Source organism: Cryobacterium sp. Y62, assembly GCF_002929785.1.
GTDB lineage: Bacteria > Actinomycetota > Actinomycetes > Actinomycetales > Microbacteriaceae > Cryobacterium.
In genome coordinates, this window is sequence record NZ_PJJK01000117.1 from 57,672 (window position 1) to 114,693 (window position 57,022).

Here is a 57,022-nt window from a genome sequence, read left to right on the forward strand (position 1 = left end):
GAGCGGAGAGAGTGCGCATCGCCTCTATTGCCGCGACGGCATGCTCGCGCGGCACGTGGTATTCGCTCTGCAACTCCTCGCCGTTGCTAGGGGTGAAGGCTAGGCGAAAGTGCGCGAGTCGCTCAGACCACGGCCCGGCGACGCCGAGCTGCTCCGTACAGTTGATTGCGGAAATACCGGGTAGCGGCTGCCGCCCCACGGTCGCCGCCGTCCCCCCGAAGAACTCGCCCGCGTCAGTAAATTCCCCGCCCCGGCTTTTCACCCAGGCCTGATCCACGTTTTCCCAAGCCAGTTGGTGAACAGGCTCACGCTGTAGGCGCTGCCCATCACGGCGTCGAAATGCTGCAGCACTGCGCTCCACGGCAGGTTCTCGTAGACGAACTGCTGCACCTCAAACGTCGGCTGAATATCGAGCGTGACCCGGGTGACGATGCCGAGCGCGCCGAGCGCCACTACCATGCCGGCGAAATCGGGAGTCGACCGATCAACCTGCTGCAGCTCCCCGGAGCCCGTGACGATCTCGAGGGCGGACACCGCGGTCGCGAGGCTTCCGTTGCAGTCGCCAGAGCCGTGCGTGCCGGTAGCGATAGCACCGGCTACGCTGATGTGTGGCAGCGACGCGAGGTTGTGCAGGGCGTAGGTCGTGCCGCCGGAAACCCCGACGCTCAGTGCGGTCGGGTCGATGACAATGGCATCGTCGACGCGGTCGAGCGCGACCAGCATGCCGGGGGAATCCGCGATCGCATTGAAGGAGTGGCGGGAGCCGAGGGCCCGCACCTGAGTGGCGGCGGCAACGAGCTGATGCACCTCCTCGATGGTTCTCGGGTGCGCGACGGGTGCCGCATAGCGGTAGTTGCCAGCCCAATTGCGTTCGCTCGTCTGATTCATTCGGACCGCCTCACAGCATTTGGCGATTAGGACAACATATCAAGGCCGGGTCGGCCCCGCACACACCCGGCCGGGTCGTCGACAATGCCCAAAATGACCCGGTGTGGGCAGTTATTCGTTATTAAATCGAACGGTCAGCCCCTGAGCGAGGGGTGGCACGCTGCACAATAGTTGTGGCCGCAGGTAGATTGCGACAATCCCTGCAGACCGTGCTCTTTCATCCGCTCCTGATATATGTTTGAGTAATCAACAAATCACCAACGAAGCTGAATCGGAAGTAGTGACATGACCGTGAGCCTGACTCCCACCCGCGACGACAAGTTCTCCTTCGGCCTCTGGACCGTCGGTTATAACGGCAGCGACCCATTTGGCGGCCCGACCAGGCCGAAGCTCGACGTCGTCGACGCCGTCACCAACCTGGCCGAGCTCGGCGCCTACGGCCTCACCTTTCACGACGATGATCTGTTTGACTTCGGTTCAACGGATTCCGCCCGCCAGTCGCAGATCGACCGCCTCAAGCAAGCGCTCGCCGACACCGGCCTCATCGTGCCGATGGTCACCACTAACCTGTTCAGTGCTCCGGTGTTCAAGGACGGTGGATTCACCTCAAACGACCGCGCCGTTCGCCGGTTCGCGCTGCGTAAGGTGCTGCGCAATATCGACCTTGCTGCCGAGCTCGGCGCCAAGACCTTCGTCATGTGGGGCGGCCGCGAGGGCGCCGAGTATGACGCGGCCAAGGACATCCGTTCGGCGCTCGAGCGCTACCGCGAGGCCGTGAACTTGCTCGGTGACTATGTCACCGACAAGGGCTACGACATTCGCTTCGCCATTGAGCCCAAGCCTAACGAACCGCGCGGCGATATTCTGCTGCCGACCGTCGGCCACGCGATGGCCTTCATCGAAACCCTCGAGCGCCCCGAAATGGTCGGTGTGAACCCCGAAGTCGGGCACGAGCAGATGGCCGGCCTCAACTTCGCCGCCGGCATCGCGCAGGCGTTGTACCAGGGCAAGCTATTCCACATCGACCTCAACGGCCAGCGCGGCATCAAGTACGACCAGGACCTGGTCTTCGGCCACGGTGACCTGCAGAACGCCTTCGCGCTGGTTGACCTGCTCGAAAACGGCGGCCCGAACGGTGGCCAGACCTACACCGGACCGCGGCACTTCGACTACAAGCCGAGCCGCACCGAAGACGTCGCCGGAGTGTGGACCTCGGCCGCGGCGAACATGCGCACCTACCTGCTGCTCAAGCAGCGGGCTGCGGCGTTCCGCGCCGACCCCGAGGTGCAGGCGGCCCTCGCCGCGTCGAAGGTGCCGGACCTGGAGAACAACACCCTGGCAGCGGGTGAAAGCTACGACGACCTGCTCGCCGACCGTGGCTCCTACGAGGACTTCGACACCGACGCGTACTTCGGCGGCAAGGGCTTTGGCTTCGTGCACCTGCAGCAGCTCGCACTCGAGCACCTGCTCGGCGCCCGCTAGCCTGCTCCCGCCCCACCCCACCCCACCCCACCCCACCCGCACACCACGGTGGCTAATTCAGGACACTTGCCCGCGAACACCCTGCCCGCCCCGTCAATTCAGGGTCGAGGTTGAGCTGCACGCGCAATCTCCTGAATTAGCCACCGCACACCCCCGCGCATAACTCATGCAAGTTGTCGACCGGCCGCACCGGCACCCGCGACTTCTCGTCAAAGCCACACGCCGGCCGCGCAAACTGCAGGAGTTATGCCGCTCCCATTTACGAACGGACATGTCATGACGCTGGTTGCCGGGGTCGATTCGTCGACACAGAGTTGCAAGGTGGTCATTCGTAACGCTGACACGGGAGTGCTCGTGCGTTCCGGCCGGGCCAGCCACCCCGAAGGAACCGAAGTCGACCCCGCCGCCTGGTGGGACGCCCTGCAGGAGGCGGTCGCTGACGCTGGAGGACTCGGCGACGTCGCCGCCATTTCCATTGCCGCCCAGCAGCACGGCATGGTCGTGCTCGATATCGACGGCGAGGTTATTCGCCGGGCGCTGCTCTGGAATGACACCCGCAGCGCCCCGGCCGCCCTCGATTTGCTCACCGAAGTGGGCGCCGACGAGTACGCCGCCCGCACCGGAATCGTTCCAGTCGCGTCCTTCACCGCCACCAAGCTCCGTTGGCTGCGGGATGCCGAGCCGGCCAACGCGGCACGCGTCGCGGCCGTCGCCCTACCGCACGACTGGCTCAGTTGGCGGCTGCGCGGTTTCGGCCCGGCCGCCACGACCCCCCTCGGCCCCGTGCTGACCGAGCTCACCACCGACCGCTCAGACGCGAGCGGTACTGCGTACTGGTCGCCGAGCACCGGCGATTACGACCTGGACCTGTTCGAACTCGCCCTCGGCCACGCTGCCGTCCTCCCCCGCGTGCTCGGTGCCGCCGAACAGGCCGGCGTCACATCGCAACTCGGTGGCACCCATGACTCCTGGCTGCCAGCTGGCATCGTTGTCGCCGCGGGTGCCGGCGACAACGCGGGCGCCGCCCTTGGCCTCGGCGCGAGCGCTGGCGACGTCATCGTGTCGATCGGCACGAGCGGCACCGTGTTCGCTGTCACCGATCAGCCCACAACGGATGCCTCCGGCTCCGTCGCCGGGTTCGCCTCGGCTTCCGCAGACTTTCTGCCCTTGGTCGCGACCCTCAATGCCGCACGGGTGCTCGACTCCATCGCGGCCCTGCTCGGCGTCGACTATGACGAGTTGGGCCGGCTCGCCCTCGAAGCCGAGCCCGGAGCCCGCGGCCTCGTGCTGCAGCCATACTTCGCCGGGGAACGCACGCCGAACCTGCCGGAGGCGACGGCATCCGTTTTCGGAATGACTCTTGCGTCGACGACCCGGCCGAACCTGGCACGCGCCGCGATCGAGGGCATGCTGTGTGGGCTGGCCGACGGCCTTGACGCCGTAGAGGCGCTGGGCGTGAGCGTCACGCGCATTCTGCTGATCGGCGGGGCCGCGCAGAACCCGGCCGTGCGGGCCATTGCCGCTCAGGTGTTCGGGGCACCCGTCGTGGTGCCGGCGCCGGGCGAGTATGTCGCCGACGGCGGGGCGGTGCAGGCGGCGTGGGCGCTCACCGGTACCCGCCCGACCTGGGGCGCGGCCATTGTGGCCGAGCCGGCGCCCGACTTTCACCCGGTCATCCGCGCCCAGTACGCGGCACACGCGACCGCCTATGCCGCTGCGCCACGGTCGCGGTAATCAACATTGCCTCGGGCGCCAGCGCGGCCTAACTCCCCCGAGCGCCGAGAACCGCTGACCCAGGGCGCAAACCCAATGCTAGACAAGCATCCGTTTGACCCGACCCACGGGGCACCGCGGTTTGGCACGTTCCAGAGGGTTCTCACAGCCGCCTTACAGCCTCTCGGAACCGGACCGTGAGGCAGGGCCGCTAACGTCGTAGGCAACAGCAGCGACGAACGAATGGTGAACTCCCGTATGAGCACTTCCGGCCAGGCCCGCCCGCCCAAGAAAGACCGACGCGAGGAGGCCCGTGAAACCGCCCGGCTCATGCGCGCCGAACAAGTCAAGCGGGACAAGCGCCGTCGACTCTTCCTGCGCGGCGGCATCGGCATTGGCCTGCTCGCCGTGGTCGCCATTGTCGCCGTGGTCATCGTGAACAACGTCACCGCCCCGGCCGCGGCGAGCCCGGCCAACATGGCCAGCGACGGAATTCTGCTCGGCAGCGACGGTACCACGGTCTCCGCTGCCACGGCCGCCGCCCTCGACGCCGATGCCACCCCGATCGCCACCGACCAGAACGCCCTTGCAGATACGGCCAACATCGTGATGTACGTCGACTACCTCTGCCCGATCTGCGGTGATTTTGAGGCCACCAACGGTGAGCAGATCACCGAATGGGTCACCGCCGGAAATGCCACGGTCGAGGTGCACCCGATCTCGATTCTCGACCGGTTGTCGTCGGGCACCGAGTACGCCACCCGCGCCGCAAATGCGGCTGCCTGCGTGGCCAACGACGATCCCAACAACTTTCTCGACTTCAACGCGGCGATGTTCGCCGGTCAGCCCGCTGAGAACACGACCGGCTTGACCGATGCCGAGCTGACCAGCCTAGTTGAAGGAGCCGGGGTGACCTCCAGCGAGGTCGCCAGCTGCATCGCCGACCAGACCTACTCCGACTGGGTCGACGCCTCGACGCAGCGCGCGCTCGATGGCCCGATTCCCAACTCCGACATTGACGCAGTCAAGGGAACCCCGACGGTCCTGGTAAATGGCGTGAAGTACTCGGGCTCCAATAGCGATGCCGCCGCCTTCGAAGCTTTCGTCACTGAGCAGATGACCGCTGCAGGAACAGCAGAATAGCGACACTGGGGATGCCTGCAGACAGCTCAGCGCCTGGACCGTTCGGGCGTGCGATGAGTGCGGCCGCCGGTAGGGCGACCCCGACGAATGGCGGCGCGGCGCCCACGGGAACGGATGCTGCGCCGCCGACGGCGCATAACGGCCTTGCGCCCTCGGGACGAAATGGCGCGCTCACGGCGATTGCCTCGCCGCCGACGAATGGCGACGTGATACAGACGGGAACGGATACGCCGCCCTCGCAAACGAATGGTGCGCCGCCCGTGTTCGGGGCGGTTCTCGATTCGGCGACCCGGTGCATCCACTTTCATTCGGAGCTGGACATCGTGGCGATCAAGTTCGCCTGCTGCCGGCGCTACTACCCGTGCTTTCAGTGCCACGATGAAGCCGTGCAGCTTGAGTCTGTTCCGCATACGGCCCGGCGGTGGCCGCAATCCGAGTGGTCAGAGCTCGCCATTCTGTGCGGAGCCTGCCACCGCGAGCTCAGCATCACGGAGTATCGCCAGGTCGAACGCTGCCCGCACTGCGCCGCCGAATTCAACCCCGGCTGCCGCCTACACGCCCACCTCTATTTCAAGGAGTCCGCCGGGTGACCGGCCCGAGCGCTGCGCGATCACGGCAGACGTCGACGGTACGCGGGAGTTGCGCCGCTGCACAGTAGTCCCGCGCAACTGGGGGCGTAGCGGCGCAGGTCCCGCGCGACGCGTGGCGCGGTCGATCGGGACCGGAAAGCGGGCGCATGATCGGTCATGGGCCCACCTCTATAACATGGGCCCGTGGTCGCAGCCTGGCCGCCGCGCCCTCAGCCCAGCGCGAGTCCCGCCCACAGACCGAGCGCAGCGCCGCTAACGGATGCCACGAGCATGCCGATCCCGTTGGCCAGCGCGGCCAGATACCGCCGTTGTTGGGCCAGCCGAACGGTCTCGAAGCTCGCCGTGCTGAAAGTCGTGTACCCGCCCAGCAGGCCGACACCGAGCAAGAGGCTCCACTCCGGCGCGAGCAGATAGTTCAGGGCGAGGCCGGTGACGAGGCCGAGCAGCAGCGAGCCGCTCACATTGATGATGATCGTGCCGAACGGAAACGCACCGCCGAGGCGGGAACGCACCAGGCCGTCGAGGTAGAAGCGGGCGGCCGCGCCCACGCCGCCAGCGCAGGCGATCCCCAGAAACAGGAGCGGGGTCATCCGTTCGCCCCTGGATGCCGGTGCAGAGCGGCACCGAGCACGATGCCGAGCCATGTCACCGCACCACCGAGCAGAACCGTGCCGAGGGCGTAACCGACCGCGACGCCGATCTCGCCGCCGTGTAGTAGCAGTGCGCTGTCGGTCGCGAGCGCGCTGTAGGTCGTGAAGCCGCCGAGCAGGCCGGTGCCGAGCAGGAGTCGCAGGGTACGGCGACCGCCGGCATCGTGTCCGCTGCGCACGAGGGCCTCGAGCAGCAGGCCGAGCGACAGGGCGCCGAGCAGGTTGATTCCAAGCGTGGTCATCGGTAGGCGACCGTCAGGAAGTGTCAACGAGAGCGCTTCGCGCAGGGCGGTACCCGCCGTTCCGCCGAGAAAGACCAGGCCGAGGTAGCGCCAGCGCAGATGCACGGCGCGCGGCGTGATTCTCTCGATGATGCACCTACCTCTTTGTCGCGGTGGTTCTGTCGCAACCAGAGCAGGAACCATCAGCGAAGGCGGTTTGAGCGACTGCTCCGGCGGGATCCATCGCCGAAGCCAGAATACACTTTTTCGGCAGGACACGGCTGAAGCGCGAGGCGGCAGTACGACCGGGCGGCAGCGGAGCGACATACCCGCGCGGATGGGCGGCTACCGCTCCGACTCCCCGGCAGCTCGTCGCGGACGATTACGGGGGCGAGCGGAATGAAGATGACCGGCCGGTGCTGCCGGTGGGCGAGATGTACGACCACGGAGCCGTCGAAGACCTGCTGCACGCCGGTTTCGCGGGTGCCGACCACGATCATCGCGGCGTCGAGCGCGTCGGCGAGGCGGGGGTCGACCGGCAGGGCGATAACGCTTCTATCGGCGAACTCATCCACCAAATATCGGCTGGCCGGGTCAGACGGCAGCCAGCACGCCCGCGACGGAATCGAGCGAGCCGGGAACCAGACTGTAGTACGACCAGGTCCCCCGCTTGGCCCGGGTCAGAAACCCCGCATCGACGAGCACCTTCAGGTGGTGCGAGATCGTCGGCTGGCTCAGCGTGAGCTGGTCGGTCAGGTCGCAGACGCAGGCCTCGGCGTCGGCGTGGGCCGCCACGATCGAGATGATGCGCAGCCGAGCCGGGTCGGCGAGGGCTTTGAGCGAGCGGGCCAGGGAGTCCGCGTGGTCGGGCGCGATGGCCGAGCGAGCGAGCGAGGAGGAACAGGCATCCGCTTGAGAAATATCGGTCAGGGGCAGGGTCCGGGTGAACGTCATCTGAACAGATCCTCCTTAGATTGACATTGGTCAATGTATTGATCTAGCGTGGATATCGACAACGATCAATGTTACCGCGAATCGCTGTCGTCAAGACTTGGAGATTTGTGAGCATTACGGCACCTGCCCCCACCCGACTCGGCGCGATGGACCGGCTACTGCCAGTCTGGATCCTCGCCGCCATGAGCCTCGGCCTGCTGCTCGCAGTGTTCGTTCCGGTCGTCGGCGATCTGCTACACGCGTTCACGATCGGCTCGATCAGTGTGCCGATCGCCATTGGGCTACTGATCATGATGTACCCGGTGCTCGCCAAGGTGCGTTACACGGATGCCCGTGCTGTCGCCGGCGACAAGCGCCTGCTGATCTCCTCTTTGCTGCTGAACTGGCTGGTCGGCCCCGCGCTCATGTTCGCCCTGGCTTGGATCTTTCTGCCTGACCTGCCCGAGTACCGCACCGGACTGATCATCGTCGGCCTTGCCCGCTGCATCGCCATGGTGCTGATCTGGAACGACCTCGCCTGCGGTGACCGCGAAGCCGCCGCGTTTCTCGTCGCCGTGAACTCGGTCTTTCAGGTCGTCGCGTTTGGCGCGCTCGGCTGGTTCTACCTGCAGGTTCTTCCGGGCTGGCTCGGCCTGTCGACCACGAGCGCTGAATTCTCAATCTGGGCGATCACCGCGAGCGTGCTCGTCTTCCTCGGCATTCCGCTGCTGGCCGGGTATTTGTCTCGTCGCATCGGTGAGGCCCGCCGTGGCCGAGACTGGTACGAGGCTCGCTTTCTGCCCCGGGTCGGCCCATTCGCGCTCTGGGGTCTGCTGTTCACGATCGTCATGCTGTTCGCTCTGCAGGGCCAGCAGGTCATCGATCACCCCGGCGATGTCGCCCGTATCGCGCTGCCGATGCTGGTCTATTTCGCGGTGATGTTTCTGATCGGTTTCCTCACGGGACGGCTCTTGCGTATGAGCTACGAGCGCACCACGACGCTCGCCTTCACCGCCGCCGGCAACAACTTCGAGCTCGCTATCGCCGTCGCGATCGGAACATTCGGTGCCCTCAGTGGCCAGGCCCTCGCCGGCATCGTCGGCCCACTGATCGAAGTACCCGCGCTCGTCGCGCTCGTTTACGTCGCGCTCTGGCTGAAACCGCGACTCTTTCCCGAATGGAAGCCGGCGGCCGACTCTGCGCCGGCCGCAGCATCCACTCGTACCCTCGTCTAACTGAAGGAACTAAGAAATGAAACCCTCCGTACTGTTTGTCTGCGTACACAACGCCGGACGCTCGCAGATGGCCGCTGGCTTTCTGACCGCACTGTCGCAGGGCCGCGTCGAGGTGCTCTCGGCCGGCTCGGAGCCGAAGGATCAGATCAACCCGGTCGCGATCGCCGCGATGGCCGAAGAGGGCATCGACATCGCCGGCAACGTGCCGAAGATCCTCACGACCGAGGCCGTCAAGCAGTCCGACGTCGTCATCACAATGGGCTGCGGCGACGCCTGCCCAATCTTTCCAGGCAAGCGCTACGAGGACTGGAAGCTGGACGACCCGGCCGGCCAGGGCATCGAAAGCGTGCGCCCCATTCGCGATGAGATCAAGGCGTGCATCCAGGCGCTGCTCGCCGAGATTCTGCCGGTCGAGGCTTAGGCATGCTTCCCGGCCTGACCTACCCGGAAGAGTCGCTCAAGCGCCTCGCCGGTGAGCTCGCCGAGCAGTTTCACGGCATCTTCGCCGCCGAGACCGTCGAACGTTACGTGCTCGAGTCCTATACCGGGCTGCTGCGCACGTCGAGTGTGAAGGCTCATTTGACGACCCGCACGGCACGCTTTGCTCGCGAACGCCTGAATGCACTGGGCCAGGCCAAGGGTGCGATCGAGCGCCCGGTGCCCGAAGTTTTGTTCGTCTGCGAGCAGAATGCCGGCCGATCGCAGATGGCCGCGGTGTTCACCAATGCCCTGTCGGGCGGTGCCGTGCACGTGCGTTCGGCCGGATCGATGCCCCTGCCCGAGCTGAACCCGACCATGGTCGCGGTCATGGTCGAACTCGGCCTGTCGCTCGACGAGTCATTTCCGAAGCCGCTCACCGACGACGTGGTGCAGGCGGCGGACGTCGTGATCACCATGGGCTGCGGCGATGCCTGCCCGATCTACCCTGGCAAACGCTACGTCGATTGGGAGCTCGTCGATCCGGCCGGCCGGCCGATCGAGGAGGTGCGGCGCATCCGCGACCAGATCCGGGCGAACGTCACGGAGATGCTGGCCGGTCTCGGAGTGACTCCGGCCGCCTGAGTTTTTCTTGTTTCCGAACCCGGGCCCGAAAACGGGTCAATGATAGATCATGGGCCCCGTCGCCTAAGGTGCGCCCGGCGAGCAGAACCCCGCCCGCAAGTGTTAAGCGAGCGTCAAGAACAACTTCTCGAGCTCGGTGACCGTCAGCGAATTCTCATTGTCGGGGTTCGCGATGCAATCGCGCATCGCGGTCGACACGATGACGAAGCCGGCCTTGTCCAGGGCACTCGACACGGCAGCCAGTTGAGTCACGACATCGCGGCAATTGCCGCCGCCCTCGACCGCGGCGATGACGGCGGTTAGCTGCCCCTGCGCCCGGCGCAACCGGTTCAGGATCTTTTTCTGCTCGGCAGCCCGGGTATCTTCGGTCGTCATCTCAGACCCCCTGCTCGGTCGCCAGACCGGCCTGCTGCCAGGCGGTGGTGCCGCCGGCAATGTTCACAGCGTCGTGGCCGTGCGCGGCCAGATACTCCGCCACCTGCGCGCTGCGTCCACCGAGGGCACAGATGACGTGCACCGGAACATCCGCTGGAATCTCGCCGATTCGCCCGACGACCTCGCCCATCGGAATGTGGATCACGCCGGGAACGTGGGCGGCTTCGTACTCCCACGGTTCGCGCACGTCGATGACAACGGGTTCGGTGAGCGCGGACAGCTCGGTGACGGTGATTTCTTTCATATCAGGGCTCTTTCCAAAATGGGTGAAGTGACGGTTCCGGCCAGCCAGGTGCGGTAGCCGCCGTCGAGGTTGCGCACGTCGAATCCGTGCTGGGTGAGAATGCGCGCAGCGGTGTGGCCGCGCTGACCGACCTGGCAATGCACGATCAGCGGCACCGGCGGAAGGTCAGCGAGTCGGGCTCGCAACTCGTCGAGTGACACGTTGAGCGCGCCCGGAATGCTGCCGGCGGCAAATTCGCCCGCAGACCGCACGTCCACGAGCACAGCGCCGGCCGCGCGCGCCGCCTCCAGCTCGTGCCACTGCAGGTTCACACTCGTACCCTTGGCCAGGTTGTCGGCGACATACCCGAGCTGGTTGATCGGGTCCTTCGCCGAGGCATACTGCGGCGCATAGGCGAGTTCCAGACGCGTCAAAGCGGATGCGCTCAGCCCGGCCGCCATCGCGACCGCGAGCACATCGATGCGCTTGTCCACCCCCGCACCGCCCACGATCTGCGCGCCGAGAATGGCGTCGGATTCGGTATCGATGAGCAGTTTGATCGACATCCCCTCCGCGCCCGGAAAGTATCCGGCGTGGTTAGCAGGGTGCGTGTGCGCGATGCGGTGGGCGCGCCCGGCGGCGATCAGACGCTTTTCGCCCCAACCAACCGTGGCCACTGTGAGGCCGAAGATGCCGACGATTCCGGTGCCGACGGCCGGTTCAGCCTGCTCGGGAGTGCCAACGATACTGTCGGCGACGGAGCGTCCGTGGCGGTTCGCGAGTCCGGCCATGGTGACCAGCGTGCCGGAGCCGTCGACGGCATCCGTTTTCTCGACGCCGTCGCCGACGGCGAAGATGTGTGGATCGCTGGTGGCCTGGGTGCCGTCGACCCAGACTCCGCCGCTCTCGCCGATGCGCAGGCCGGCCTGCTCGGCGAGGGTCACGTCGGGGCGCACGCCGCTCGCGTCGATGACGAGGTCGGCGGGCACGGTGGTACCGTCGCTCAGCATGACGCTTTGCCCGGAAGCTCCAATGACGACGGTGCCCAGGCGCACGTCGACGCCGCGTTCGCGCAGCCGGTCGAGCACGGGCGCGGCCATTTCGGGGTCGAGGGGGGTGAAGATCTGATTGCCGCGCTGCACGAGGGTCACCTGCACGCCGCGGTGCACGAGGTTTTCGACGGCTTCGAGGCCGATGAATCCGCCGCCGATCACCACAGCGGATGCCGTTTCGACGCCCCCGAGCACCGCGGTAATGTGGTCGACGTCATCGACCGTACGCAGCGTGTGGGTGGGAATGGTGCTGTCGGTCGCGCCGGAACGCGCCGAGGCGCCGGCGGCGAGCACGAGGCGGTCGTAGCTCTCGAGGCTTTCTTCGCCGGTGAGCAGATTGCGCACCGAGACGGTCTGGGCCTGGCGGTCGATCTGCACGACCTCGGTGTCGATGCGCACGTCGAGCGCGAAGCGGGCTCCGAGCGATCCGGGGGTCTGCAGCAGCAGGTCACTGCGCGTACGGATGACTCCTCCGACGAAATACGGCAGCCCGCAGTTCGCGAATGACACGTAGTGTCCACGCTCGAACACGATGATCTCGGCCGTCTCGTCGAGCCGACGCAACCTGGTTGCCGCCGACATTCCGCCGGCGACCCCGCCCACAATGATGATTCTCACGTTTACCTCCGCGCCGAGTATACCCCGAGGGGTATTCTTCACGCAAGCCTGGGGACACAGCGGGGGCATCCGCTCGCCCCGGGCCCATCTTACGGAACCGAGCCCACGATAGATCATGGGCACTGCGACCGGGCCCGGGCCCGGGCACAAGAAGCCCGAACCCGGAACCAGGAATGCCCGACCCTGGAAGGAAATACCTAGTCGACCGGGAGCGCCCGGAAGCCGCGCAACCGCAGACTGTTGGTCACCACGAACACAGAGGACAGCGCCATCGCAGCGCCGGCGATCAGCGGATTCAGCAGCCCGGCCATCGCGAGCGGAATCGCCGCGACGTTGTAGGCAAAGGCCCAGAACAGGTTCGCCTTGATCGTCGTGAGGGTACGACGAGACAAACGGATGGCATCCGCTGCGGCGAGCAGATCGCTGCGCATGAGCGTGAGGTCACTTGCCTCGATCGCGACATCGGTGCCCGAACCCATCGCAATGCCAAGGTCAGCGGTCGCGAGGGCGACGGCGTCGTTCACGCCGTCACCGACCATCGCCACCACGTGCCCCTCCGCCTGCAACCGCGCAATGACCCGGGCTTTGTCGGCGGGCAGCACCCCGGCGGTGACGTCGGTAATGCCGACCGAGTCGGCGACGCTCTGCGCCGCCGCGAGATTGTCGCCGGTGACCAGCAGGGGCGTGAGGCCGAGCGCCCGAAAGCGTTCGACCGCGAAACCGCTGGTCGGCTTCACCGTGTCGTCGACAGTCAGCACCCCGCGCACCTGCCCTTCCCAGGCCACCATGACGGCGGTCTTGCCGAGCCTCTCCGCGGTGCCCAGCACGGCCTGCAGCTCGATCGGTACGCTGAGCCCCCACCGCTCAACCAACCAGGCGGGCCGGCCGACCAGCACAAGGCGTCCGTCCACCTCGGCCTGCACCCCGAGCCCCTGCTCCGACAGAAACGCCGACGAAGGCGGAACCGAGCCCAGCCGCGACACAGCACCCGCCGTGATGGCGCGGGCGATCGGATGCTCCGACCCACTTTCCGCTGCCCCCGCCAGCCCCAGCAGCTCATCGACAGGACCGCACTCGTGGGGCACAACGCTCGACAGCGTCATGCGCCCGGTCGTGATCGTGCCGGTCTTATCGAGAACAATAGTGTCGACCCGGCGCGTGGACTCCAGAACCTGCGGTCCCTTGATCAAAATGCCCAGTTGCGCCCCGCGCCCGGTTCCCACGAGCAGCGCGGTCGGCGTGGCCAGCCCGAGCGCGCACGGGCAGGCGATGATGAGCGTCGCGACGGCGGCGGTGAACGCCATCGTCGCACCGGCGCCGACCAGAAGCCAGCCGACCAGGGTCGCCAGGGCGAGCCCGATCACGATCGGCACGAATACGGCGGAGACCCGGTCGGCCAGGCGCTGCACCTCGGCCTTGCCAGTCTGTGCCTGTTCCACGAGTCGGCCAATATGCGACAGCTCGGTGTCAGCGCCGACCCGGACAGCCCGCACCACGAGGCGCCCGCCGGAGTTCAGGGTTGCCCCCACAACGTTGTCGCCCGGCCCGACTTCGATGGGCACCGATTCACCGGTGAGCAGGCTCGCATCAATCGCACTCGAACCGTCGACGATCAGGCCGTCGGTCGCGATTTTCTCCCCCGGCCGCACCACAAATTCATCACCAACCACGAGCAGCGCGGTGCTGATCCGGCTCTCCACGCCATCCTTCAGCAGCGTGGTTTCCTTCGCGCCGAGTTCGAGCAGCGCCTGCAGCGCCGCTCCGGAATTGCGCTTGGCTCGCGCCTCCGCGTAGCGCCCAGCCAGAATAAACACCGTGACAGCGGATGCCACCTCGAGATAGATCTCGTCGGCGCCGCCCCCAGGTGTGGCCGAGAAGGTAAAGCTCATGGTCATGCCGGCCATTCCGGCCATACCGAAGAAGAGGGCATAGAGCGACCAGCCGAGGGCGGCGAGCACGCCGACGCTGACCAGCGTATCCATGGTCGCGGCACCGTGGCGAGCATTCACCCAGGCGGCGCGGTGGAACGGCCACGCACCCCAGATCGCCACCGGGGCAGCGAGGACCAGGGCCAGCCACTGCCAGTTGGTGAACTGCAGCACCGGGATCATCGACAGGGCGGCGACCGGCAGGGTCAGCGCGGCCGAGACGAGCAGGCGCTGGCGCAGGGTGGCAAGCTCGGGGTTGCCGGTATCCGCCACGGGTGCGGCTGCGGGCCGCACAGCCGAGTAGCCGGTGGCTTCAATCGTCTTGATGGCGTCGTCGATGCTCGTGCCGTCCGGCACGAAAACACTCGCCTTTTCGGTGGCGTAGTTGACCGTGGCGGCGACCCCGGGCATCCGATTGAGCTTCTTCTCGATACGGGCGGCACACGAGGTGCAGGTCATCCCACCGACGAGAAGGTCAATCTGCTGACCATCCGACATCAGGCCGCGGACACCAGCTGGTAGCCCGCCTCCTCAACGGCGGCGGCGACCACGGTACGGTCGAGCTCGGCGGTGCTCTTGACGGTCACCTGCGAGGTGCCACCCTTGACAAGCTCCACGGTGACGTTCTCGACCCCTTCGAGGAGCCCGATCTCTTCGGTTACGCTCGCGACGCAGTGGCCGCAGGTCATTCCGTCGACGCCGTAGGCGGTGGTCGTGCTGTTCATGTTCAGAACCTTTCTATTTCCCCGTGAAGGGGGGTCTCCTGCGAGCATACCCCTTGGGGGTACCATTCTGCTAATATACCCCAAGGGGGTACAGTAATGTGACGAGGGTTCATGAACGACGCAGAGGACATTTTTATGCACGAGTCACACCCGGCGGAGACCCACAACGGACCGCACGGCTACATTTCAAACAAAGATGCCTACCTCAAGCGCCTGCGTCGCATCGAGGGTCAGGCCCGCGGCCTGCAGGGCATGGTCACCGACGACAAGTACTGCATCGACATCCTCACGCAGATCTCCGCCATGACGAGCGCGCTCGAATCGGTCGCGCTCGCGCTGCTCGACGATCACCTGAACCACTGCGTGCTGCACGCGGCGGTCGCCGGCGGCGACGAAGCCGAGGCCAAGCTGCGCGAGGCATCCGCTGCCATCGCGCGGTTGGTGCGTTCCTGAAGGACCGGACCTTTGGCCCTAGTCCCCGGGTATAGCCCGGCGCGACACTGGTTAGACAGCGAAACGGAAGGACTCCCATGAACAGCAATGCCGCCACGGCCGCTCCCGTACGAGTCTTCATTCTCGACGATCACGAGCTGGTTCGGCGCGGACTGCGGGAGCTGCTCGAGGGCGAAGGATTCAATGTTGTGGCCGATTGCGGTCTGGCCGCCGAGGCAACCCCGCTCATTCTCGAGCTGCGCCCCGACGTGGCCATTCTCGATGCCCGTCTGCCCGACGGCACCGGCATTGAGGTCTGCCGGGACGTGCGTTCGGTTGACGACGCCCAGCAGTGCCTCATTCTCACCAGTTACGACGACGAGCAGGCGCTGCGCGGTGCGGTTCTGGCCGGCGCGGCCGGTTATCTGCTCAAGGAGATTCGCAGCACCGACCTGCTCGGTAAGATTCGGCGGGCGGCGGCGGGCGAATCCCTCTTCGACCCGGCGGTCAAGGCCGGCATCATCGCGGGCCTGGCCGACCCGCAGGATGCCCGGCTGGCAACGCTCACCGCGCAGGAGCGCAAGGTGCTCGACCTTATCGGTGCGGGCCTGACCAATCGCGAAATCGGCCAGACCATGTTTTTGGCCGAAAAGACTGTCAAGAACTACGTGTCGACGATGCTCGCAAAGCTGGATTTTCAGCGTCGAACCCAGGCTGCTGTTTTCGTTGCGAAACGTGGAGACGAACGCCGACCGTAATTTCCGGCACCGGCACAGACCAGCGCAGCCGAGTTCCCTCTCCGAGGGTGCTGCGCACCGAGAACTTACCATCGAGCAGCGCCGCGCGTTCCTTGAGGTTGTCCAGACCGCTGCGCCGCGCCGGCTTGCTGAAACCGATGCCGTTGTCGGCGATGACGAGCTTGATCCGCTCGCCCTGGGCGTCAACCGAAATGTCAATACTAGTCGCCTGCGCGTGGCGGGCAGCATTGCTCAGCCCCTCCGAGATCACAGCGAGCAGGTTGCTGCGCAGGTCGTCGGCGAGCGGTCCGTCGATCGGCCCGGACAAGCGGATGCGCGGAGCGAATGGCAGACCCTGCGCGCCCTCTTTGATCACGGCGAGAATGCGACTGCTCAGTGTCCCGGTGTCCTGAGCCATTCCGCGTAGGGAATAGATCGTGTCGCGCAGTTCACGAATAGTCTCATCGAGCTCGGTCGTCACCGCGTTGATGCGGTCAAGCGCGACCGGATCGTTGGTGAACCGGCGCAGGCTCTGCATGCTGAGCCCGGCGGCGAACAGTCGTTGAATGACGAGGTCGTGCAGGTCGCGCGCGATCCGGTCGCGGTCGCCGAGCACCGCCTGCTCCTCGCGCATCCGATGCACCGTGGCCAGCTCGAGAGCGAGCGATACCTGGGTACCGAAGACCGCGCTCATCTCCACATCGGTGAGACTGAATCCAGCGGATGACGGTGCTCGCGACAGCAAAATCACGCCCTGCCCGTCGCCGGCTGGCCCCAGTGCGGCCACCAGCGTGGGTCCCAGGAGTGACCACTGCGCGGCCGGGCCGGCTGCGGCATCCGCTGCCAGAATGGGCGATGAAGTGAGGGCTGAGGACGCACCGGTGTCGTGCAGCTCGTCCAGCGTGCCGGCGCGCAGCAGTACCGTGCTACCGACCAGGTGGGCGGCGACCGAAGCGGAAAGCTCCACTCCGGCGGCGGCCGCACAGTACAGGCTGTCGTCGGTGGGAAAGCCGATCACGGCCAGTTCGGCACCGGAGGCGACAAGCACGCGCTGCACCACCAGATCAAGGCCGTTGTCTTCGTCATTATCGTGCGGGCGCAGCAGGTCGCGGCCCATGGCGGCGACCGCCTCCAGCCAGCTTCCGCGGCGGCGGGCCTCGTCGTAGAGGCGGGCGTTCTCAATCGTGACGCCGGCGGCCGCGGCGAGCGCGACGGCCAGTTCCTGGTCTTGGTCGGTGAAGTCTCCGCCGCCCTCTTTTTCGGTGAGGTAGAGGTTGCCGAACACCGTGTCGCGCACCCGAACCGGAACGCCGAGGAACGACTTCATCGGCGGGTGATGGGCCGGAAACCCGAAGGAGTCGGCGTGATCGTGCAGATCGTGCAGGCGAATCGGATGCGGTTCGCGAATCAGCAGGCCGAGCACGCCGTGGCCGGTCGGCAGTGCCCCGATTCGGCGCACGGTTTCCTCATCGAGCCCGACGGTAACGAAGTGGCTCAATACCGGGCCGGTTCCGATCACGCCGAGGGCACCGTACCGGGCCTGCACCAGCCGACAGGCGGCGGTCACGACACGTTCGAGCACCGATTCGAGACTGAGGTCTTCAGCCACCGACACGACGGCATCGAGCAGGCCGCGCATTCGTTCCTGGGTAAGGGCAAGCTCAGCGGCAGTCTGATCCGTCATACTTCTCGTCCCCACCCATCAAGCCACTTTTTATCTAACCTAAGCACGCTTTGGCGGGTGGTAACCCTACTTGTGGGCGGTTCTGGTGACGATCGTCGGGCAGGAGATGTGCAACAGCACCTCGTGACTGACCGACCCCATCAGCAGGCGCTGCAGCGATCCGCGACCACGGCTGCCGACCACGAGCATTTGCGCCTGTCGGGCGGCGGCCACGAGCGCCCGTGCCGGCGACTCGTCGGTCTCGAGAACCTGGTGCACCACGAGGTCGGGGTAGCGTGCGCTGAGTCCCGCCACCGACTCGGCGAGCACGACGCGTTCCTCTTCCATGCGCTCGGTCACGGCCTCGGCCGGGATGCTGCGCAGCACCCGACGATTCGGCAGGTGCACCGCGTACAGGGCGAACAGCTCCTGGCTGGTGCGGTCGGCTTCGGCCGCGGCGAAGGCCACGGCGGTCACCGAGTCGACCGAGCCGTCGACGCCGACGTAGACGCCTGATCGCTCGGTCTCGGGCAACGACGGAATGACGGCGACCGGGCAGGTCGCCAGCGCGGCGATCTGCAGGCTGACGCTGCCGAACAGTTCACCCTCGACCCGGCCCTTGCGATCGGTACCGACGACAACGAGGTCGGCGTCCTTCGACAGCTCACTGAGCACGCGCGGTGCGCTGCCGGTGCGCAGCTCGGTGTGGGTGACGACAGTGGGGGCGAGGGCCGCCGCGCGGGCGCCAGCGTCGGTGAGAAGCTTCTTCTCGGCGTCGAGAATGGAATCGTAATAGCCGTAACCGTCGGCCAGCCAGGTTTCGTACACGGTGTGCACGAGCGTCACCGGGCTCTTGACGTGCTCGGCCCGGGCCATGGCCCACGCGAGGGCGGTCTCGCCGGCAGCCGAATCGTCGACACCGACCACAATCATCCGGTTCATTGCTCTACCTCGTTCTGCACTAGAAAGGGCGGGCCCAGAGCTGGTGCCCCATCGCCTTATTTCTATCCTGTCAGTCCGCGGGCCTCGCGAATAGGGCCGGAAGTCCCGATTAGCCGCCCATTCCCCGCGCCGACGCTACGGGACTTTCGGCCCTAGCCGCACCCGGGCCCCGGTCGTACCGTAGCTCTGACGGGTCGTTTGCCCGTCCCATTCGTCACAACTTATTCACCACAACTTATTCAGGACAACCCATTCACCACAACCCATTCACCACAACCCATTCACCACAGAGGAGATACCCGTGAAGGCACTTGTCTATGGCGGCCCTGGCCTGAAGAGCTGGACCGACGTCCCGGACCCGACGCTACACAACCCGACCGATGCGATCGTGCGCGTGGAGACCACCACGATCTGCGGCACCGACCTGCACCTTCTCAAGGGAGACGTTCCCGCCGTCACTGTCGGCCGCATCCTCGGCCATGAGGGCGTCGGCACGATCACCGAGGTCGGTTCAGCCGTCAGCAACCTGAAGGTCGGCGACCGGGTCATCATCTCCTGCATCAAGAGCTGCGGCCACTGCAGCAACTGCAGCAACGGGCTCTACTCGCACTGCCTCGGCGACGAGGGTGCCTCCGGCATCGGCTGGGTCTTCGGCCACCTGATCGACGGCACCCAGGCCGAGTTCGTGCGCGTTCCCTACGCCGACAACTCCCTGCACAAGCTGCCGGAGGGCGTCAGCGACGACCAAGGCGCCATGCTCAGCGACATCCTGCCGACCGGTTTTGAAATCGGCGTGCAGTACGGCCGGGTCAAGCCCGGCGATGTCGTCGCCGTGATCGGCGCCGGCCCGGTCGGCCTGGCCGCCATCGCCACCGCAGGCCTCTACGGCGCTGCGAGCATCATCGCGATCGACCTCGACGAGAACCGCCTCGAACGGGCCTGCTCCTGTGGCGCGACCGACACCGTCGTTTCCGGTGCCGCCGACTGGAAAGAGCAGGTTCTGGCCCTGACCGACGGCGCCGGTGTTGACGTGGCCATCGAGGCTGTCGGCATCCCGCAGACCTTCACCATGGCAACTGAGATCGTGCGGCCTGGCGGCAACGTCGCCAACGTAGGCGTGCACGGCAAGCCGGTCGACCTGCACCTCGAGAACCTCTGGATTCAAAACATCAACATCAGCATGGGGCTGGTCAACGCCAACACCACGAAGATGCTGCTGAGGCTCGTCGCGAGCAAGAAACTGCCAGCCGAGAAACTGGCCACGCATCACTTCAACTTCGACCAGTTTCTGGAGGCCTACGACACCTTCAGTCGCGCCGCCGAAACGAAGGCACTCAAGGTCGTCATCACCCGCTAACAACGTTTCTCTTGGAGGTACCATGCGTGCCCTGATCGTCTACGAGTCGCTGTACGGCATCCGTCACTGACACGCTTCTGGTTCGTGAGACCGGCGGAAGACCGACCGGCCGAGCTGGCTGCGCCTCAATCACGGCGTGTCCCGAAATCTACCGGCGTTGCGCACCGTGCTGCGTGGATGCCGTCGCTGATCTCGTGACTTTCGGCCCTACTCGGGGGTAAGCGGTGTGGCTAACCTGAAAATCAGAAGTCGGCGACGGTCACCCGAGCATTCACTCGCGGCCCAGCACCGCAGAAAGGGTTGGGCTCATGACTGACACGCTCACTACCGCCAAAATGGTCGTTGCCTGGGATGGAACGGAGCCGGCTCGAGCCGCTCTGGATTGGTCTTTGGCCCGCGCGGTCGGCGGCGAGCTCACCCTGGTGCGGGTACTCGATCGCACCGTGTCATCGGCGGACTACTTCACCCTAGACTCTACGACGGCCCATGCCCGCGAGGTACTCATCGATGATGCGGATCGGGTCAGCGCGAAGTATCCGGCGCTGACGGTGTACTCCGAGCTCCTCTCCGGTGACCCGATCTCCGAACTGCGTGCACTGAGCGGAACGCACACCCTCGTCGTCGTCGGAACCCACAGTCGCCGCGGGTCGACCCTGCGCTACGAGTGGTCATTGGGAGCGCGGCTGGCCGGCTCGGCCAACGGGCCCGTTGCGATCATTCCGAAGAGCGACAGTACGTTCCACTCGGGCATCGTGGTCGGCATCGACGGGTCGGCCGCCTCCAACGCCGCGGTCGAATTCGCGGCGGCCGAAGCCGAACGCTCCGGCGAAGACCTGCTTGCGATCCACGCCTGGCAGGAACCACTGGTCTGGCGCGACACGACCGAGCCCGACGCCCGCTCTCTGGACACGCTGGAGACCTTGCACCGGCGCATCCTCGACGAGTCGTTGCGTACCGTCGCCGCGCGCTACCCGATGGTGCGCATCCGTCCGTCGCTCGTGCGCGGACCGGCCCAGTCGGTACTGCTTGACGCATCCCGCGGGGCGGCCCTCCTCGTCGTCGGCGACCACGGGTTCAAGGGCCTGTCCAAGTTGCTGCTCGGTTCGGTGAGCCACTCGATCGTGCTGAACATCCAGTCGCCCATGGTGGTCATCCCGGCCCCGACCGTCTGACCCGCGCACGCGCTGGGCCTCTTTCTGGTCGACCGCGGGTCGCGGCACTCGTTCGAGACGCTGGCACCCCTCGGATCGAGTGCCCGCTTCCCGAAAGGGTGCCGCGAGCCGGCCTCTCGCGGTTAGGGTTTTGGTATGAGCACATTCGCGCTGCCCCGTCGCAGACTGCGCATTTTGGCGACCGGCGTCGCTTTGCTGGGGCTGCTGGCGACCCTGATCGCTTCGCCGATGCCACCGGTTGCCGCAGCGCCGCTACCGACCGCGGCGACGCGACCCGCCCCGTTCAACCCCGGCCTCATCATCAGCGACTACAACTTCTTCAACCCCGATGCCCTTACCGAGAGCGAGATTCAGAATTTTCTCGAGGAGCGCTCCTGCCGGCCGAGCGACGGCGTGCCGTGCCTGTGGGAATACCGCGAGACCACGACGAGTCAGCCGGCCCAGGGTGCCGGGCATTGCCGGCCCTATTTTGGCGGCGAGAACGAAACCGCCGCCCGCATCATTGCGAAGATCGCGGCGGCCTGCACCATTAGCCCCGAAGTTCTGCTGGTGTTGCTGCAAAAGGAACAGTCGCTGCTGACCCGACCGAGCGAATCGGGCTATCTGCGCGCGACCGGGTATGGCTGCCCCGACACCGCGGATTGCGATGCCCAGTACTTCGGCTTCTTCAACCAGGTCTACAACGCTGCCTGGCAATTTCGGCAGTACACCCAGGAACCCGACCGGGCCTTCAAGGTCGGCACGATCGACGTGGGTTTCAACCCCAACGCCGAGTGCGGTTCGACCCCGGTCGCCCTCGAAAACCAGGCCACGGCCAACCTATACAACTACACGCCCTACCAGCCCAATCCGGTGGCCGTGCAGAACGCTGGTGATCAGGGCGACGAATGCTCGACCTACGGTAACCTCAACTTTTGGCTGTTCTTCAATGACTGGTTCGGTGAGTCCACGTTCGAACCGTTCTCACTCGTGTTCGACGAGTGCTTAAACTTCGTCAGCGGCCAGAACTGCCGCGTGCCGTCGTTGATCCCCGTCGGCCCAGCCGCCTGACCCGGCCGCCCAAGCGGCCCACCGAGCGAACGGCCCACTGAGCAAGCGCCAAATCGGGCGGCCAGATGAGCGACTGAGGCGTTACGCTCGATCGCTCGCCGTGTACACCCACGGCACCTGGCCGATCTCCAGCCGGTGCCGGCCCCCTTTCTGCTCGATATCGGCCTGGTCGTCGTAAGCTACATCGCCCGCCCAGAACAGCACTTGCCCACGCTCGCTCGCTCCGAGTCGGGTCTCGTAGTGCGCCAACCCGCGCTCGATGAAGTGCGCCACGATCTCGGCCACCGACTCGAACCCTTGCAGCCCGTGCAGCGTCACCCAGGTTGGTGCCACGAGCGTCATCACATCGGATGCGTGCCGCTCCAGCGCGATCGCCGGCCGAAGCCAGGCGTAGTCGATGACCTCATCTGCGGCGAGCACAATGGTGCCGGCTGGCGCCGTCGTGAGGTAGAACCAGGTGCGCATGCGTTTCGGCGCGCTCAGGGGCGGTATCCACAGCGCGGTCGAGGTGAGTGCATCCGGCGACACCTCGAGTCCGGTCTCTTCTCGCACCTCGCGCACGGCGGCCCGGCGGGCGGCGAGTTGTTCGGCGGCCTCGCCTGCGGCCGCTGCACGACCACGCGAGGCCGCGGCATCCGCTGATGAGTGGTCCTCTGGATCAACGCCACCACCGGGAAACACCCAGGCACCGGCGAACGAGCCGCGATGGTGCGGACGTTCGAGCAGCAATACCTCGGGCCCGTCTGCGCCGTCACGCAGCAACACCACAGTCGCGGCCACGCCGAGAGGCGTGGCCTGGCTCACACCATCCCCGATCGGAACCGGGCCGGTCTGTGCATCTCGCGTCATCGCGTCGTCCTCATCGATCGGGTTTCCCCCACCCTAACGCCGACCCCCGACACCGACGCCGACACCGACACCGACACTAAGCTGCGAGCTATGCCCGACCACGATGCACAACCGCAGCACACGAGCCCATTCACCCGTAGTCTGCTCGCTCCCAATGCGGGGCCGATGACCCTCGACGGCACCAATTCGTACATCATTGCCGCACCGGGCTCGACCGAAATCATCGTGGTCGATCCTGGTCCCCTCAACGATGGCCACCTCGCCGCCCTCACCGCGGCGGGACGGGTCACACTCGTGCTAGTGACCCATCGGCACGCCGACCACACGGCCGCGAGCGCACGATTCGCCGAACTGACCGGAGCCCCGGTGCGGGCATTCGATCCGGCGTATTGCCTGGGCGGCGATCCCCTCGTAGACGGTGAACTGATCGAGGCCGCCGGCTCCAGCATCCACGTCATACATACCCCCGGCCACACCGACGACTCCGTCTGCCTGCACCAGCCGGGCGACGGTCCGACCGGCTCGGTGCTCACCGGCGACACCATTCTCGGCCGCGGAACCTCCATAATCGACGGCACCCTCGCCGACTACCTCGCCTCTCTCAAATCCCTGCGCGCACTCGGCCCGGCCATCGTACTACCGGCCCACGGTGCGGTGCTGCCCGACCTCGCCGCCCGCTGCGACGCCTACCTCGCCCACCGACACGAGCGTCTCGAGCAGGTTCGTGCCGCCCTGAGAGAGCTCGGCGAAGACGCCAGCGCGGCCCGGGTTACCGACGTGGTTTACGCACAAACGGATGCCGCGGTGCGGTTCGCCGCCGAGGCATCCGTTCGCGCACAGCTGGCTTATCTTCGCGGAGGCAGCGGATTGAGCTGACGTGCTCGCGAATCTAGTTGCCGGGCTTCTTCTTCTCCAGGTGGCGGCCCACCAACCCTCCTCTGACTTTGCGTGTAAAACAGACCAAGCGGTATGGTTCTTGTACTGCTCCAAAGCAGCGTTCACCCCTAATCGGCCATAGCAATGCGCTATCTTATTGGGAAACGGGCATCGTCGCCATCATCGTAAAAGGGGAAATTCATGCGCCAACGCTCGCTGCTCACTTCTATCGCCGCTGCCGCACTGCTCGCACTGACGCTCGCGGGATGCGGCGGCGGGGATGCGAAAGCCAAGCTCGACCCGGCAGAGAGCCCGCTGACCAAATATATGTCGGCGATGAACGAGGGCTACGACGAAGATTCCATGCTGGCGCAGCAGAAGGAGCAAGAAGAACTGACGGCGACCTGCATGGCTGACGAGGGCTTCGACTACGTTCCGGTCGACAACTCGCAGTACAGCGGCATGATGAGCGCCGACGACGGTGAAGAATATGGCACCGAGAAGTGGGTCGCCGAGAACGGTTACGGCATGAGCCAATCGCCGGAGCAGATCGCCGAGCAGCAGGAGCAGAGCCAGGAGTTCGTCGACCCGAACCAGGACTACGTGATGAGCCTCTCCGAGGGCGAGCAAGCCGCCTACTACGAGGTGCTCTATGGCGTTACGCCCACCGAGGAGGAGATGGGTGAAGACGGTTCTTACGAGTACAGCTGGGAGACGTCGGGCTGCCAGGGTTTCGCCAGTCACGAGATCAACGGCGACCAGCCCTCACCGGACGAACATGCAGCCCTCTATGAAGCGATGAGTGCAATGTACGAAACGGCGCAGTCCTCCGCTACTCTCGTGAAGCTCGATTCCGAGTGGGCAGTCTGCATGGCCGACGCCGGTTATGCGACCTTCACGAAGAAGGCCGACGCGCAGGAGTCGATTTCGACCGCGCAGAGCGAGCTCTACGAAAACCAGACCGGCGCCGGCCCCGATGAGGCGGTGCTCGCCGAGATGCGCGAAAAGGAACTCGCCGTTGCCATGGCCGACTTCACCTGCGCCGAAGAGATTGACTATACCGAAGCATCGACAAAGGTGCAGTTCGACCTCGAAGAGCAGTTCATCATTGATCACAAGTCCGAGCTGGACGCGCTCATCGCAGACACCGAGCAAGGCAAGTAGGTGTCGCGCCGGTTCGGTCAGAGAAAGAGCGCGCCCGACGAGTTAGCGCCCGCCGCCGAATCGGTCGCGTTAAAACCCCACTCACGTAGCCAGGGCTGGCGCCGCCTGTTCGTCGGAAACCGCGTCATCTGGGTCATGGCCACGGTCGCCATCGTCGCCCTCGTGGCCGGCCTCGGACTCGGCCAGCTCATCGTCTCGCCCGGGCAGGCCGCAGCGGATGCCGATGCTCCCGCCGCGGGCCTCATCACCGTTCCGGTCGAGAATCGTCAGCTCGCCAACGACGTCACCATGCGCGGTGACGCGACCTATGCCGACTCCGTCGAAGTGAGCATCGAAACCGGTGAACTCGCCGGGCCACCCATCGTCACCGGGCAGGTCCCAGAGGTCGCTGCAATCTTCGACACCGCGTCGATCGCGCTCGAGGTCACCGGTCGCCCGGTGATCGTGTTGCCAGGCGACCTACCGGTCTACCGCACCCTGCGGGTCGGTGTCTCCGGTCCCGACGTGCTGCAGCTCAAGCAGGGTTTGAGCGTGGCCGGAATCGATGCCGGTGCGCTCGACTCCGACGTGTTCGACGCCCAGACCGCGAGCGCGGTTACCGCGCTCTACGCCAAGGTTGGCTACCCGGCACCTACCGGCGGTTCCGAGGTCGAGAGCGCAGTGAGCGGCGCCGAAGCCGGAGTCTCGAGCGCGCAGGCATCCGTTGACAGTGCCAATAATGCACTCGCCACCGTTCAGGGTGCGGCGTCCAACGTCGACGTGGTCGAGCAGGGCAACCTCGTGCGCAGCGCCGAGCGGGCGCTCGCTTCGGCCCGGGCCGACGGTACACCCAATGAGATAGCGGATGCCGCCGAGGCCGTCACTCTGGCCGTCGCGCGCCGAGTCCAGGCCCTCGCCCCGCAGGACTCGAGCGCGGAGACGGCCGCCGTTACCGCGGCCAAGGCCGAACTGACGCGCGCCGGGGAGAATCTGAACGACGCCCGCGACGGTGCGCTGGCCTACCTGCCCGCCGGCGAGGTACTCTACCTGCCGGGACTGCCCCGCCGAGTCGACGAGATCAGCGTGAAACGCGGATCGAGCATCACCGGCCCGGTCATGCGGGTTTCGGGCGCGACCCTGGTCATCTCCGGATCGGCGACGGCGAACGACGCCGCTCTGCTTGAGGTCGGGGCCCCGGCCATTCTCGCCATGCCTGATGGCGACCAGGGCGCCACGATCACCTCGATCCTCCCCGTCGAAGCGGCCAGTGGTGAAGCAGCGAGCGGCCGCTTCACCGTTCTGTTCGCCCCGGACGCGCTCACCGACGAACAGATCCAGGCCGTGCAGGGCACCAACGTGCGCGTACGCATCCCGGTCAGTTCGACCGAGGGAGAAGTTCTGGCCGTTCCGCTCGCCGCCCTCACCGCCGGTCCGGGGGGCGAATCCCGCGTCGAATTCGACCCCGGCGACGGCGGGGAAACCGTGCTGGTCGAGGTCACGATCGGCCTCGCCGCCGAAGGATTCGTCGAGATCACCGCCGTCGACGGCTCGCTGGCGGTCGGGGACCTCGTCGTGGTGGGCCGGTGATCGCGGCCCCCGTCGTCGAACTGGTCAACGTCACGAGATCGTTTCCCGGCCCGCCCGAGGTGCAGGCTCTCAAATCGGTCAACCTGCGGGTCGAACGCGGCGACTACCTGTCAATCGTCGGCCCGAGTGGATCCGGCAAGTCCACCATGCTCAACCTGCTCGGCCTGCTCGACCGGCCGAGCGTCGGCGAGTACCACCTCGACGGCCGCAACACGAGCCTGCTCGACGAAAGACAGCGCGCCATCGTGCGCGGCGGCACCATCGGCTTCGTCTTTCAGGCCTTCCACCTGCTGCCGCACCGCACCGTACTCGATAACGTGCTGCTCGCCACCTTGTACAGCGGAGTTCCGCGCGGCGAGCGCGAGGACCGGGCCCGCGCAGCCCTCGACCGGGTGGGCCTCAATCATCGTCTCGACTTTCTGCCCGGTACCCTCTCCGGCGGCGAGCGCCAGCGGGTCGCCGTCGCGCGGGCCGTCGTCGCCTCGCCCGAACTGCTGCTCGCCGACGAGCCCACCGGAAACCTCGACGAGACCACTGGCAGCGAGGTCATGGACCTGTTCGAAGAACTGCACGCCGATGGTCTCACCCTCATCGTCATCACCCACGACCAGGCTGTCAGCGACCGGGCCGACCGCCGCGTGCGCATCACCGACGGTCGCTTGAGCGTGCTGTCATGACCTTCTCTTCTAAACGGATGCTCCGCCGCCGTTCCGCACACACCGACGCGGATGCACCCGCGGGCTTGGCGTCCATTGCAGTGGACCCCTCCGGCGCAGAATCGCACGTCTCAGCGCCCTCCGCGGCAACATCCGCTCGCTCAGGGCCCACCGCCGACGAACAGTCCGCCGCACAGTCCGACGCATTCTCCGGCACCCCGATCATCGTTCCGGTCATTCGCCGGGCCGACCGGTTCTCGGTGCAGGACCTGCTGGTCGAGGCGAGCTACGGCGTCGGCGCCCGGCCGAGCCGGCTCGTCATGACGACCCTCGGCACCGTGCTCGGCATCGCCTCACTCGTGGTTACCATCGGTTTCGCACAGACCGCCGCCGGGCAGATCTCCAACCAGTTCGATGCCGTCTCCGCGACCCAGATTTTGATCGAACCGGCCGCGACCCGCAACTCGAGCGGCGCCGAACAGGCCACCGGCCGGCTGCCGTGGGATGCCCCGGAGCGGGTCGATCGCCTCGCTGGGGTGGAACGCGCGGGTCTCGTGGCGGACGTCGATGTTGCAGGCCAGCCCGTGACCTCCGTTCCGGTCAATGATCCATCGGCCGCGCAGACGCTGAGCCCCGCTGTCATCGCCGCCTCATCGGGGCTTCTCGCCGCGGTGCGCGGGCAGGTCGTCACTGGGCGCTTTTTCGATGCCGGTCACGACGAGCGCGGCGACCGGGTGGCCGTGCTCGGGGAGCGGGCCGCCGAAACGCTCGGCATTAATCGGGTCGACAGCCAGCCGTCGATCTTCATCGGCGAGGTGTCGTACACCGTCATCGGCATCATCGACGGCGTCGAACGACGTGCCAATCTGCTCGATGCCGTCATCGTGCCGCTGAACACCGCCCGCGTGCAGTTCGGCCTGACAGCCCCGGCCGAACTGCACGTGCAAATTGAGGTCGGTGCCGGCACGCTGGTGTCGCGGCAGGCGCCGATCGCACTCGACCCGAGCGCACCGGAGAATTTCACGGTGCAGGCACCCGCTGCGGCATCGTCGTTGCAAGACAACATTCAAGCCGACATCAACATCGTCTTTCTCACCCTCGGCATTCTTGCGCTACTTGCCGGCGGCCTCGGTATCGCCAACGTCACCCTGCTCTCGGTAATGGAACGGGTCGGCGAGATCGGCCTGCGCCGGGCGCTCGGAGCAACAAAGCACGACATCGCCCGGCAGTTCATCGTGGAGTCGGCCGTGATCGGCCTGCTCGGCGGCCTGATCGGCTCGGCGCTCGGGGTCTTCGCGGTCGTCGCCGTCTCGCTGCTGCAGGGCTGGACGCCCATTCTCGACCCCTTCGTCGCCATCGGCGCCGCCCTGCTCGGAACCATCGTCGGCCTCGCCGCGGGCGCCTATCCCGCCGTGCGCGCCTCCAATATCGAGCCGATCACCGCTCTCCGCGGTGGCACCTGATGAGCTCGGCGCGCCGGGCACCCGCGGTAAACATGCCCCTAAAGCCTCGTCAAACCTTCCCCGACGGTTCGACTCAGCCAGACCGACGACGTGCGATGCGAACCTGCATGCAGAGCCGGGGGTATCCGTTAATGGCACACAGTTTCGCCGCTTCGACCGTCGCAGTCCGCGCGGATTCACCCACCCACAGGTTTTTCCGGCTCCAACGGCTAAACTCGCCGTCTACGGGGTGAGGATCAGTTCCATGAAACAACCGGGCATTTTTCTCTGCCTCGCGACCGCCGCCGCCATCGCGGCCGGAAGCCTCGCCGCGAGTTCGGCCGCCGCAGTCGACGACTATCCAACCTGGGAGCAGGTGGAAGCCGCCAAGAGCAGCGTCGCCGCCACACTCGCCGAGGTGTCCTCGATCGAACTCGCCCTCGACGAGTTGCAGACCCGCACCGCCACCCTCGGCGACGACGCCGTAGCGCTCGGCGCCGCCCACGAGCAAACCCAGGCGGATTACAGCGCAGCCGCAGCCCAGCAGGCAGTGCTCTCCGTTCAGGCGGATACCGCATCCGCTCGCTCCGTCGACAGCAGCGCCCGCCTGGGCGCGTTGGGTGCCCAGCTTTACCGCGCCGCAGGCACCGATTTGAGTGTGGGTGCCTTCTTCGACAGCACGCATTCCGACGACCTGTTGTTTCGGCTCGGCACGATGGAGCGGCTCACTGAGCAGGCGGGGCGACTCACCGCCGAAGCTGAAACCGAACGCAACTTGGCTGAAGCGCTCAGCGCGCAAGCCGAAGCGATGACCACGGAGCGCGACCGACTACAAGCCGCGGCACTGGCCGGCCTCACGGCTGCGCGCGCGGCCCAGCAGGCGGCCGACGCGGAGGTCGTCGTGAAGCAGTCCGCGAGCGAGGTGCTCTACGCCCAGCTCGCGTCATTGAAGAACTCATCCGCCGATGTGGAGAGACAGTATCGAAGCGGCGTGGTCGCCCAACAGCAGTATCTCGAGCAGCAGCGCCAGGCTGCGGCCACCGCATCGGCTGTGGCATCCGAGTCACCCGAGTCACCCGCGTCACCCGCGTCGTCGCCCGTACCGCCCGTCGGAGCCGTGATTGATCGCGGCGGCGCGCAGGCGATCGCCGCAACCCAGGTCGCCGCCCGGAGCTGGGGCACCGCCGAATTCAACTGTCTGGTTCAGCTCTGGCAACGGGAATCGGGCTGGCGGGTGAGCGCCTACAACACATCCAGCGGTGCCTACGGAATTCCCCAGTCGCTGCCGGGCAGCAAGATGCAGACCGCGGGCGACGACTGGCAGACCAACCCCGCCACCCAGATCAGCTGGGGCCTCGGCTACATCGCCTCCCGCTACGGCACCCCCTGTGACGCCTGGGCGCACTCCGAGGAGCACAACTGGTACTGAGCTGCGGCGCGTGACATCGAGCACAAATCACCTCGGCCCAGAACTGCCGTGAGCATATGCGTGCTTTGCGCCAGGAAAGAATATTCTTACAATGCCTTTCATGGGCGGCGTTGTGAACCCCCGCGAGCTATCTCGGGGGTCTTTTACAACGATGAGTCGGGATACCTAGAAATCCCAGTCGTCGTCTTCGGTGTTCACGGCCTTGCCGATCACGTACGACGAACCAGAGCCCGAGAAGAAGTCATGGTTCTCGTCACCGTTGGGTGAGAGGGCGGAGAGAATCGCCGGGTTCACGTCGCAGACGTCCTTCGGGAAGATCGCCTCGTAGCCGAGGTTCATCAGCGCCTTATTGGCGTTGTAGTGCAGAAACTTCTTGACGTCTTCGGTCAGACCGACCTCGTCGTAGAGGTCCTGCGTGTACTGCACCTCGTTCTCGTAAAGCTCAAACACCAGATTGAAGGTGTAGTCCTTGATCTCGTCGCGACGCGCCTGCGTCGCCTTCTCGAGCCCCTTCTGAAACTTGTACCCGATGTAGTACCCGTGCACGGCTTCATCCCGAATGATCAAACGGATGAGGTCGGCAGTGTTTGTCAGGCGGGCATGGCTGGAGAAATACATCGGCAGGTAGAAGCCCGAGTAGAACAGGAACGACTCGAGCAGCACCGAGGCGACCTTGCGCTTGAGCGGGTCGTCGCCCTGGTAGTAATCCATCACGATCGATGCCTTGCGCTGCAGGTTCTCGTTCTCGGTCGACCAGCGGAACGCCTCGTCGATCTCCTTAGTGGAGGCCAGCGTCGAGAAGATCGAGGAGTAGCTCTTGGCGTGCACTGACTCCATGAACGCGATGTTCGTGTAGACGGCCTCTTCGTGCGGGGTGATCGCATCGGGGATGAGCGAGACGGCGCCCACTGTGCCCTGGATCGTGTCGAGCAGGGTCAGTCCGGCAAAGACGCGCATCGTGAGCTGCTGCTCCACCGGCGTCAGCTGGTTCCACGACTGGATGTCGTTGCTGAGCGGAACCTTCTCCGGCAGCCAGAAGTTATTGGTCAGGCGGTTCCAGACGTCGACGTCTTTATCGTCTTCGATCTTGTTCCAGTTGATCGCGTCAACGTGCGACACCAGCTTGAGCTTGTCAATCATAGGAGGTCCTCTTCGGCTACTGCTTTGGTCGTTTATCTCGGTCGCCAGTATACGAAACCCAGCCGCCGCTGGTCGAGCTTCCCGAGACGGCCACAGCATTCATATGACGGTTTCGACAAGCTCGACCAACGGTGTTTCAACTCAGCGTGCGTTCAGCGAACTCACTCATAGCGCGCACGAGACACAATTCTCAATCTCCGTGCCTTCGAGGGCCATCTGGCGCAGACGAATGTAGTAGATCGTCTTGATGCCCTTTTTCCAGGCGTAGATCTGGGCGCGGTTGATATCGCGGGTGGTCGCGGTGTCTTTGAAGAACAGGGTCAGCGAGAGACCCTGGTCAACGTGCTGCGTCGCCGCGGCGTAGACGTCGATGACCTTCTCATAGCCGATTTCGTAGGCATCCTGATAGAAGTCCAGGTTATCGTTCGTCATGAACGGCGCCGGGTAGTAGACCCGGCCCAGCTTGCCTTCCTTGCGAATCTCGATCTTGGCCGCGATCGGGTGAATCGACGCGGTCGAGTTGTTGATGTACGAGATCGACCCGGTCGGCGGCACGGCCTGCAGATTCTGGTTGTAAATACCGTGCAGAGCAACGGATGCCTTGAGCTCAGCCCAGTCCGCCTGCGTCGGAATCGACACTCCAGCCTGGGTGAACAGCTCGGCACCGCGAGCTGTCGTCGGCTCCCAGACCTGTTCGGTGTACTTGTCGAAGAATGCACCGGAGGCATAGGTACTGTTTTCGAAGCCTTCGAAGGTGCGGCCGCGCTCGATAGCGATGGCGTTGGAGGCGCGCAGCGCATGGAACAACACCGTGTAGAAGTAGATGTTGGTGAAGTCGATGCTCTCTTCACTGCCGTAGTAGATGCGCTCACGGGCGAGGTAGCCATGTAGGTTCATCTGGCCGAGGCCGATGGCGTGCGAGCGGTCGTTACCATCTTCGATGGAGCGGACCGAGCTGATATGGCTCTGCTCGGACACGGCGTTCAAGCCACGAATGGCGGCGTTGACGGTGCGCCCGAGATCGCCGGAGTCCATCGCCAGGGCGATGTTCATCGACCCGAGGTTGCAGGAGATGTCCTTGCCAATCTCGTTGTACGAGAGGTCTTCGTTGTAGGTCGTCGGGGTGTTCACCTGCAGAATCTCGGAACACAGGTTCGACATGTTGATGCGACCCTCGATCGGGTTCGCCTTGTTCACCGTGTCTTCAAACATGATGTACGGGTAGCCGGACTCGAACTGAATCTCGGCGAGCGTCTGGAAGAACTCGCGCGCCTTCATCTTCGACTTCTTGATGCGGGGGTTGTCAACCATCTCGTGGTACTTCTCGGTCACCGAGATATCGGCGAAGGGCACGCCGTAGACTTTTTCCACGTCATAGGGCGAGAAGAGGTACATCCAGTCGTCGTTCTTGGCCAGCTCAAAGGTGATGTCGGGAATGACGACACCGAGTGAGAGCGTCTTGATACGAATCTTCTCGTCGGCGTTCTCACGCTTGGTATCAAGAAAACGCATGATGTCGGGGTGGTGCGCCTGCAGGTAGACGGCTCCGGCGCCCTGGCGGGCACCGAGCTGGTTGGCGTAGCTGAACGAGTCTTCGAGCAGCTTCATCACGGGAATGATGCCGCTGGACTGGTTCTCGATCTGCTTGATCGGGGCGCCGGCCTCGCGGATGTTGCTGAGCAGCAGCGCCACGCCACCGCCACGCTTGGACAGCTGCAACGAGGAGTTGATGCCGCGGCTGATCGACTCCATATTGTCTTCGATACGCAGCAGGAAGCAGGAGACGAGTTCGCCCCGCTGGGCCTTGCCGGAGTTCAAAAAGGTCGGCGTCGCGGGCTGAAAACGACCGGCGATGATTTCTTCGACCAGTTCGACGGCGAGCTTCTCATCACCGGATGCGAGACCTAGGGCCGTCATGACGACGCGGTCTTCGAAACGCTCGAGATAACGCTTGCCGTCGAAGGTCTTCAGCGTGTACGAGGTGTAGTACTTGAATGCGCCGAGGAAGCTCTGAAAGCGGAACTTTTTGGAGTAGGCGAGGTCGTTCAGGCTCGTGATGAACTCGAACGAGTACTGGTCGAGCACGGCCTGCTCGTAGTATTCCTTCTCGACCAAGTAGTCGAGGCGCTCGCGCAGCGAGTGAAAGAACACCGTGTTCTGGTTGACGTGCTGCAGAAAGAACTCGCGTGTGGCTTCCTGGTCTTTGTCGAACTGGATCTCCCCATTCGGCCCGTACAGGTTGAGCATGGCGTTGAGTGAGTGGTAATCCATGCCCGGCGCATCCACTGGTGTGACCTTCACGGCTGTTGTTTCCAAAATTCTTCCAATCCGTCGTGAACGATGCGCACATCATCCGGTGTTCCAAATACTTCAAAGCGATACAGGTGCGGCACCTTGCACTTGGCTGCGATGATGTCGCCGGCCAGGCAGTAGGCCGTACCGAAATTCATGTTGCCGGCGCCGATGACGCCGCGAATCAACGACCGGTTGGTCTCGTTGTTCAAAAACTTGATGACCTGCTTGGGTACAGCCCCGCCGGTGTTGCCGCCGCCATAGGTGGGCACGCACAGCACGAACGGAGCCTTGGCGACGAGTGGCTCGTCGCGGGCGTGGAGCGGAATGCGCGCGGCCGACCGGCCGAGCTTTTCGACGAACCGCGCGGTGTTGCCCGAGGTGCTGGAAAAGTACACGATGTCAGTCATCCGTGCGTATCGATCCTGTGCTTGTTGGCGTTGATTTTGGGAGTTTAAACTACGCGAGGCGAGCGGCGAGGGCGTTGATCTTGTCCGGGCGAAAGCCGCTCCAGTGCTCTTCGTCAGTGATGACGACGGGCGCCTGCAAGTAACCGAGGGCCTTGACCGCGTCGAGAGCGTTCTCATCGACCGAGAGGTCGCGCACCTCGTACTCGAGGCCCTTGTTGTCGAGGGCACGGTAGGTGGCCGTGCACTGCACGCAGGAGGGCTTCGTGTAAACGGTGATTGCCATGGTTATGGCCTCTTTTCTTGGCAAATTCAGTCTAATTCTGTTCGCGATAGTTCGCAACTATGTTCTATAAAACACTTGGATCAAAGACGGAAACCCGTCATACAGCATGATGCAAAGTGAGTAAGTTTTTCGACCGGCAATCCGGCTTAGCTACAGTCTCAATACTACATCTAGTGATCGACGAAGGATAGAGCCACTACATGCAGTAATTACATTTGTGTAGTTATCCACCGAGATTCCACAAGCCGCACACCGCCGACCGGCCCCAGACCGCCCGAATTCCGCGGAAACCCGGACAGTTATCCACAGGGCGTTGCCCTGACTATATTTTGCCTGTGGAATGTCCGACGGCGTGTCGCGGCCGGTCCCCACACCGAGCGCGCACGGCACACCCGAAGGCCGGAACGCTCACGCGTTCCGGCCTTCGGGTGGGTAGTGCCAACGCGAGAACGGTCAGTGACCGCCCGACCGGCGCTTGTTGTACACGTCAAAAGCCACAGCGAGAAGAAGCACGAGACCTTTGACGGCCTGCTGCCACTCGATACCAATGCCGAGAATCGACATACCGTTGTTGAGCACACCAATGATCAGACCGCCAATAATGGCGCCGCCGACCGTGCCGATGCCACCCTGCACGGCCGCACCACCTATGAACGCTGCCGAAATGGCCTCGAGTTCGAAGCCATCACCAGCCTTCGGGCCAGCGAGATTAAGCCTGGCGGTGAAGATGAGGCCCGCCAGGGCAGCGAGAACACCCATGTTCACGAACAGGTAGAAGTCGACCTTGCGGTTCTTGATGCCGGAGAGTTCGGCTGCGTGGCGGTTGCCGCCGATCGCGTAGATGTGGCGGCCGAACACCGTCCGGTTCATCACAACACCATAGATGAGCACGAGCACGGCGAGCACGATCAGGGTGACCGGGATACCCTTGTAGCTCGCGAGAGCATAGGCGAAGAATCCAAGTGCCGCAGTGATCAGAACTAGCTTGGTCACGAACCACACCAAAGGCTCGACCTCTTGGCCGTACTTGGACCGTCCCAGGCGCGTGCGCACCTGCTGCACAATCAGAGCAATCACGGCGATCAGTCCGACTCCGAGGGTGAGCGGGTCGAGGTCGAACTCGCCGAACACGTCGGTGAGAAAGCCGTTGCCAAGCGCACGGTACTCGGCCGGAAATGAGCCGATATTCGTATTTCCGAGCACAACGAGCGCCAGGCCGCGAAAGATGAGCATGCCCGCCAGGGTCACGATGAACGCCGGGATTCCCACATAGGCAATCCAGAAGCCCTGCCACACGCCAACGAGAGCGCCGATGCCAAGCGACATAATGATGGCCAGCCACCACGGCAGGCCCCACTGCACGGCGAAGACACCGGAACATGCGCCGACGAAAGCGGCCACCGATCCCACCGACAGGTCGATGTGGCCCGCGACGATCACCATCACCATGCCAATGGCGAGAACGAGAATGTAGCCGTTCTGCACGATCAAGTTGGAGATATTTTGCGGGCGTAAGAGGATGCCGTCGGTCAGGACCGTAAACAGCACCACCACCAGAACGAGGGCAATGAAAATACCGTTCTTGCCCAGGTCGGCCAAAACGTGACTCAGCCAGGAAGTGGCTTTGTTCTCACTCGGGTTGACCAGGCCTCCCGTGGCCGGCGTGGTCTCTTGATCACTCATTGGGGTTCTCCTTTTCCGCTAGCGCCGGCGCTAGCGGGCCTTTTCCATGGTCATGTGCTTGATGAGGGTCTCCGGCGTTGCGGTCTCAATCGGGAATTCCCCGGTGATGGCGCCCTCAGCCAGGGTATAAATGCGATCGCAAATGCCGAGCAGTTCCGGCAGCTCCGAAGAGATGACAATAACGCCCTTACCGGCCGCGGCAAGTTTGTTGATGATTGTGTAAATTTCGTACTTGGCCCCCACGTCGATCCCGCGGGTGGGCTCGTCAAGAATCAAAACGTCGGGGTTGGAATAGATCCACTTCGATAGCACCACCTTCTGTTGGTTGCCACCAGAGAGTTTGCCGGTCTTGACGAGCACGTTCGGAGCCTTGATATTCATGCTTGTGCGGTATTCGTTGGCGACCTGATACTCCTCGTTGTCATTCACGAGGCCCTTGCGTACCAGCCGATGCAGCGCCGCCATAGAGACGTTGCGCTTGATGTCTTCGATCAGGTTCAGGCCGTAGGTCTTGCGGTCCTCAGTGGCGTAGGCGATGCCGTTGTCGATGGCTTCGGTCACGGTGCGAGTCTTGATCTCAGTGCCATGCTTGAATACCTTGCCGGTGATGCGGCTCCCGTAGGAACGCCCAAACAGGCTCATTGCGAATTCCGTGCGGCCAGCCCCCATGAGGCCGGCTATTCCCACAATCTCACCGGCACGTACGCTGAGGTTGACGTGGTCAACGATCATGCGCGTCACGTCTTGCGGGTGAAAGGCGGTCCAGTCCTCAACCCGAAGGATCTCTTCCCCAATGTCGGGAGTGTGATCCGGGTAGCGGTGCTCGAGGTCACGACCGACCATGTCTTTGATGATGCGTTCTTCGGTGACGTCGACCTTGGCGATGGTTTCGATGGCCCGACCGTCACGGATGATCGTGACCGCGTCGGAGACTTTCTTGATCTCGTTGAGCTTGTGGCTGATGATGATCGACGTGATGCCCTGGCCCTTGAGGTGCAGGATGAGATCGAGCAAGTGGTCGGAGTCGTCATCGTTGAGGGCCGCCGTTGGCTCATCCAGGATCAGCAATTTCACCCGTTTCGAGAGCGCCTTAGCAATCTCGACGAGCTGCTGCTTGCCGACGCCGATGTCCATGATGCGCGTCGTTGGATTTTCGCGCAGTCCCACCCGGGCAAGAAGCTTGGCAGCCTCAGAGTTGGTCTTGTTCCAGTCAATGAGGCCGAAGGCGCCGCGCTGTTCGTTGTTCAGAAAGATGTTCTCGGCAATAGAGAGGTACGGACTGAGCGCGAGCTCCTGGTGAATGATCACGATTCCTTTGGCCTCGGAATCGCTGATGCTCTTGAACTCAACGATTTCGTCTTCGAAGACGATGTCGCCGGTGTAGGTACCGTGCGGATACACGCCACTGAGCACCTTCATCAGGGTTGACTTGCCTGCACCGTTCTCGCCGCAGATGGCGTGGACCTCCCCGCGACTGACGTCGAGTGTCACGTCAGAGAGCGCCTTTACTCCGGGAAACGTCTTGGTGATGCCGCGCATCTCAAGGATGTTCGTAGTCACGTAAGCACCTTCTTCATTCCTCTACTGCATGGTCAGAACCCGGGCGATTTCGGCGGCCGGTAAAAATATGGGTGGCACAACGGTCGGTGGGGTAAAACTACCCCACCGACCGTTGGGCACGGGCCAAACAGGAGGCAGCGAAACCTAGCCGTTGACTTCTGCTTCTGTCCAGTAGCCCGAATCAATCAGCACGGCCGGGATGTTGTCCTTGACCACGATCGTCGAGTCGAGCAGGAACGACGGAACGTTCTTCACACCGTTGTTGTAGTCCTCCGAGTTGTTGGTCTCGGGGGTCTCGCCATTCAGCAGGGCGACGGCCATGTTCACGGCGACGGATGCGAGTTCGCGTGTGTCCTTGAAGATGGTGCCGTACTGCTCACCCGAGTTGATCGCCTTGACCGAGTCGATCTCGGCGTCCTGGCCGGAGATGACGGGCCAGCCGTCGCCGACGGAGTAGCCAGAGCCCTCGAGGGCAGAGATGATTCCACGGGAGATGCCGTCGTACGGCGAAAGAATGGCGTTGACCACGGTGCCGTCCGAGTACTGGGCGGTGAGGAGGTCCTCCATGCGAGCCTGTGCTTCTTCTCCGGCCCAGCGGAGGGTAGCGACCTGTTCGATGTCGGTCTGGTTGCTCTTGACTACGAGGACGCCGTCGTCGATCAGCGGCTGGAAGACATCCATTGCACCGTCGAAGAAGAAGAATGCGTTGTTGTCATCGAGCGAGCCGGCGAAGAGCTCAAGGTTGAACGGACCGGCAGGCGCGCCCTCGATGGGCGTTCCGTCGAGTTCGGCAAGTCCGAGGCCGTTCAGGACCGACCATGCCTGCTGCTGTCCGACCTTGAAGTTGTCGAAGGACGCGTAGTAGTCGACGTTTTCGGTATCGCGGATGAGACGGTCATATGCGATGACGGGAATGTCCGCGTCAGCGGCGTCCTGCAACACGCTCGTGAGCGTCGTGCCGTCGATCGAGGCCACAATTAGGGCTTCGGCACCCTTGGTGATCATGTTCTCAATCTGCGAGACCTGCATGGGTATATCGTCCTCGGCGTACTGGAGGTCGACGGTGAAGCCCTGTTCCTCGAGCTGGCTCTTGACGGCGTTACCGTCGGCGATCCAACGCTCGGAGCTCTTGGTCGGCATGGCCACGCCGATCAGTCCCTTGTCGCCACTTCCGCCGGGGCTGGTGGATGTGCCGCCGGATGAGCAGGCTGCCATCGATACCGCGAGGGCACCCGCGGCCACGACTGCGAAGAATACGTTCTTTTTCACTGTGTTACCTTTCATTCTGTTTATCGTCATTGATGTGAAATTGCAGGATTGTGGAACAGTTGCAGGCCTGGTGCCAGTCGGTAGTAGGCCTGATTCCAACGCACTTCGCGGGTGAAATCGCGCAGGGTGGTGGTTTTATTAAGCACGAGCAGCTCGGTGCGAGCTATCTCGGCGAAATCGTAGAGCACCTCGGTGCCGCCGGCAGACGACGTTGCGGTGGTGCGGTCGGCTGCCATCACTGCAACGCCCCCTGCGGTGCTTGTCCGTAGACGTTCTGGTAGCGGTCGAACAGGAAATCGATGGATTCCTGTGGGATCAGAACGAGTTCACCGCCCACGCGGGCAAGCTGAACCGTGCGCGCAACGTCCTCCACCATCACCGCGGCCTTCACGGCATCGCGAGCGTCCTTGCCGATTGTGAAGGGCCCATGGTTCGCCATCAAGACGGCACGAGAACGGTGGCCGGTGAGGGTCTCCACGATGCCGCGGCCGATCGAGTCGTCGCCGATAATGGCGAAAGGTCCGACCGGGATCGGGCCGCCAAATTCGTCGGCCATGGCCGTGATAACGCACGGGATCGCTTCATTGCGGGCGGCCCAGGCCGTGGCGTAGGTGGAGTGCGTGTGCACGACTCCGCCGACATCGGGCATGTTCCGGTAGACGTAGGCGTGTGCTGCGGTGTCACTCGACGGCGAGCGGTCGGCGCCCGGCGTACCGGGGATGACGTTTCCGTCGAGGTCACAGAGAATCATGTTCTCCGGCGCCAGGTCGGCGTAGTCGACTCCGCTGGGCTTGATAACGAACAGGTCGGCGCCCGGCACGCGGCCCGAGACGTTGCCGCCGGTCCAGACCACGAGCCCGTTGCGAAACAGCTCCGCGTGCAGGCGGGTGATTTCAGCGCGAACGCGGGCGACCGCGACCTCGATCTGGGGGCCGTAGGTGCTCACGCGACCACCAGCGTAGCGCGGTCGTTAGCCGCGGCGCGGCTGCCGCCAGCGACCCGCCGTAAAACGGCCCGGCTCGCGTTGGCTACGCTCATCGCGCGGGTCCCGCTGTCGACCGAAGCCAGAGACTCGGCGCGGGAGAGCGCATCGGTTGTACTCACGGAAGTGACTCCTATGTCAGGTCTAAGCGCGGACAGTACCGCGAATGGTTCGGCGTTGACGACAGTGCAGCCAGCTGAAGCGTCTGACTGCGATGACCGAATGTGATCGGTCACATTGCTGTGTGCTTATGTTAGCGGCATCGGGACACACTGTGTCAAGAACGACTTGTCTCGTTTGAATAACGCTCGAAATCGCGCATCCCGCCGATCGAGGCCCGACGAAGGAGTGACTGAGACCAACGTGGCCACGTCTGAGGATCGGCGGGCGTGAGTGCGCCCGATATGGGTAGCCGCTACGGCGGTTCGTTAGTTACCGTAGCGGGCGCCCGTTTCGGGGGCGGCGGCGAGGGCAACTGTCGGTCGAGGCGCTAGTCTGTCGAGGCGCTAGAAAGAAGCGATCGACCCGCACGCCGACCCTCAGAATGCCGGGCGCGCGGTCGAGCCGCGAACGATGAGCTCCGGCATGATGGCACCCTGGTTCTCCGCGGTGGTGCCCGCGATGTTGGCCAGCAGCAGCGCGACGCAGCGCCGGCCGAGCTCGGCGAAGTCTTGGTGCACCGTCGTGAGTGGTGGCCAAAAGTGAGCCGCCTCCGGGATGTCGTCGAAGCCCACGATGCTCACGTCGCGGGGCACCTCGAGCCCGGCTTCCCGGATGGCGTGCATGAGACCGAGAGCCATCTGGTCGTTGGATGAGAAGATCGCCGTGAAGTCCCGCACGTGCAGCAGCTCGCGCCCGGCGTGGTAGCCGAATTCCGCAGTCCAGTCGCCGAGGATCGGCGCCGTGGTCGGAATGTCCCTGGCCCCCATCTCCTCCAGGAAGCCGTGCATGCGAGCCTCGGCCTCGATCCAGTCCTGCGGCCCGGCGAGATGATAAATGTCGCGGTGTCCGAGGTCGATGAGGTGCCGAGTGGCCAGTCGTGCACCGGCGATCTGGTCCACGGTGAGGGCGTTCGCGCCTACGTTCGCGGAGGACTGCAGCGTCACGAACGGCACATCGATCGACAGGAGCTTGAGGGCATTAAACACCCGCATCTGCGGTGCGATCACAACGATCCCTTCCACGGACTGGGACATCAGGTGGTCAACGGCCGCCGCGATGGACCCGGGCTCCCCACGATTGAGGTTCGCCGTGTTCACGAAGTATCCGGCGTCCCGCGCCGCGTCCTGGATCGCGGCAATGCTGCTCGCCGGGCCGTATTCGGCGCTCGACGCGGACAGCACACCGATCGTGCGGGATCGCCCGCGCGAGAGTGCGCGGGCGGCCCGATTGGGCCGGTATTGCAGTTCTTCGATGACCGCGAGCACCCGGGCTTTGGTGGAATCGCGGATGCTGGCGTGATTGTTGAGCACGCGCGATACAGTCTGGTAGGAGACCCCGGCGAGGCGCGCGACGTCGCGGATGCTCGGCGCACGCTCTTTCGTTGAGTCGTCCGACACGGTCACCCCCGAAGTCATGTGCACGGTCACAAATTGGCCCGCGTTTACATTATGCAGCCACAGAGCGCGATGTGACAGTCACATTGTGACGGTCACATTGTGACGGTCACATTCGCCCGGCCCGGCTCGTGTCGCAAAGCACGGCACACTGGATTCATGCCCATTCTCAACAAAGACATGACCCTGTGCATCTCACTCGCGGCCCGCCCGAGCAACCTGGGCACCCGATTTCACAACTATCTCTACGAAGAACTCGGCCTGAATTACATTTACAAGGCCTTCGCTCCGGTCGACCTGGCGAATGCGATCGCCGGCGTGCGCGGATTAGGCATTCGCGGTTGCGCCGTATCGATGCCCTACAAGGAAGACGTCATCGCTCTCATCGATGAAATGGATGCCTCGGCGTCGGCCATCGACTCGGTCAATACGATCGTCAACGACGCGGGCCACCTCACGGCGTACAACACCGACTATTCCGCCGTGCAGCGCCTGCTCGTCGAGCACGCCGTGCCGCCGAACTATTCGGTCATGCTGCGCGGCAGCGGCGGCATGGCCAAGGCCGTTGCGGCGGCCCTGCACGGTGCCGGGTTTGCCGACGGCACGATTGTGGCGCGTAATGAGGGCACCGGCCGGGCGATGGCCGCACTCTACGGCTACGGCTGGGTGCCCGAGGTCGGTGCGCTCACCGCAGACCTGATCGTCAACGTCACGCCGGTGGGCATGGCCGGCGGCGCGGCATCCGCTGTCACGTCATTTCTGCCGGAAGCAATAGCGGCGGCACGCCTGGTCTTCGACGTTGTGGCCTCCCCCGCCGAAACTCAGCTCATTCTGGCGGCGCGAGCGCTCGGCAAGCCGGTCATCACGGGAGCCGAGGTCGTCGCACTGCAGGCCGAGGAGCAGTTCTTTCTCTACACCGGCATTCGCCCAACGCCCGATCAGGTGCGCCGCGCCTCCGCCTTCTCCCGCGAGCACTGACCCTCGCGTTTCTCTTGCATTCGCCGTCCCTCTGCACGGGCCCCGGGTCCGGAAAGCGGGCCTTGCGACGAACGCGTGGCCCCTATTCAGGCCCCGGGCAGCGCACCCTTCAGGTCTGCGATGAGGTCCTCGACGTCTTCGATGCCGACCGACAGGCGCACGATGTTGTCGGGTACCTCGAGCTCGGTGCCGCGCACCGAGGCGTGCGTCATTTCCGAGGGGTAGTTCACGAGCGACTCGACGCCGCCGAGTGACTCGGCGAGCTGGAACAGGTGCATCGACTCGGCGAACTGGCGTGCGGCCACAGCACCACCGGCGAACGCGATGGAGATCATGCCGCCAAAGCCGGACATCTGCTTTTTGGCCAGCTCGTGGCCGGGGTGACCGGGCAGCCCCGGGTAGTAGACATGCTCGATGGCTGGGTGGCCGTCGAGAAATTCGGCGATGGCCTGAGCGTTCTTGCAGTGCCGTTCCATGCGCACCGAGAGCGTTTTGATGCCGCGCACGGTCAACCAGGAATCGAGCGGGGCCGACACCGGCCCGGCCGCGAACTGCAGAAACTTGGCCTTCTCGTGCAGCTCGTCATCGTTGATGATGAGTGCGCCGCCAAGCACATCAGAGTGGCCGCCAAGATATTTCGTTGTCGAGTGCACGACGACGTCAGCGCCGAAGGCAAGCGGATGCTGCAGGGCCGGCGACGCAAACGTGTTGTCGACGATCGCGATGACACCGTACCGGTGCGCTATCTCGGACAGTGCCGCGATGTCGCTGATCTTCATCAGCGGGTTGCTCGGCGTCTCCACCCAGAGGATCTTGGTTTCGGGGCGGATAGCCGCCTCAACCGCCGTGAGGTCACTCATCTCAACGGTCGTGTTGAGCACGCCCCAGGCTCCGTGCACCTGGTTGATGAGCCGGTGGGTTCCGCCGTAAACGTCGTTGCCGAGTACCACATGGTCGCCCGGCTTGAGGATGGCACGCAAAATAGTGTCTTCCGCAGCGAGACCACTTGCGAACGACAGGCCGTGCTTGCCCCCCTCCAGCGCGGCGAGTAGAGATTCGAGCACGGTACGGGTGGGGTTGCCGCCGCGGCTGTACTCATAGCCGCCGCGCAGGTTGCCGATGCTCTCCTGTACATAGGTGGAGGTCTGGTAGATCGGTGGAATGACGGCACCGGTGGTCGGGTCGAATGCCTGACCGGCGTGGATGGCGATCGTGTCGAACTTGTTAGCCATGAATATTCCCTCTGTAGAAATGATTAGACACTCAGGTAGCTGAGCAGGTCGTGCCGGGTGATGACGCCGAGTGGTTTGCCGCCGTCGGTCACGAGCAGCGCGTCGTGGGTGGCGAAGGCGGTGCGGGCGGCAGCGACGGGCTCGTTGACGCCGATCAGCGGCAGCGGCACACCCAAGATCTCCCCAACCCGGTCGGTGAGCCTGGCATCGCCGGAGAAAACCCGGTTCATCAGGGCGCGCTCATCGACCGCGCCAAGCACCTCCCCCATGACGACGGGCGGCTTGGCGCTCAGCACGAGCAGCTGCGATACATCCTGGCTAGTCATGGTCTCGATGGCGTCGCGCACGGTGTCGCTCGGGTGCACATAGACCAGGGCCGGCAGAGTCCCCGTCTTCGATTCGAGCAAATTCGCGACCGTGTGACCGGCGGGGGCTGCGCTGAAACCGTAGCTGCACATCCACTTGTCGTTGAAGATCTTGCCGAGATAACCGCGCCCGCCATCGGGCAGCAACACCACGATTGTGTCGTCCGGTCCGAGCTTTTCAGCTGCACGCAGGGCGGCAACGACGGCCATTCCACTCGAGCCACCGACCAAAATTCCCTCTTCAAGCGCGAGCCGGCGGGTCATCGCGAAGGAGTCGGCGTCCGAGACGGCGATGACTTCGTGCACAACGGTGGGGTCGTAGGCGCCCGGCCAAAAGTCCTCACCGACGCCCTCGACCAGATAGGGCCGGCCGGTACCACCGGAGTAGACCGAACCTTCCGGGTCCGCTCCGATGATGCGCACGGCGTCGTTCGACGCCTCCCGCAGGTATCGGCCGGTTCCGGTGATGGTGCCGCCGGTGCCAACTCCGGCGACGAAGTGCGTGACCGTGCCGTCGGTGTCGCGCCAGATCTCGGGGCCCGTGGTCTCGTAGTGGCTGAGCGGGCCGTTCGGGTTGAAGTACTGGTCGGGCTTGAACGCACCCGGAATATCCCGGGCGAGCCGGTCCGAGACGCTGTAATACGATTCAGGGTCCTCCGGTAAAACGGATGTCGGCGTCACCACGATCTCGGCGCCGTATGCCGTGAGGACATTACGTTTGTCCTCGCCAACCTTGTCGGGCAACACGAACACGCACTTGTAGCCGCGCTGCTGCGCCACCAGGGCCAGACCCACCCCGGTGTTGCCGGAGGTGGGTTCGACGATCGTACCGCCGGGTTTCAAGAATCCGTCGCGCTCGGCCGCATCGATGATGCGCACCGCGATGCGGTCCTTCGCCGAGCCGCCCGGATTAAGGTATTCCAGCTTCACCAGCACCGTCGCGGTCAATCCCGCGGTAACCTTATGAAGTTTGACCAGCGGCGTGTCACCGATGAGGTCGAGAATGGTGTCAGAGATTTTCATGGGAATTCCTTCTGTCGAGCCGCGCGCCAGTGGGCAGGCGCAGCCTCGGGTTGCACCGGCGCATCGCGTTTTGGGCGTTGGCCGGGCGCGTTCGTGGAAGGTCGGCTAGCGACAGCAGCAACACGACGAGTGAACGGGCACGTATCCAGTCTATCGGGCGGCGCGATCAGGCGACCAGCCTGAGAAATACCTGCGAGAGCGGGATCAGAGGGAAGGTACAGGAGCGACTGATACGTTCGAATGGAGGTAGTTCCCATAGAGAGGCCGTCGTGACCCCCCAGCCCGGATCCCCCGTCAATAAAGCGTCGATCAAGGAAGAGCGCGTTGCTAAGCGTGCAAAAAAGCTGGAGGAATATCACCGCCAGCAAAAGCGCAGCAAGCGCAACCGACAAATCGGCATCCTCGCTGGTTCTGTCGCCGCGGTCGCCATCATCGCCCTCCTAGTCGCCACTTTTGCGTTCGCCCCGAAAGCGGCGAACTACGCGGGCGGCGGCGCCGGCGATGCGTCCACGATCGACGGCGTTCAGACCTTCAGCAACACAACCAGTCACATCGAGACCGCAGTCACCTTCGAGCAGACCCCGCCCGCCGGCGGCCCGCACAGCGCGGCCTGGCTCAATTGCGGCGTTTACGACCAGGTGGTCCCGAACGAGAATGCGGTGCATTCGCTCGAGCACGGAGCGCTCTGGGTTACCTATGACCCGTCAATCTCCGACGCTGAGCTTGACACGCTCAAGACCAAGCTGCCCTCGACCTACGTCATCCTCTCGCCGTATGACGACCTCCCCGCTCCGATCGTGCTGAGCGGCTGGAATTCGCAGCTGCAGATCGACAGCGCCGACGACACGCGCATCGCCGAGTTCTTCACCGAATTCTGGAAGAGCACGAACGTGCCCGAAAACGGCAGCCCATGCTCGGGCGCGATCGATGCACCCGGCAAGGTCTCCTAGAGCGCGGGACAGCGTGCAGCCCACAATGAATGCGCGACCAGCGAATGTCCGACCGTCGCGACCGCGCCGCACCCTAATTCGTGCGATCACGGCATCCGTTCTGGTGACGGCTCTCTCGGTCGGTGCGGTGGCATTCTCGATCGGGAGACTGAGCACGATCGTCGACGCGACGCCCGAGACAACGAGCGCCGAGGCCGGCTTTGCCCGCGACATGCAGGAGCACCATAACCAGGGGGTCGAACTCGCCCTGATCATCCGCGATCGAACCGACGATGAACCGGTGCGGCTGCTCTCCTACGACATTGCAGTCACGCAAGCCCAGCAGAGCGGGCAAATGTCGGGGTGGCTCGCCGTGTGGGGGCTGCCGCAATTCGCCCCGGAGCCGTCGATGACCTGGATGACCCGGCCCGGCCTCTCCGGCGCGACCCACGACGGCGAGCACACGGCCGGTTCCGACGCCGCACACGTCGCCGGGGAGCCGATGCCCGGGCTCGCGACCGCCGCCGAAATTGCCACGCTCACCGCGGCATCCGGGGTCGAAGCTGAACGCCAGTTTCTCGCCATCATGATCGCTCACCACCACGGTGCGATCGAGATGGCCGAGGCCGTGCGGAGCCGCAGCACCAACGCGACCGTGCAGACCTTCGCGACCTCGGTAGTGCTGAGCCAGGAGTCCGAGATCGATCTGATGACCGGGATGCTCGCCGACCGTTCGTAGCGCTCCCGATGCGCCTCCGCTCGGGCCGGGCGCGATCGCCGGGCCCACCTTACGAAACCGGGCCCGGGCCCGATCATGGGCCCGGAAACGGGGGTCAGGCAGGGGTGGCGCGGTAGGTCAGAATCTCGGTGCCGTTACCTTCAGCGAAATCGTCGGGGGCCACCCACATCGTCACGCAGCCCGAGTCGAACGAGATCGCGAAGGGGTTTCGAGTAATCGTGTGCCCGTTCGTCGAGTACAGACCGATCGGAAATTCCTGAGGAATCGTGTGCTGTGCGGTGTCGATGAGTGCCAACCCGCCCAGCTCAAAGGCTCCGGATGCCCCGCTCAGCACCGCGATTCCGCTCGCGGCGATGAGACCCTCACCGAGAAAGCGGCAGTCCTGATAGTCGATGAACCCGCTCGGATTCGGCCAGTACGCGACCAACGCCCCAGCGAGAGTCCAGGTGTAGAAGAACCGTGAGCCCCAGCTAGCGCCGTGCACCAGGCCATTCGTCCGGTCGCAGACCACCCAGCTCACGTGGTCGGCGACCCGAAAGCGCTCCCGAACCTCGCCGGTCTCCGGGTCGATTGTCATGATTATGCTCTGGCCGCCCGGGCGGTACTGCGCCACCGAAACCCACACTGAACTGCCGTCGAAGTCGATGCCGCCCGGGTGGTACATCTCGCCGTCACCCACGATCAGGTCCCGCTGCAGCGCTCCACGCTCGTCGATTACAAACACGTGACCCACTCCACGGGTTTCCGACTGAATCTCCACCGAAGACAGAAAGGTGAGCCCCGCGGCGAAGGTCAGTCCCTGCGGGTGGAAGGTGGCGAAGTCGAGCGGTAACCGGTCGATCAGGTGCCAGGCTGTGTGCCGGTCGAGGCCGTCGAGTGCGGGCATCAGCTCGCGCGCACGGCGGCGCGCCATAGGCCGTACACTTCCATCGCGGCCTCCGGGGCGGCCACCAGAATACCGCCGCGGCGAGGAAATGCGTTCGGAATCCCGTCTTCGTCGAGCACGACGCCACCGGCCTCCTGCACGATCAGCGTGCCGGCCAGATGGTCGACGGCGCTGAACTGACCGATCACCGAGGCGGCTCCCCTTCCGGCGGCTATTCCCACGACGGTCAGCGTGGCTGAGCCCATCACCCGCATAATGCTGAACCGCTCGCCCAGCGCGGTCAGGAGTTCGATCATGCCCGGCCAGGGCAAGTGTCCGGCGAGCTCCGTGTGCACGACCCGTCCGGCCAACGACAGGGGTCCCTTTTCGGGTCGAGGCAGCGACAGGGCAGCGCCATTAAGTCGGGCGCCCTGCCCGGCCACCGCTTCGAACAGGTCGCCACGCCAGGGTTCGGACACGACGGCGACGTAGGGAACGTGATCCACCGCCAGGGCGAGTGAAAACGACGTCCACGGAATGAGGTTGGCATAGTTCGTCGTGCCGTCGACCGGGTCGAGGTACCAGCACGGCACACCGGCCTGCGCCTCGCCGCCCATTTCTTCGCCGACGAAGTTGTGCGACGGAAATATGGCTGCGATGCGCTCGCGCACGTGGCGCTCGACAGCGATGTCCACCTCGGTCACGAGGTCGCCAGGGTTCGCCTTGGTCGAAATCGTTCCCTTATCGGCGGATCGGCTGTATTCCTGCGCCCAGATCGCGAGTTCCCGCGCAATTGCACTGGCCTCGCGCAACTCCTCCGCCGAGAAAGGTATCGGCGCTTCCTCAGGCCCGACTGCCTCGTGCACGGTCTCGGCGAGCAGAGCCAACCGATTGGAGGTCACGGAATCCACGCCCAGCGCGAGCACCCACCGCATTACCGCGGCGCTATCGACCGTCCAACAGGCCACGCGCAAGCCCAGGGCATGAATGTCGTCCACAAGTTTCCGGCTGAGCACGACATACTCCGCGTTCACAAAATCCGGTCGGAGCTCATCGATCAATTCGAGCGGTGGCGCCTCGCGCCGGTCCCACGGCAGCCAGATGTGAGCCTGCGCATCCAGAGAGCGGATGCGCCGCATCCCGGCCAAACTTCCACACCACGCGACGTCCACTCCGCTAACACGCACTACTTCAAAAGCCGGTGCGGCCGGTGCTTCCTCATCCATGTCGATGAGCAATAAGGCAGCGGAATCTTCGAACAACTGCAGGGCGTCTCGCAACAAGGGAATTCGAAGGTCCCCGGCGCCCAACGCGGTGACCTGCTCATAGGTCAGGTCGGAGATGGCGGCTTCCCGGCCCCATAGCCGAAGGAGACTCGCACCGTGCAGTAACACCACCTGGCCGTCACTGGTGACCCGCACGTCCACCTCGACGTAGTCCGCTCCCGCCGCAATCGCCGATCGAATCGCTGCGAGGGTGTTCTCCCGAAAATTCTGGGAATCCCCGCGGTGAGCGGTGACGGCGGCGACCCGCTGGGCGGTCGCGTCGCGCGCGCTCATGCCGTCACCCTGGTGGTCGTGACGAGCCGGCCCTGCCGAAAGGTGAGCGCGTTCTGGATGGAAGCGTGACCGCGATCGCCGGGCGCCGGTGGCAACCCGGAGGCGAAGGCGCGAAGAGTTGCGTCATCGCGCTTCAGGTAGATTTCGTGAAAGTGCCCGTGAGGCACGACGCGCTCGACGACGGCAGGTCGCGCATCGAATGATGCGTGCAGGGTGAACACCACGTCTTCCGGGCGAATGCCGACGACGTCGTCACCGGGCACGATGACGCCGTTCACCAGCGCACCCTCGATCCGGTTAAGGCTGCCGATGAAGGTCGCTACGAACTCGGTTTCCGGCCGGGAATACAGCTCGGCCGGGCGGCTAAACTGCTCGATCTTTCCGGTGTTCATCACGGCGATTCGGTCGGACATCGATATCGCCTCTTCTTGGTCGTGCGTCACGATCAGAGTCGTGATGCCCAGCCGCTGTTGAATTTCACGGATGTCCTCACGCACCTTCACCCGCAGCTTCGCGTCCAGGTTGCTGAGCGGTTCGTCCAGCAACAGCAGCTCCGGCTCTTGCACGAGCGCGCGCGCCAGGGCGACGCGTTGCTGCTCACCACCCGAGATTCGGGCCGGTCGCGAGTTCTTGTGGTGCAGCAGGTTGACCAGCGCGAGGACAGCGTCCACTCGCTGCTCGATTTCCTTCTTGCCGAGTCGACGCAGTTTGAGGGGGAAGCCGACGTTATTCTGGACCGTCATATGCGGCCACAGTGCATAGTTCTGAAACACCATGGCGCTGGGCCGTTTCTCGGCACCGAGGTCGGATACCTCGCGGTCGTGCACCTGGATCGAGCCAGCGTCGGGCGCGAGGAATCCGGCGATCATGCGCAAGGTCGTGGTTTTTCCACAGCCGGACGGGCCGAGCAGGGAGACCAGCTCCCCGTCACGCACAGTCAGGTCGAGATTGTCGATGATGGTACGACCGCCGAGCACCTTGTGCAGGCCTCACACGCGCAGACCGCGCAAGCCACCGGCATCCGTTTCACGGTGTATGGGTGTCGTGGAATGTATTTCTTCGATCAAAGTCATGGTCTTCTCTACAGTTCTTGCGATTGCCGGAGCGGGGCTATTTGATTTGGAATCCCTCAGCGAGCGTGCCGCCGACGATGTGCTTGTGCGCCGCCAGCAGTAGGGCGACCGAGGGGATGGCCAGCAGGATAGAGAACACGGCCGCCACCTGATTTGGGTAGTTGAGCACGAGGGTATACATCTGCGTTGGCATGGTCATAATGTCGGGTGCGCCGATGAGGTAGGAGCCCTGCGCCTCGTCGAACGACGCCAGGAACGACATCACCGCGGCCACCAAAATTCCGGGCAGTGCCAAGGGAAACGTCACGCTGAAGAACACCCGCAGCTTCGAGGCACCCGCGTCGCGCGCCGCTTCCTCGAGACTGCGAGGCACCGCAGCGAAGGCCGCGGCGGGAATCCAGGTCATGAACACCACGGTTCCCAAAACATGCACGATTAACACGCCCAGCACGGTACTCATCAAGTTCAACGCGTAAAACAGCGAGGCAATGGTGACGTACAGACCCATTTTCGGGAAGGCGTTGAGGGCGAACAGCCCAATCAGAAAGGTTCGTCGACCCCAGAATTCGTAACGCGCGAAGGCATACGCCGCAGGCAGACAGATGCAGGCCGACACCAGCACGGTCAACGCGGCGAGCGCAAGCGAATTCTGCACCGCCCGGCCGAGCGTTTCGTCGCCGAGCACCACGCTCCACCAGCGCAGGGTCCAGCCGTCCGGGCCGAGGTTGGGGAAAGTCCAGGATTCGGCGAATGCTCGAATGCCCAGCCAGGCCAGCGGGCCGAGAATGAAAACGACCATGAGGACGCAAAAGAGGCCGCTGAGCGGACGGCTGAAGTTGAGCCGCGCTGCAGATTTCCGCGCGCGCTTGGTGATCATCGTCATCAGACTTTTCCCTGATCCTTTGCTGATCGAAAGTTGGCCCAGACATACGCTGCGGCGATACCGGATGCGATCACAAAGACGATGAAGGCCATCACGACGGATTGCTGCGGCTGGTTAAAAGCCGAGAAATAGTTGGACATGCTCACGCCGAGCATGTTGGGCGCATTCGGCCCGGTGAAGTACGGAACCGTGAAGGAGCCGACCACGCCGATCGCGGTGAACGTGACCGCGATCAGGATCGGCACGAAAGCCATGGGAATGAGAATGGACACTACGATGCGCAGAAAGCCGGCACCGGCATCCCGCGCGGCTTCGATCATGGCGTTGGGGATCGCCTGCAGACCGGAGGTGATCATGAGTACCGCGAAGGGCAGTGAGGTCCAGACGGATCCGATCACCACAGCGACCATGGTGAAGGCCCACACCGGCGCCTCGACACCGAATTGCGCAAAGACGCTGCGCACGAAGCCGTCACCGGAGTAGAACGTGACGATCGCCCAGGAAGCGATGACCACCGGGATAAACAGCGGGATGATCGCCAGACCGGACAGCAGCCGGGCTATTCGACCGCCCCGCAGTTTGAGGAACAACCCGATGCCCAGGGCCAGAAAAATAACGATGACCGTACTGAGCGCTGTCACGCCGACGGTGACCGAGAGGTCGCGCAGGATGCGGGAGTTGGAGAGCACCTCGATATAAGCCGCCGGTGTTCCCCACCAGTTCTCGGCTTCGTGCACGTTCAGGCCGATCGAGGCGATCACATGATTCAGGCCACCGGTCAGACCAATGCTGAACGCAAAAGCCAAGACGATCGGGAATCCCACGAACAGCAGAATCAGAATGATCGGGGGAAGGGCGAGAAAGAAGCCCAACGGGCGACGCGCCACAGCCGGAGTGGCGATGGCGCGTCGCTTTGAGCCCCTGGTCGGGGCGAGAGTCACTGTCCCGGAACTTCCTGATCCCACAGGTTGCTCAAGTCACTGCCCATCTGAGAGAAGTAACCCTTGCGCAGGTTGCCGGTATCGGCATCCTTGAACTCGTTCTGAATGTCCGCCGAAAGCAGATCGAGGCTGATTGCCGGGAAGCCGGCGATCTCGTTCACGATCATTTCCTGGGCGTCAGCGGTCAAGACGAAGTTGGCGAGCTTGAGCGCACCCTCCTGGCGTGGGCTGGCAGCCGGAACGCCGAGGTAGGCCGCACTGCCGGTGAAGGACGGATCGGCGATCTGTGTGTAGTCCACGGACTCGCCAATCGCGCCGTTCTTCTTGCCGGAGATAAACATGTCGGACCAGACCGGCGCCATCGAGATTTCACCGCTCGCCAGCAGGTCCAGCGTCTGCTGGTTGCCGTTGGGGTAGAAACCATTCTGGTAGATGTACGGGTTCAGGCTGCGGAGCGTTTCGAACCCTTCGGTCCACTCGCTTTCCAGTTCTTTCTCGTACCCGACGGTCATTTTCGCGCGGGCATCGTTAGAGACGTACTTGTCGAGGACCGTCGCGACGAAGGCCGAGCCGGATCCGCCGGACTTCGGGGAGTTGTAGGTGAATTCGCCCGGGTTCGCCTCAATCCATGCCAGCAGCTCGTCGAGGGTCTTCGGCGGTGTCGGGATGGTGACGGTGTCGTATGCCAGCAGAACGACGGAGCCGCGGTAGGCGATACCACCGGCACCACCGGCCTCGACGACGTCTTCAGGAATGTCGTTGAAGGCGGAGATTTCGTCAGCGGTCATCGGTGTCAGCAACCCGGCCTCGGCGGCCATGGGCACGAATCCGCCGTCAACGAGGTCGAAGCCCGGGTCCTTTTCCTGCTCCGTGGCACTCGTAAGCTTGGCCATCGTCTGGGCATCGTGCTCGCCGTGCAGATCGAGGTTGACCGCGACCGTGTATCCGGGGTTCTCCGCTTCGAAAGCCGGAATCAGGTGGTCTTCCCACAGTGCCTGGATGTTTTCACCGCCACTGATGAGGACCGTGAGGGCCTGATCGGCTGATTCATCGGAGCCCAAAGATGTTGCGGCGCTGCTCTGCACGCATCCGGCGAGGGCCAGGATCGCGACTGATGCAACGGCGGTGGTGGCAAGGAGCCGAGTAGTTTTCATTACTGTCCGTCTGCTATTAGTGGTGTTAGGTAAACCCCGATGTGGGGCACACCGATCTTCCAAAATGCAGGCGACCAGCACATTGCCCAAAGGTAAACACGAAACGTTGCCCCTTCAATGCGAAGGTGAACAAGGCCATGTGGTGTCGCGATCGCCGGGCACACCTTCGGAAACCGGGCCCATGATCGATCATGGAGGCCCTTTCCGAGCCCGGACCCGGACCCGGACCCGGAAAGTTTAGGGGGCGGGGCTGGACGTGATTTGGCGGGCGTAGAGGCTGGCGTAGAAGGCGCCTTGGGCCAGCAGCTCGGCGTGCGTGCCGCGCTCCACGATGCGGCCGGCGTCGACGACGAAGATCACGTCGGCGTCGACGATCGTCGACAGGCGGTGGGCGATCGCGATGGTCGTGCGGCCGTGACTGGCCGTGTCGAGGGCGGCCTGCACCACGCTCTCCGAGATGGAGTCGAGAGCACTCGTGGCCTCATCGAGGATGAGCACCGGCGGGTCCTTGAGCAGCACCCGGGCGATCGCGATGCGCTGTTTCTCGCCGCCGGACAGCCGATAGCCGCGCTCCCCCACCATGGTGTCGTACTTCTCCGGAAAGGAGTCGATCGTATCGTGGATGTTCGCGGCGCGCGCTGCGGCGACCAACTCGGCATCCGTTGCCTCCGGTTTGGCGTAACGCAGATTCTCGGCGATGGTCGCGTGAAACAGGTACGTTTCCTGGCTGACGATGCCGATGTGGGAGACGAGTGACTCTTGCTGAAGGTCGCGCACGTCAACCCCGGAGAACAGCACCCGGCCGTCCACGACCTCGTAAAAGCGCGGAATCAGGTAGGAAACCGTGGTTTTACCGGCACCGGACGGGCCGACAAACGCCGCGAACTGGCCCGGCTCAATCGTCAACGACACGTCGTCGAGAGTCGGTCGAGCGTCGCCGCCGGCATCCGGGTAAGCAAACCGCACGTGGTCGAACTCGACCCGGCCCCGACCGGAGCCGACCGAGGGCACGAGCGCCGCGTCGGGCTTGTCGCTGATCGCCGGCTTCAAGTCGAGGTACTCAAAGATGCGCGCAAACAGTGCTGACGAGGTTTGCAGGTCGAGAGTGACCCGCATGAGTCCGAGTAGCGGAAAAATCAGCCGAGACTGCACGGTCGTGAAGGCCACGATCGTGCCCGCGGTAATCTCTGTCGTTCCGTTGAACACGAGCGCGCCGGCCACGAGGTAGACGATCGCAGGAATCGCCGACAGGAACACGCTCACCGTGGCGAAAAACCACTGGCCGCTCATCTGCTGGCTCACCTGAAGCCGCACCTGGTTGCGGTTCTCCCCGGCATACCGGTCGATCTCGTTCTGCTGCCGGGTAAAGCTCTTCGACAACAGAATGCCCGACACGCTCAGCGTCTCCTGCGTGATCGCAGTCATGTCCGAGAGCGACTCCTGCGTCTTTCCGGCGATGCGCGCCCGCACCTGCCCGACCCGGCGCTGGGCGAATACCAGAACCGGCATCAGCACCACGGCCACAATGGTCAGCTGCCAGTTGAGCAGCAGCATTGCTACGAAAGCCGCGATCACCGTGACTGTGTTGCCCAGGATGCTGGAAATCGTGTTGGTCAGCACCGTCGCGACGCCGCCGACATCGTTTTGCAGCCGCGATTGAATGACGCCGGTCTTGGTCTTGGTGAAGAAGCTCAGCTCCATCGCCTGCAGGTGCGTGAACAGGCGCACCCGCAGGGCACCCATCACCTTGTTACCAACGCTCGCGGTGAGCCAGGTCTGCCAGACGCCGAGCAGCGCGTTGACCAGAAAGACGCCGAGCATGAGCGCCACGAGCACACCGAGCACCGAGAGATTCGGGGGGGTGTCGCCGGGCGGAAAGAGGCCGTCATCGAAGGCTTTCTGGGTGAGAAGCGGCGGCACTACCGAGAGGGCTGCGCTGATCAGAACAAGAACGATCGTGACGATGAGGGTGTTGCGGTGCGGCGCGAACAGTTGGGTGATGCGAGCGAGCAGGTGCGGAATGCGCGGGGCGAGCGCATTCTCGGCGCGCTGCGCTGCGGCATCCGCTCCACTGACTCGCTTGCGTGGGCGCTCAACGCCCGCCTGCTGCCGCGGGCCATGACCAGGGGCACCGTGCATTCCACTCATGCATTCACTCTAAACGTCAGCAGAGACTCGGCAGAACGGATGCCAGTGGTCGGCTCGACCACTGGCATCCGTTTCTGATGTTGCCTATTTTTGCGAGCCGGCCAGGAGCGCCTGCACAAAATAGCGCTGAAAGGCGAAGAACACGATGAGCGGCACGATCATCGACAGGAATGCGCCAGAGGAGAGAACGTCGATGTTCGACCCAAATTGCCGCAACTGGCTTTGGATGGCCACCGTCAACGGTTGCGACCCCGAATTCGTGAAGATCAACGCCACCAACATGTCATTCCAGGTCCACAGAAACTGGAAGATCGCCAGCGAGGCGATGACCGGGCCGCCGAGCGGAAGAATGACCTGCACGAAGATGCGCCAGTCGCTCGCCCCGTCGATACGGGCGGCTTCGAGCAGTTCAGCCGGAACCTGCATAAAGAAGTTGCGCAACAGAAAGATGGCAAAGGGTAACCCGAAAGCGATGTGAAACAGGATGACGCTGAGCACGGAGCCGAAGATTCCGAGAGCGCCGAACATACGCGCGAGCGGGATGAGCGCCACCTGGATGGGCACGGCCAACAACACGATCACAACGATCAGCAGCCAGTCCCGGCCGGGAAATTGCAGCCAGGCAAACGCATAACCGGCCAGAGCCCCGATCACCACCACCAACACCGTGGTCGGTACCGCGATCATGATCGTGTTCCAGAATGACCCGGTGATCGCGGTGTTGGAGAGCAGATTGACGTAGTTATCTACGGTCAGCTGCGCCGGGGTGGTGAACACGGTCCACCACCCGGTCGACGCGCTGTCCCCGACCGTACGCAGGGAAGAAATGAACAGCCCCACCGACGGGACCAGCCAGAAAATGGCCACGAAGACCAGCAGAAAATTGACGAAGCCCTTACCGAAGAAAGCGAGGATTTTTTGAGCGGCGGTCTGCTTGCCGCGCACAATGGTGAGGTCGCTCATTGCTGCCGCTCCTCCCTGAACCGTCGGATATTGATGATCATCGACGGCAGAACCAAAATCAGCAACAGAATGGCCAGCGCGCTACCGAGCCCCTGATTGTTGCCACCGCCGAAGGACACCGTCCACATTTCCACCGCGATCACGTTGGCCGCCGGTTTCGCCGAGCCCGGTGGTATGACGTAGACCAGATCGAAGATCTTGAGCACGTTAATGATGAGGGTCACGAAGACCACGATGAGCACCGGAGAAAGCAGCGGCGCGGTGATGCGGGTGAAGACATTCCACTCGTTCGCCCCGTCCATGCGTGCCGCTTCCTGTAGGGAACGGTCGATGGCCGACAAGCCAGACGAGATCATGACCATGGAGAATCCAGCCCAGATCCAGATATACGACAAAATGATGACCCCGGTAATGAAGGTCGAGCTGAGCCAGGACACCCCCTGATAGCCCTCATCGAAATTCGCGGCCGGCAGAGCAACGCGATAGGCCCCTTCCGCCAGGCCGTCGATGACGTAACGCCCGGCTGCATCGGTGGTTGCGGATGCTGCGATCGTGCCGTCGGCGGCCACGGCATCGACCAGTATTCCGGGCAGCCCCGTTTTTCCGTCGTCGATCTGGCCACTCGTTCCACCGCCACCCCGCACGACGTCGAGCCAGACGGTGCCCACGAGCTGGCCGGCCCGGGCGTTCACGGCTGGTTCCGCCTGCGCGGCCGCCGCGGGCACGCTGTCGACACGGATGCCTACCAGCGGGAAGTTCTGC

Annotated in this window: 56 protein-coding genes, 1 pseudogene and 1 riboswitch (2 of these 58 only partly in view); of the genes and pseudogenes, 21 read left to right on the forward strand and 36 right to left on the reverse strand. The window is 64.2% G+C overall.

The window, feature by feature from the left end; all coding sequences use genetic code 11:
- Both CXY71_RS22725 and CXY71_RS22730 read right to left on the reverse strand, forming a co-directional pair.
- On the reverse strand, positions 1-262 hold the 5' portion of the coding sequence (locus CXY71_RS22725; protein ID WP_368665899.1) for a D-arabinono-1,4-lactone oxidase. Its footprint begins 329 nt before the window's first position; the window shows 262 of its 591 coding nt (coding positions 1-262); it begins with the start codon at positions 260-262; the stop codon falls past the left edge of the window.
- Positions 259-888, reverse strand: coding sequence for an FAD-binding protein (locus CXY71_RS22730; protein ID WP_368665900.1), 630 nt, complete (start codon positions 886-888; stop codon positions 259-261). The genes CXY71_RS22725 and CXY71_RS22730 overlap by 4 nt, the downstream gene beginning before the upstream one ends.
- A gap of 285 nt (positions 889-1,173) precedes the next feature.
- Here CXY71_RS22730 and xylA point away from each other — a divergent pair, with 285 nt between their 5' ends.
- The 4 genes from xylA to CXY71_RS16080 all read left to right on the forward strand — a co-directional run bounded on the left by xylA (position 1,174) and on the right by CXY71_RS16080 (position 5,816).
- A complete protein-coding gene (gene xylA, locus CXY71_RS16065; RefSeq protein ID WP_104137598.1) occupies positions 1,174-2,370 on the forward strand; it encodes a xylose isomerase in 1,197 nt (398 codons plus the stop codon).
- A 276-nt stretch (positions 2,371-2,646) separates the two neighbouring features.
- Positions 2,647-4,104: a xylulokinase gene (gene xylB, locus CXY71_RS16070; RefSeq protein WP_104137601.1), complete on the forward strand. Its 1,458-nt coding sequence runs from the start codon at positions 2,647-2,649 to the stop codon at positions 4,102-4,104.
- Positions 4,105-4,341: 237 nt separating this feature from the next.
- Entirely contained in the window at positions 4,342-5,226 is an 885-nt protein-coding gene (locus CXY71_RS16075) for a thioredoxin domain-containing protein (RefSeq protein ID WP_104137914.1), read from the forward strand.
- An 11-nt stretch (positions 5,227-5,237) separates the two neighbouring features.
- Positions 5,238-5,816: a CHY zinc finger protein gene (locus tag CXY71_RS16080; RefSeq protein WP_233204677.1), complete on the forward strand. Its 579-nt coding sequence runs from the start codon at positions 5,238-5,240 to the stop codon at positions 5,814-5,816.
- Positions 5,817-6,025: 209 nt separating this feature from the next.
- Here the strand turns inward: CXY71_RS16080 and crcB are convergent, their stop codons facing one another.
- The 4 genes and pseudogenes from crcB to CXY71_RS16100 all read right to left on the reverse strand — a co-directional run bounded on the left by crcB (position 6,026) and on the right by CXY71_RS16100 (position 7,641).
- Positions 6,026-6,406: a fluoride efflux transporter CrcB gene (gene crcB, locus CXY71_RS16085; RefSeq protein ID WP_104137607.1), complete on the reverse strand. Its 381-nt coding sequence runs from the start codon at positions 6,404-6,406 to the stop codon at positions 6,026-6,028.
- A complete protein-coding gene (locus CXY71_RS16090) occupies positions 6,403-6,813 on the reverse strand; it encodes a CrcB family protein (RefSeq protein WP_104137610.1) in 411 nt (136 codons plus the stop codon). The genes crcB and CXY71_RS16090 overlap by 4 nt, the downstream gene beginning before the upstream one ends.
- A 61-nt stretch (positions 6,814-6,874) precedes the next feature.
- A riboswitch (Fluoride riboswitch) is annotated at positions 6,875-6,944 on the reverse strand.
- Positions 6,945-7,097: 153 nt separating this feature from the next.
- Positions 7,098-7,262: pseudogene (locus CXY71_RS22400) on the reverse strand (universal stress protein); the annotation flags it as partial.
- A 19-nt stretch (positions 7,263-7,281) separates the two neighbouring features.
- A complete protein-coding gene (locus CXY71_RS16100) occupies positions 7,282-7,641 on the reverse strand; it encodes a helix-turn-helix transcriptional regulator (protein ID WP_104137616.1) in 360 nt (119 codons plus the stop codon).
- Positions 7,642-7,787: 146 nt separating this feature from the next.
- Here CXY71_RS16100 and arsB point away from each other — a divergent pair, with 146 nt between their 5' ends.
- The 3 genes from arsB to CXY71_RS16115 are packed head-to-tail and all read left to right on the forward strand — an operon-like array spanning position 7,788 to position 9,917.
- Positions 7,788-8,855 (forward strand): ACR3 family arsenite efflux transporter, encoded by a 1,068-nt coding sequence (arsB, locus tag CXY71_RS16105; RefSeq protein WP_233198405.1) that lies wholly within the window; start codon positions 7,788-7,790, stop codon positions 8,853-8,855.
- A 16-nt stretch (positions 8,856-8,871) separates the two neighbouring features.
- On the forward strand, positions 8,872-9,276 hold the full coding sequence (locus tag CXY71_RS16110; RefSeq protein WP_104137622.1) for an arsenate reductase ArsC: 405 nt from the start codon (positions 8,872-8,874) through the stop codon (positions 9,274-9,276).
- A 2-nt stretch (positions 9,277-9,278) separates the two neighbouring features.
- Complete coding sequence (locus CXY71_RS16115) at positions 9,279-9,917, forward strand: arsenate reductase ArsC (protein ID WP_104137625.1); 639 nt, start codon at positions 9,279-9,281, stop codon at positions 9,915-9,917.
- Between the two features lie 102 nt (positions 9,918-10,019).
- Here the strand turns inward: CXY71_RS16115 and CXY71_RS16120 are convergent, their stop codons facing one another.
- From CXY71_RS16120 to CXY71_RS16140, 5 genes are all read right to left on the reverse strand, one after another.
- Positions 10,020-10,292, reverse strand: coding sequence for a metal-sensitive transcriptional regulator (locus tag CXY71_RS16120; protein WP_104137628.1), 273 nt, complete (start codon positions 10,290-10,292; stop codon positions 10,020-10,022).
- Position 10,293: 1 nt separating this feature from the next.
- Positions 10,294-10,596: a rhodanese-like domain-containing protein gene (locus CXY71_RS16125; RefSeq protein ID WP_104137631.1), complete on the reverse strand. Its 303-nt coding sequence runs from the start codon at positions 10,594-10,596 to the stop codon at positions 10,294-10,296.
- Entirely contained in the window at positions 10,593-12,245 is a 1,653-nt protein-coding gene (locus CXY71_RS16130; protein ID WP_104137634.1) for an FAD-dependent oxidoreductase, read from the reverse strand. Before CXY71_RS16130 ends, CXY71_RS16125 begins: the two co-directional genes overlap by 4 nt.
- A 197-nt stretch (positions 12,246-12,442) precedes the next feature.
- Positions 12,443-14,671: a cation-translocating P-type ATPase gene (locus tag CXY71_RS16135; protein ID WP_104137637.1), complete on the reverse strand. Its 2,229-nt coding sequence runs from the start codon at positions 14,669-14,671 to the stop codon at positions 12,443-12,445.
- A complete protein-coding gene (locus CXY71_RS16140) occupies positions 14,671-14,898 on the reverse strand; it encodes a heavy-metal-associated domain-containing protein (RefSeq protein WP_104137641.1) in 228 nt (75 codons plus the stop codon). The genes CXY71_RS16135 and CXY71_RS16140 overlap by 1 nt, the downstream gene beginning before the upstream one ends.
- A 111-nt stretch (positions 14,899-15,009) precedes the next feature.
- Between CXY71_RS16140 and CXY71_RS16145 the strand changes: the two genes are divergently transcribed.
- Both CXY71_RS16145 and CXY71_RS16150 read left to right on the forward strand, forming a co-directional pair.
- The gene (locus CXY71_RS16145; RefSeq protein ID WP_233198401.1) at positions 15,010-15,351 is read left to right on the forward strand and encodes a metal-sensitive transcriptional regulator; all 342 of its coding nucleotides are present in this window, start codon (positions 15,010-15,012) and stop codon (positions 15,349-15,351) included.
- 77 nt (positions 15,352-15,428) lie between these two features.
- Positions 15,429-16,088: a response regulator transcription factor gene (locus CXY71_RS16150; protein WP_104137644.1), complete on the forward strand. Its 660-nt coding sequence runs from the start codon at positions 15,429-15,431 to the stop codon at positions 16,086-16,088.
- Here CXY71_RS16150 and CXY71_RS16155 read toward each other — a convergent pair.
- A complete protein-coding gene (locus CXY71_RS16155) occupies positions 15,988-17,751 on the reverse strand; it encodes a GAF domain-containing sensor histidine kinase (protein WP_104137647.1) in 1,764 nt (587 codons plus the stop codon). The genes CXY71_RS16150 and CXY71_RS16155 overlap by 101 nt on opposite strands.
- 66 nt (positions 17,752-17,817) lie before the next feature.
- Positions 17,818-18,672 (reverse strand): universal stress protein, encoded by an 855-nt coding sequence (locus tag CXY71_RS16160; protein ID WP_104137650.1) that lies wholly within the window; start codon positions 18,670-18,672, stop codon positions 17,818-17,820.
- A 301-nt stretch (positions 18,673-18,973) separates the two neighbouring features.
- Between CXY71_RS16160 and CXY71_RS16165 the strand changes: the two genes are divergently transcribed.
- The 3 genes from CXY71_RS16165 (at position 18,974) to CXY71_RS16175 (ending at position 22,251) form a co-directional block, all read left to right on the forward strand.
- Positions 18,974-20,029, forward strand: a complete 1,056-nt coding sequence (locus CXY71_RS16165) for a zinc-dependent alcohol dehydrogenase family protein (RefSeq protein ID WP_104137654.1) — start codon at positions 18,974-18,976, stop codon at positions 20,027-20,029.
- 308 nt (positions 20,030-20,337) lie between these two features.
- Positions 20,338-21,201 (forward strand): universal stress protein, encoded by an 864-nt coding sequence (locus CXY71_RS16170; protein WP_104137657.1) that lies wholly within the window; start codon positions 20,338-20,340, stop codon positions 21,199-21,201.
- Positions 21,202-21,336: 135 nt separating this feature from the next.
- On the forward strand, positions 21,337-22,251 hold the full coding sequence (locus CXY71_RS16175) for a hypothetical protein (protein ID WP_104137662.1): 915 nt from the start codon (positions 21,337-21,339) through the stop codon (positions 22,249-22,251).
- 81 nt (positions 22,252-22,332) lie between these two features.
- Here the strand turns inward: CXY71_RS16175 and CXY71_RS16180 are convergent, their stop codons facing one another.
- A complete protein-coding gene (locus CXY71_RS16180) occupies positions 22,333-23,100 on the reverse strand; it encodes an NUDIX domain-containing protein (RefSeq protein WP_104137665.1) in 768 nt (255 codons plus the stop codon).
- 90 nt (positions 23,101-23,190) lie between these two features.
- Between CXY71_RS16180 and CXY71_RS16185 the strand changes: the two genes are divergently transcribed.
- From CXY71_RS16185 to CXY71_RS16210, 6 genes are all read left to right on the forward strand, one after another.
- Entirely contained in the window at positions 23,191-23,976 is a 786-nt protein-coding gene (locus CXY71_RS16185) for an MBL fold metallo-hydrolase (RefSeq protein WP_104137669.1), read from the forward strand.
- A gap of 201 nt (positions 23,977-24,177) precedes the next feature.
- Positions 24,178-25,140, forward strand: a complete 963-nt coding sequence (locus CXY71_RS16190; RefSeq protein WP_104137672.1) for a hypothetical protein — start codon at positions 24,178-24,180, stop codon at positions 25,138-25,140.
- Complete coding sequence (locus tag CXY71_RS16195; protein ID WP_233204679.1) at positions 25,141-26,706, forward strand: hypothetical protein; 1,566 nt, start codon at positions 25,141-25,143, stop codon at positions 26,704-26,706.
- Positions 26,703-27,383 carry an ABC transporter ATP-binding protein gene (locus CXY71_RS16200; protein ID WP_199184333.1) on the forward strand — a complete coding sequence of 227 codons (681 nt, stop codon included), beginning with the start codon at positions 26,703-26,705 and terminating at the stop codon, positions 27,381-27,383. Before CXY71_RS16195 ends, CXY71_RS16200 begins: the two co-directional genes overlap by 4 nt.
- Complete coding sequence (locus CXY71_RS16205; protein WP_233198179.1) at positions 27,380-28,825, forward strand: ABC transporter permease; 1,446 nt, start codon at positions 27,380-27,382, stop codon at positions 28,823-28,825. The genes CXY71_RS16200 and CXY71_RS16205 overlap by 4 nt, the downstream gene beginning before the upstream one ends.
- 244 nt (positions 28,826-29,069) lie before the next feature.
- Positions 29,070-30,233: a hypothetical protein gene (locus tag CXY71_RS16210; RefSeq protein ID WP_104137682.1), complete on the forward strand. Its 1,164-nt coding sequence runs from the start codon at positions 29,070-29,072 to the stop codon at positions 30,231-30,233.
- Between the two features lie 165 nt (positions 30,234-30,398).
- Here CXY71_RS16210 and nrdF read toward each other — a convergent pair whose 3' ends face one another.
- From nrdF to CXY71_RS16260, 11 genes are all read right to left on the reverse strand, one after another.
- Positions 30,399-31,373 (reverse strand): class 1b ribonucleoside-diphosphate reductase subunit beta, encoded by a 975-nt coding sequence (gene nrdF / locus CXY71_RS16215; protein ID WP_104137685.1) that lies wholly within the window; start codon positions 31,371-31,373, stop codon positions 30,399-30,401.
- A 165-nt stretch (positions 31,374-31,538) separates the two neighbouring features.
- Positions 31,539-33,644, reverse strand: a complete 2,106-nt coding sequence (gene nrdE, locus CXY71_RS16220) for a class 1b ribonucleoside-diphosphate reductase subunit alpha (protein ID WP_104137688.1) — start codon at positions 33,642-33,644, stop codon at positions 31,539-31,541.
- Between the two features lie 26 nt (positions 33,645-33,670).
- A complete protein-coding gene (nrdI, locus tag CXY71_RS16225; RefSeq protein WP_104137691.1) occupies positions 33,671-34,075 on the reverse strand; it encodes a class Ib ribonucleoside-diphosphate reductase assembly flavoprotein NrdI in 405 nt (134 codons plus the stop codon).
- Positions 34,076-34,124: 49 nt separating this feature from the next.
- On the reverse strand, positions 34,125-34,358 hold the full coding sequence (gene nrdH / locus CXY71_RS16230; protein ID WP_104137694.1) for a glutaredoxin-like protein NrdH: 234 nt from the start codon (positions 34,356-34,358) through the stop codon (positions 34,125-34,127).
- 453 nt (positions 34,359-34,811) lie between these two features.
- A complete protein-coding gene (mmsB, locus tag CXY71_RS16235; RefSeq protein WP_104137697.1) occupies positions 34,812-36,041 on the reverse strand; it encodes a multiple monosaccharide ABC transporter permease in 1,230 nt (409 codons plus the stop codon).
- A gap of 30 nt (positions 36,042-36,071) precedes the next feature.
- Positions 36,072-37,601, reverse strand: coding sequence for a multiple monosaccharide ABC transporter ATP-binding protein (gene mmsA / locus CXY71_RS16240; protein WP_104137700.1), 1,530 nt, complete (start codon positions 37,599-37,601; stop codon positions 36,072-36,074).
- 144 nt (positions 37,602-37,745) lie between these two features.
- On the reverse strand, positions 37,746-38,870 hold the full coding sequence (gene chvE, locus CXY71_RS16245) for a multiple monosaccharide ABC transporter substrate-binding protein (protein ID WP_304481834.1): 1,125 nt from the start codon (positions 38,868-38,870) through the stop codon (positions 37,746-37,748).
- A 26-nt stretch (positions 38,871-38,896) separates the two neighbouring features.
- Complete coding sequence (locus CXY71_RS16250) at positions 38,897-39,109, reverse strand: hypothetical protein (protein ID WP_146072858.1); 213 nt, start codon at positions 39,107-39,109, stop codon at positions 38,897-38,899.
- Positions 39,106-39,816 carry an L-ribulose-5-phosphate 4-epimerase gene (locus CXY71_RS16255; protein WP_104137709.1) on the reverse strand — a complete coding sequence of 237 codons (711 nt, stop codon included), beginning with the start codon at positions 39,814-39,816 and terminating at the stop codon, positions 39,106-39,108. Before CXY71_RS16255 ends, CXY71_RS16250 begins: the two co-directional genes overlap by 4 nt.
- The gene (locus CXY71_RS21220) at positions 39,813-39,974 is read right to left on the reverse strand and encodes a hypothetical protein (RefSeq protein WP_158253134.1); all 162 of its coding nucleotides are present in this window, start codon (positions 39,972-39,974) and stop codon (positions 39,813-39,815) included. The genes CXY71_RS16255 and CXY71_RS21220 overlap by 4 nt, the downstream gene beginning before the upstream one ends.
- A gap of 417 nt (positions 39,975-40,391) precedes the next feature.
- Positions 40,392-41,429, reverse strand: a complete 1,038-nt coding sequence (locus tag CXY71_RS16260) for a LacI family DNA-binding transcriptional regulator (RefSeq protein ID WP_199184343.1) — start codon at positions 41,427-41,429, stop codon at positions 40,392-40,394.
- Positions 41,430-41,567: 138 nt separating this feature from the next.
- Here CXY71_RS16260 and CXY71_RS16265 point away from each other — a divergent pair, with 138 nt between their 5' ends.
- Complete coding sequence (locus CXY71_RS16265) at positions 41,568-42,386, forward strand: shikimate 5-dehydrogenase (RefSeq protein WP_199184334.1); 819 nt, start codon at positions 41,568-41,570, stop codon at positions 42,384-42,386.
- An 86-nt stretch (positions 42,387-42,472) separates the two neighbouring features.
- Here CXY71_RS16265 and CXY71_RS16270 read toward each other — a convergent pair whose 3' ends face one another.
- Together CXY71_RS16270 and CXY71_RS16275 are read right to left on the reverse strand one after the other, a co-directional pair.
- The gene (locus tag CXY71_RS16270) at positions 42,473-43,618 is read right to left on the reverse strand and encodes a cystathionine gamma-synthase (RefSeq protein WP_104137712.1); all 1,146 of its coding nucleotides are present in this window, start codon (positions 43,616-43,618) and stop codon (positions 42,473-42,475) included.
- 23 nt (positions 43,619-43,641) lie between these two features.
- On the reverse strand, positions 43,642-45,006 hold the full coding sequence (locus CXY71_RS16275) for a cystathionine beta-synthase (protein WP_104137715.1): 1,365 nt from the start codon (positions 45,004-45,006) through the stop codon (positions 43,642-43,644).
- A gap of 269 nt (positions 45,007-45,275) precedes the next feature.
- Between CXY71_RS16275 and CXY71_RS16280 the strand changes: the two genes are divergently transcribed.
- Complete coding sequence (locus tag CXY71_RS16280; protein WP_104137718.1) at positions 45,276-45,956, forward strand: DUF3105 domain-containing protein; 681 nt, start codon at positions 45,276-45,278, stop codon at positions 45,954-45,956.
- A gap of 25 nt (positions 45,957-45,981) precedes the next feature.
- Positions 45,982-46,674 (forward strand): DUF305 domain-containing protein, encoded by a 693-nt coding sequence (locus tag CXY71_RS16285; RefSeq protein ID WP_104137928.1) that lies wholly within the window; start codon positions 45,982-45,984, stop codon positions 46,672-46,674.
- Positions 46,675-46,768: 94 nt separating this feature from the next.
- On the opposite strand, the gene CXY71_RS16290 is transcribed toward CXY71_RS16285, so the two are convergent.
- The 9 genes from CXY71_RS16290 to CXY71_RS16330 all read right to left on the reverse strand — a co-directional run.
- Positions 46,769-47,587, reverse strand: a complete 819-nt coding sequence (locus CXY71_RS16290; RefSeq protein WP_104137721.1) for a DUF6454 family protein — start codon at positions 47,585-47,587, stop codon at positions 46,769-46,771.
- Positions 47,560-49,098 carry an inositol monophosphatase family protein gene (locus CXY71_RS16295; RefSeq protein WP_104137724.1) on the reverse strand — a complete coding sequence of 513 codons (1,539 nt, stop codon included), beginning with the start codon at positions 49,096-49,098 and terminating at the stop codon, positions 47,560-47,562. Before CXY71_RS16295 ends, CXY71_RS16290 begins: the two co-directional genes overlap by 28 nt.
- A complete protein-coding gene (locus tag CXY71_RS16300; protein WP_233204680.1) occupies positions 49,095-50,075 on the reverse strand; it encodes an ABC transporter ATP-binding protein in 981 nt (326 codons plus the stop codon). Before CXY71_RS16300 ends, CXY71_RS16295 begins: the two co-directional genes overlap by 4 nt.
- A 133-nt stretch (positions 50,076-50,208) precedes the next feature.
- A complete protein-coding gene (locus tag CXY71_RS16305; protein WP_233198177.1) occupies positions 50,209-51,054 on the reverse strand; it encodes an ABC transporter permease in 846 nt (281 codons plus the stop codon).
- Positions 51,054-51,995: an ABC transporter permease gene (locus CXY71_RS16310; protein ID WP_104137727.1), complete on the reverse strand. Its 942-nt coding sequence runs from the start codon at positions 51,993-51,995 to the stop codon at positions 51,054-51,056. Before CXY71_RS16310 ends, CXY71_RS16305 begins: the two co-directional genes overlap by 1 nt.
- On the reverse strand, positions 51,992-53,149 hold the full coding sequence (locus tag CXY71_RS16315; protein WP_104137730.1) for an extracellular solute-binding protein: 1,158 nt from the start codon (positions 53,147-53,149) through the stop codon (positions 51,992-51,994). The genes CXY71_RS16310 and CXY71_RS16315 overlap by 4 nt, the downstream gene beginning before the upstream one ends.
- A gap of 237 nt (positions 53,150-53,386) precedes the next feature.
- Positions 53,387-55,288, reverse strand: coding sequence for an ABC transporter ATP-binding protein (locus CXY71_RS16320; protein ID WP_104137734.1), 1,902 nt, complete (start codon positions 55,286-55,288; stop codon positions 53,387-53,389).
- Positions 55,289-55,381: 93 nt separating this feature from the next.
- Positions 55,382-56,260 (reverse strand): carbohydrate ABC transporter permease, encoded by an 879-nt coding sequence (locus CXY71_RS16325; RefSeq protein ID WP_104137737.1) that lies wholly within the window; start codon positions 56,258-56,260, stop codon positions 55,382-55,384.
- On the reverse strand, positions 56,257-57,022 hold the 3' portion of the coding sequence (locus CXY71_RS16330; RefSeq protein ID WP_104137741.1) for an ABC transporter permease subunit. It continues 596 nt past the right edge of the window; only the last 766 of its 1,362 coding nucleotides appear in the window; the start codon falls outside the window, past its right edge — the gene reads right to left on this strand; it ends in the stop codon at positions 56,257-56,259. Before CXY71_RS16330 ends, CXY71_RS16325 begins: the two co-directional genes overlap by 4 nt.

Bases quoted from the DNA above. Each gene is read 5' to 3' on its own strand.
- CXY71_RS16185 (WP_104137669.1), top strand. From the start codon at position 23,191: ATGCCCGACCACGATGCACAACCGCAGCACACGAGCCCATTCACCCGT.
- CXY71_RS16315 (WP_104137730.1), bottom strand. From the start codon at position 53,149: ATGAAAACTACTCGGCTCCTTGCCACCACCGCCGTTGCATCAGTCGCG.
- CXY71_RS16190 (WP_104137672.1), top strand. From the start codon at position 24,178: ATGCGCCAACGCTCGCTGCTCACTTCTATCGCCGCTGCCGCACTGCTC.
- CXY71_RS16175 (WP_104137662.1), top strand. From the start codon at position 21,337: ATGAGCACATTCGCGCTGCCCCGTCGCAGACTGCGCATTTTGGCGACC.
- CXY71_RS16125 (WP_104137631.1), bottom strand. From the start codon at position 10,596: ATGAAAGAAATCACCGTCACCGAGCTGTCCGCGCTCACCGAACCCGTT.
- CXY71_RS16180 (WP_104137665.1), bottom strand. From the start codon at position 23,100: ATGACGCGAGATGCACAGACCGGCCCGGTTCCGATCGGGGATGGTGTG.
- CXY71_RS16260 (WP_199184343.1), bottom strand. From the start codon at position 41,429: ATGACTTCGGGGGTGACCGTGTCGGACGACTCAACGAAAGAGCGTGCG.
- CXY71_RS16290 (WP_104137721.1), bottom strand. From the start codon at position 47,587: ATGGCGCGCCGCCGTGCGCGCGAGCTGATGCCCGCACTCGACGGCCTC.
- CXY71_RS16205 (WP_233198179.1), top strand. From the start codon at position 27,380: ATGACCTTCTCTTCTAAACGGATGCTCCGCCGCCGTTCCGCACACACC.
- arsB (WP_233198405.1), top strand. From the start codon at position 7,788: ATGGACCGGCTACTGCCAGTCTGGATCCTCGCCGCCATGAGCCTCGGC.
- CXY71_RS16265 (WP_199184334.1), top strand. From the start codon at position 41,568: ATGCCCATTCTCAACAAAGACATGACCCTGTGCATCTCACTCGCGGCC.
- CXY71_RS16145 (WP_233198401.1), top strand. From the start codon at position 15,010: ATGAACGACGCAGAGGACATTTTTATGCACGAGTCACACCCGGCGGAG.
- CXY71_RS16210 (WP_104137682.1), top strand. From the start codon at position 29,070: ATGAAACAACCGGGCATTTTTCTCTGCCTCGCGACCGCCGCCGCCATC.
- CXY71_RS16285 (WP_104137928.1), top strand. From the start codon at position 45,982: ATGAATGCGCGACCAGCGAATGTCCGACCGTCGCGACCGCGCCGCACC.
- CXY71_RS16140 (WP_104137641.1), bottom strand. From the start codon at position 14,898: ATGAACAGCACGACCACCGCCTACGGCGTCGACGGAATGACCTGCGGC.
- CXY71_RS16170 (WP_104137657.1), top strand. From the start codon at position 20,338: ATGACTGACACGCTCACTACCGCCAAAATGGTCGTTGCCTGGGATGGA.
- CXY71_RS16160 (WP_104137650.1), bottom strand. From the start codon at position 18,672: ATGAACCGGATGATTGTGGTCGGTGTCGACGATTCGGCTGCCGGCGAG.
- CXY71_RS16295 (WP_104137724.1), bottom strand. From the start codon at position 49,098: ATGAGCGCGCGCGACGCGACCGCCCAGCGGGTCGCCGCCGTCACCGCT.
- CXY71_RS16155 (WP_104137647.1), bottom strand. From the start codon at position 17,751: ATGACGGATCAGACTGCCGCTGAGCTTGCCCTTACCCAGGAACGAATG.
- nrdF (WP_104137685.1), bottom strand. From the start codon at position 31,373: ATGATTGACAAGCTCAAGCTGGTGTCGCACGTTGACGCGATCAACTGG.
- CXY71_RS16100 (WP_104137616.1), bottom strand. From the start codon at position 7,641: ATGACGTTCACCCGGACCCTGCCCCTGACCGATATTTCTCAAGCGGAT.
- CXY71_RS16270 (WP_104137712.1), bottom strand. From the start codon at position 43,618: ATGGCTAACAAGTTCGACACGATCGCCATCCACGCCGGTCAGGCATTC.
- CXY71_RS16305 (WP_233198177.1), bottom strand. From the start codon at position 51,054: ATGACGATGATCACCAAGCGCGCGCGGAAATCTGCAGCGCGGCTCAAC.
- mmsB (WP_104137697.1), bottom strand. From the start codon at position 36,041: ATGAGTGATCAAGAGACCACGCCGGCCACGGGAGGCCTGGTCAACCCG.
- nrdH (WP_104137694.1), bottom strand. From the start codon at position 34,358: ATGGCAATCACCGTTTACACGAAGCCCTCCTGCGTGCAGTGCACGGCC.
- nrdI (WP_104137691.1), bottom strand. From the start codon at position 34,075: ATGACTGACATCGTGTACTTTTCCAGCACCTCGGGCAACACCGCGCGG.
- CXY71_RS16320 (WP_104137734.1), bottom strand. From the start codon at position 55,288: ATGCACGGTGCCCCTGGTCATGGCCCGCGGCAGCAGGCGGGCGTTGAG.
- crcB (WP_104137607.1), bottom strand. From the start codon at position 6,406: ATGACCCCGCTCCTGTTTCTGGGGATCGCCTGCGCTGGCGGCGTGGGC.
- CXY71_RS16135 (WP_104137637.1), bottom strand. From the start codon at position 14,671: ATGTCGGATGGTCAGCAGATTGACCTTCTCGTCGGTGGGATGACCTGC.
- CXY71_RS16075 (WP_104137914.1), top strand. From the start codon at position 4,342: ATGAGCACTTCCGGCCAGGCCCGCCCGCCCAAGAAAGACCGACGCGAG.
- CXY71_RS16325 (WP_104137737.1), bottom strand. From the start codon at position 56,260: ATGAGCGACCTCACCATTGTGCGCGGCAAGCAGACCGCCGCTCAAAAA.
- CXY71_RS16115 (WP_104137625.1), top strand. From the start codon at position 9,279: ATGCTTCCCGGCCTGACCTACCCGGAAGAGTCGCTCAAGCGCCTCGCC.
- CXY71_RS16150 (WP_104137644.1), top strand. From the start codon at position 15,429: ATGAACAGCAATGCCGCCACGGCCGCTCCCGTACGAGTCTTCATTCTC.
- CXY71_RS22730 (WP_368665900.1), bottom strand. From the start codon at position 888: ATGAATCAGACGAGCGAACGCAATTGGGCTGGCAACTACCGCTATGCG.
- CXY71_RS16080 (WP_233204677.1), top strand. From the start codon at position 5,238: ATGCCTGCAGACAGCTCAGCGCCTGGACCGTTCGGGCGTGCGATGAGT.
- CXY71_RS16275 (WP_104137715.1), bottom strand. From the start codon at position 45,006: ATGAAAATCTCTGACACCATTCTCGACCTCATCGGTGACACGCCGCTG.
- xylB (WP_104137601.1), top strand. From the start codon at position 2,647: ATGACGCTGGTTGCCGGGGTCGATTCGTCGACACAGAGTTGCAAGGTG.
- xylA (WP_104137598.1), top strand. From the start codon at position 1,174: ATGACCGTGAGCCTGACTCCCACCCGCGACGACAAGTTCTCCTTCGGC.
- CXY71_RS16120 (WP_104137628.1), bottom strand. From the start codon at position 10,292: ATGACGACCGAAGATACCCGGGCTGCCGAGCAGAAAAAGATCCTGAAC.
- nrdE (WP_104137688.1), bottom strand. From the start codon at position 33,644: ATGGATTACCACTCACTCAACGCCATGCTCAACCTGTACGGGCCGAAT.
- CXY71_RS16110 (WP_104137622.1), top strand. From the start codon at position 8,872: ATGAAACCCTCCGTACTGTTTGTCTGCGTACACAACGCCGGACGCTCG.